General features: G+C 65.5%; 58 protein-coding genes and 1 pseudogene (3 of these 59 only partly in view). 49 read left to right on the forward strand and 10 right to left on the reverse strand.

Going from position 1 to position 55,080, the window contains the following annotated elements:
• From rpoB to QX041_RS04355, 4 genes are all read left to right on the forward strand, one after another.
• Window positions 1-550 carry the 3' portion of a DNA-directed RNA polymerase subunit beta gene (gene rpoB, locus QX041_RS04340; protein ID WP_315714569.1) on the forward strand. 3,569 nt of this gene lie to the left of the window's left edge, so 550 of the gene's 4,119 nt are visible here — the last part of the coding sequence; the start codon falls outside the window, past its left edge; it ends in the stop codon at window positions 548-550.
• A 131-nt stretch (window positions 551-681) separates the two neighbouring features.
• On the forward strand, window positions 682-4,881 hold the full coding sequence (gene rpoC / locus QX041_RS04345) for a DNA-directed RNA polymerase subunit beta' (RefSeq protein ID WP_315714568.1): 4,200 nt from the start codon (window positions 682-684) through the stop codon (window positions 4,879-4,881).
• 338 nt (window positions 4,882-5,219) lie between these two features.
• Window positions 5,220-7,283: an FAD-dependent oxidoreductase gene (locus QX041_RS04350; protein WP_315714567.1), complete on the forward strand. Its 2,064-nt coding sequence runs from the start codon at window positions 5,220-5,222 to the stop codon at window positions 7,281-7,283.
• Between the two features lie 238 nt (window positions 7,284-7,521).
• The gene (locus QX041_RS04355) at window positions 7,522-9,594 is read left to right on the forward strand and encodes an ABC transporter ATP-binding protein (protein WP_315714566.1); all 2,073 of its coding nucleotides are present in this window, start codon (window positions 7,522-7,524) and stop codon (window positions 9,592-9,594) included.
• Here QX041_RS04355 and QX041_RS04360 read toward each other — a convergent pair.
• Window positions 9,531-10,754 carry an NAD(P)/FAD-dependent oxidoreductase gene (locus tag QX041_RS04360; RefSeq protein WP_315714565.1) on the reverse strand — a complete coding sequence of 408 codons (1,224 nt, stop codon included), beginning with the start codon at window positions 10,752-10,754 and terminating at the stop codon, window positions 9,531-9,533. The genes QX041_RS04355 and QX041_RS04360 overlap by 64 nt on opposite strands.
• Window positions 10,755-11,397: 643 nt before the next feature.
• Between QX041_RS04360 and rpsL the strand changes: the two genes are divergently transcribed.
• The 34 genes from rpsL (at window position 11,398) to QX041_RS04530 (ending at window position 33,201) form a co-directional block, all read left to right on the forward strand.
• Window positions 11,398-11,769 carry a 30S ribosomal protein S12 gene (gene rpsL / locus QX041_RS04365; RefSeq protein WP_006611834.1) on the forward strand — a complete coding sequence of 124 codons (372 nt, stop codon included), beginning with the start codon at window positions 11,398-11,400 and terminating at the stop codon, window positions 11,767-11,769.
• 30 nt (window positions 11,770-11,799) lie between these two features.
• Window positions 11,800-12,270 carry a 30S ribosomal protein S7 gene (gene rpsG / locus QX041_RS04370; protein ID WP_006611835.1) on the forward strand — a complete coding sequence of 157 codons (471 nt, stop codon included), beginning with the start codon at window positions 11,800-11,802 and terminating at the stop codon, window positions 12,268-12,270.
• A gap of 33 nt (window positions 12,271-12,303) precedes the next feature.
• Window positions 12,304-14,376, forward strand: a complete 2,073-nt coding sequence (fusA, locus tag QX041_RS04375; RefSeq protein WP_315714564.1) for an elongation factor G — start codon at window positions 12,304-12,306, stop codon at window positions 14,374-14,376.
• Window positions 14,377-14,415: 39 nt separating this feature from the next.
• A complete protein-coding gene (tuf, locus tag QX041_RS04380; RefSeq protein ID WP_006611837.1) occupies window positions 14,416-15,606 on the forward strand; it encodes an elongation factor Tu in 1,191 nt (396 codons plus the stop codon).
• A gap of 91 nt (window positions 15,607-15,697) precedes the next feature.
• Entirely contained in the window at window positions 15,698-16,006 is a 309-nt protein-coding gene (rpsJ, locus tag QX041_RS04385) for a 30S ribosomal protein S10 (RefSeq protein WP_002712302.1), read from the forward strand.
• A gap of 58 nt (window positions 16,007-16,064) precedes the next feature.
• Window positions 16,065-16,784 carry a 50S ribosomal protein L3 gene (gene rplC / locus QX041_RS04390; protein WP_006611838.1) on the forward strand — a complete coding sequence of 240 codons (720 nt, stop codon included), beginning with the start codon at window positions 16,065-16,067 and terminating at the stop codon, window positions 16,782-16,784.
• A complete protein-coding gene (gene rplD / locus QX041_RS04395; protein ID WP_315714563.1) occupies window positions 16,785-17,405 on the forward strand; it encodes a 50S ribosomal protein L4 in 621 nt (206 codons plus the stop codon).
• Window positions 17,402-17,701: a 50S ribosomal protein L23 gene (locus QX041_RS04400; protein ID WP_172108066.1), complete on the forward strand. Its 300-nt coding sequence runs from the start codon at window positions 17,402-17,404 to the stop codon at window positions 17,699-17,701. The genes rplD and QX041_RS04400 overlap by 4 nt, the downstream gene beginning before the upstream one ends.
• Window positions 17,702-17,713: 12 nt before the next feature.
• Window positions 17,714-18,547, forward strand: coding sequence for a 50S ribosomal protein L2 (gene rplB, locus QX041_RS04405; protein WP_006611841.1), 834 nt, complete (start codon window positions 17,714-17,716; stop codon window positions 18,545-18,547).
• A gap of 12 nt (window positions 18,548-18,559) precedes the next feature.
• Entirely contained in the window at window positions 18,560-18,838 is a 279-nt protein-coding gene (gene rpsS, locus QX041_RS04410; protein WP_006611842.1) for a 30S ribosomal protein S19, read from the forward strand.
• A 10-nt stretch (window positions 18,839-18,848) separates the two neighbouring features.
• The gene (gene rplV / locus QX041_RS04415) at window positions 18,849-19,229 is read left to right on the forward strand and encodes a 50S ribosomal protein L22 (protein WP_315714562.1); all 381 of its coding nucleotides are present in this window, start codon (window positions 18,849-18,851) and stop codon (window positions 19,227-19,229) included.
• Window positions 19,230-19,250: 21 nt separating this feature from the next.
• On the forward strand, window positions 19,251-19,961 hold the full coding sequence (gene rpsC, locus QX041_RS04420; RefSeq protein ID WP_012045041.1) for a 30S ribosomal protein S3: 711 nt from the start codon (window positions 19,251-19,253) through the stop codon (window positions 19,959-19,961).
• A 40-nt stretch (window positions 19,962-20,001) separates the two neighbouring features.
• The gene (gene rplP / locus QX041_RS04425; protein ID WP_008963467.1) at window positions 20,002-20,415 is read left to right on the forward strand and encodes a 50S ribosomal protein L16; all 414 of its coding nucleotides are present in this window, start codon (window positions 20,002-20,004) and stop codon (window positions 20,413-20,415) included.
• 5 nt (window positions 20,416-20,420) lie between these two features.
• The gene (gene rpmC, locus QX041_RS04430; RefSeq protein ID WP_006611846.1) at window positions 20,421-20,627 is read left to right on the forward strand and encodes a 50S ribosomal protein L29; all 207 of its coding nucleotides are present in this window, start codon (window positions 20,421-20,423) and stop codon (window positions 20,625-20,627) included.
• 10 nt (window positions 20,628-20,637) lie between these two features.
• A complete protein-coding gene (gene rpsQ, locus QX041_RS04435) occupies window positions 20,638-20,886 on the forward strand; it encodes a 30S ribosomal protein S17 (RefSeq protein ID WP_212358258.1) in 249 nt (82 codons plus the stop codon).
• A gap of 101 nt (window positions 20,887-20,987) precedes the next feature.
• Window positions 20,988-21,356, forward strand: coding sequence for a 50S ribosomal protein L14 (gene rplN, locus QX041_RS04440; protein WP_006611848.1), 369 nt, complete (start codon window positions 20,988-20,990; stop codon window positions 21,354-21,356).
• A complete protein-coding gene (rplX, locus tag QX041_RS04445; RefSeq protein ID WP_315714561.1) occupies window positions 21,356-21,670 on the forward strand; it encodes a 50S ribosomal protein L24 in 315 nt (104 codons plus the stop codon). The genes rplN and rplX overlap by 1 nt, the downstream gene beginning before the upstream one ends.
• Window positions 21,663-22,220, forward strand: a complete 558-nt coding sequence (gene rplE, locus QX041_RS04450) for a 50S ribosomal protein L5 (protein ID WP_172108070.1) — start codon at window positions 21,663-21,665, stop codon at window positions 22,218-22,220. The genes rplX and rplE overlap by 8 nt, the downstream gene beginning before the upstream one ends.
• A 46-nt stretch (window positions 22,221-22,266) precedes the next feature.
• Entirely contained in the window at window positions 22,267-22,572 is a 306-nt protein-coding gene (gene rpsN / locus QX041_RS04455; protein ID WP_315714560.1) for a 30S ribosomal protein S14, read from the forward strand.
• Between the two features lie 13 nt (window positions 22,573-22,585).
• Window positions 22,586-22,984: a 30S ribosomal protein S8 gene (gene rpsH / locus QX041_RS04460; RefSeq protein ID WP_315714559.1), complete on the forward strand. Its 399-nt coding sequence runs from the start codon at window positions 22,586-22,588 to the stop codon at window positions 22,982-22,984.
• A 13-nt stretch (window positions 22,985-22,997) separates the two neighbouring features.
• Window positions 22,998-23,531, forward strand: coding sequence for a 50S ribosomal protein L6 (gene rplF, locus QX041_RS04465; protein WP_315714558.1), 534 nt, complete (start codon window positions 22,998-23,000; stop codon window positions 23,529-23,531).
• 11 nt (window positions 23,532-23,542) lie between these two features.
• The gene (rplR, locus tag QX041_RS04470; RefSeq protein WP_006611854.1) at window positions 23,543-23,905 is read left to right on the forward strand and encodes a 50S ribosomal protein L18; all 363 of its coding nucleotides are present in this window, start codon (window positions 23,543-23,545) and stop codon (window positions 23,903-23,905) included.
• A gap of 48 nt (window positions 23,906-23,953) precedes the next feature.
• Window positions 23,954-24,526, forward strand: coding sequence for a 30S ribosomal protein S5 (gene rpsE, locus QX041_RS04475; RefSeq protein WP_006611855.1), 573 nt, complete (start codon window positions 23,954-23,956; stop codon window positions 24,524-24,526).
• 60 nt (window positions 24,527-24,586) lie between these two features.
• Window positions 24,587-24,778 (forward strand): 50S ribosomal protein L30, encoded by a 192-nt coding sequence (gene rpmD / locus QX041_RS04480; RefSeq protein ID WP_006611856.1) that lies wholly within the window; start codon window positions 24,587-24,589, stop codon window positions 24,776-24,778.
• Between the two features lie 11 nt (window positions 24,779-24,789).
• Entirely contained in the window at window positions 24,790-25,275 is a 486-nt protein-coding gene (gene rplO / locus QX041_RS04485; RefSeq protein WP_009031841.1) for a 50S ribosomal protein L15, read from the forward strand.
• Window positions 25,276-25,431: 156 nt separating this feature from the next.
• Window positions 25,432-26,766 (forward strand): preprotein translocase subunit SecY, encoded by a 1,335-nt coding sequence (gene secY, locus QX041_RS04490; RefSeq protein WP_315714557.1) that lies wholly within the window; start codon window positions 25,432-25,434, stop codon window positions 26,764-26,766.
• Window positions 26,767-26,850: 84 nt separating this feature from the next.
• Window positions 26,851-27,729, forward strand: coding sequence for an adenylate kinase (locus QX041_RS04495; RefSeq protein ID WP_315714556.1), 879 nt, complete (start codon window positions 26,851-26,853; stop codon window positions 27,727-27,729).
• Between the two features lie 195 nt (window positions 27,730-27,924).
• Window positions 27,925-28,293 carry a 30S ribosomal protein S13 gene (gene rpsM, locus QX041_RS04500; protein WP_315714555.1) on the forward strand — a complete coding sequence of 123 codons (369 nt, stop codon included), beginning with the start codon at window positions 27,925-27,927 and terminating at the stop codon, window positions 28,291-28,293.
• A 129-nt stretch (window positions 28,294-28,422) separates the two neighbouring features.
• A complete protein-coding gene (gene rpsK / locus QX041_RS04505; protein ID WP_006611861.1) occupies window positions 28,423-28,812 on the forward strand; it encodes a 30S ribosomal protein S11 in 390 nt (129 codons plus the stop codon).
• Window positions 28,813-28,924: 112 nt separating this feature from the next.
• Window positions 28,925-29,956, forward strand: coding sequence for a DNA-directed RNA polymerase subunit alpha (locus QX041_RS04510; RefSeq protein ID WP_315714554.1), 1,032 nt, complete (start codon window positions 28,925-28,927; stop codon window positions 29,954-29,956).
• Window positions 29,957-30,089: 133 nt separating this feature from the next.
• Window positions 30,090-30,503: a 50S ribosomal protein L17 gene (rplQ, locus tag QX041_RS04515; RefSeq protein WP_315754213.1), complete on the forward strand. Its 414-nt coding sequence runs from the start codon at window positions 30,090-30,092 to the stop codon at window positions 30,501-30,503.
• Window positions 30,504-30,742: 239 nt separating this feature from the next.
• Entirely contained in the window at window positions 30,743-31,537 is a 795-nt protein-coding gene (locus QX041_RS04520; protein WP_315827335.1) for an SDR family oxidoreductase, read from the forward strand.
• An 8-nt stretch (window positions 31,538-31,545) separates the two neighbouring features.
• Complete coding sequence (locus tag QX041_RS04525; RefSeq protein WP_315827336.1) at window positions 31,546-31,842, forward strand: DUF1330 domain-containing protein; 297 nt, start codon at window positions 31,546-31,548, stop codon at window positions 31,840-31,842.
• Between the two features lie 21 nt (window positions 31,843-31,863).
• A complete protein-coding gene (locus QX041_RS04530) occupies window positions 31,864-33,201 on the forward strand; it encodes a chloride channel protein (protein WP_315714550.1) in 1,338 nt (445 codons plus the stop codon).
• A gap of 143 nt (window positions 33,202-33,344) precedes the next feature.
• On the opposite strand, the gene QX041_RS04535 is transcribed toward QX041_RS04530, so the two are convergent.
• Window positions 33,345-34,808 carry a hypothetical protein gene (locus tag QX041_RS04535; RefSeq protein ID WP_315714549.1) on the reverse strand — a complete coding sequence of 488 codons (1,464 nt, stop codon included), beginning with the start codon at window positions 34,806-34,808 and terminating at the stop codon, window positions 33,345-33,347.
• Between the two features lie 350 nt (window positions 34,809-35,158).
• Here QX041_RS04535 and QX041_RS04540 point away from each other — a divergent pair, with 350 nt between their 5' ends.
• A complete protein-coding gene (locus QX041_RS04540) occupies window positions 35,159-35,455 on the forward strand; it encodes a hypothetical protein (protein ID WP_315749624.1) in 297 nt (98 codons plus the stop codon).
• A gap of 78 nt (window positions 35,456-35,533) precedes the next feature.
• Here the strand turns inward: QX041_RS04540 and chrA are convergent.
• Window positions 35,534-36,762, reverse strand: a pseudogene (chrA, locus tag QX041_RS04545) (chromate efflux transporter).
• A 214-nt stretch (window positions 36,763-36,976) separates the two neighbouring features.
• On the reverse strand, window positions 36,977-37,993 hold the full coding sequence (locus QX041_RS04550; protein WP_316164568.1) for a zinc-binding alcohol dehydrogenase family protein: 1,017 nt from the start codon (window positions 37,991-37,993) through the stop codon (window positions 36,977-36,979).
• Window positions 37,994-38,110: 117 nt separating this feature from the next.
• On the opposite strand from QX041_RS04550, the gene QX041_RS04555 reads away from it, so the two are divergent.
• Genes QX041_RS04555 through QX041_RS04565 form a run of 3 tightly spaced genes read left to right on the forward strand, consistent with a single transcriptional unit; the run spans window position 38,111 to window position 41,273 of the window.
• Window positions 38,111-38,488, forward strand: coding sequence for a helix-turn-helix domain-containing protein (locus QX041_RS04555; RefSeq protein ID WP_316164569.1), 378 nt, complete (start codon window positions 38,111-38,113; stop codon window positions 38,486-38,488).
• A gap of 59 nt (window positions 38,489-38,547) precedes the next feature.
• A complete protein-coding gene (locus tag QX041_RS04560) occupies window positions 38,548-39,942 on the forward strand; it encodes a DegQ family serine endoprotease (protein ID WP_315714544.1) in 1,395 nt (464 codons plus the stop codon).
• Window positions 39,939-41,273, forward strand: coding sequence for a replication-associated recombination protein A (locus QX041_RS04565; RefSeq protein ID WP_316164570.1), 1,335 nt, complete (start codon window positions 39,939-39,941; stop codon window positions 41,271-41,273). The genes QX041_RS04560 and QX041_RS04565 overlap by 4 nt, the downstream gene beginning before the upstream one ends.
• A 109-nt stretch (window positions 41,274-41,382) precedes the next feature.
• Here QX041_RS04565 and QX041_RS04570 read toward each other — a convergent pair whose 3' ends face one another.
• Entirely contained in the window at window positions 41,383-42,330 is a 948-nt protein-coding gene (locus tag QX041_RS04570) for an alpha/beta hydrolase (protein ID WP_316164571.1), read from the reverse strand.
• A 105-nt stretch (window positions 42,331-42,435) separates the two neighbouring features.
• Here QX041_RS04570 and QX041_RS04575 point away from each other — a divergent pair, with 105 nt between their 5' ends.
• Window positions 42,436-43,818 (forward strand): RluA family pseudouridine synthase, encoded by a 1,383-nt coding sequence (locus QX041_RS04575; protein ID WP_316164572.1) that lies wholly within the window; start codon window positions 42,436-42,438, stop codon window positions 43,816-43,818.
• A 15-nt stretch (window positions 43,819-43,833) separates the two neighbouring features.
• Here QX041_RS04575 and QX041_RS04580 read toward each other — a convergent pair whose 3' ends face one another.
• Together QX041_RS04580 and QX041_RS04585 are read right to left on the reverse strand one after the other, a co-directional pair.
• Window positions 43,834-44,001, reverse strand: a complete 168-nt coding sequence (locus QX041_RS04580) for an RNA polymerase sigma factor region1.1 domain-containing protein (protein ID WP_316164573.1) — start codon at window positions 43,999-44,001, stop codon at window positions 43,834-43,836.
• A gap of 67 nt (window positions 44,002-44,068) precedes the next feature.
• Complete coding sequence (locus tag QX041_RS04585; RefSeq protein WP_315714539.1) at window positions 44,069-44,509, reverse strand: hypothetical protein; 441 nt, start codon at window positions 44,507-44,509, stop codon at window positions 44,069-44,071.
• A gap of 89 nt (window positions 44,510-44,598) precedes the next feature.
• Here QX041_RS04585 and QX041_RS04590 point away from each other — a divergent pair, with 89 nt between their 5' ends.
• The 4 genes from QX041_RS04590 to blaOXA all read left to right on the forward strand — a co-directional run bounded on the left by QX041_RS04590 (window position 44,599) and on the right by blaOXA (window position 48,274).
• Window positions 44,599-45,381 carry an ATP12 family chaperone protein gene (locus QX041_RS04590; RefSeq protein ID WP_315749639.1) on the forward strand — a complete coding sequence of 261 codons (783 nt, stop codon included), beginning with the start codon at window positions 44,599-44,601 and terminating at the stop codon, window positions 45,379-45,381.
• A 61-nt stretch (window positions 45,382-45,442) separates the two neighbouring features.
• A complete protein-coding gene (locus QX041_RS04595) occupies window positions 45,443-47,092 on the forward strand; it encodes a flagellar hook-length control protein FliK (protein WP_316164574.1) in 1,650 nt (549 codons plus the stop codon).
• Window positions 47,089-47,370: an EscU/YscU/HrcU family type III secretion system export apparatus switch protein gene (locus QX041_RS04600; protein WP_315714536.1), complete on the forward strand. Its 282-nt coding sequence runs from the start codon at window positions 47,089-47,091 to the stop codon at window positions 47,368-47,370. Before QX041_RS04595 ends, QX041_RS04600 begins: the two co-directional genes overlap by 4 nt.
• 85 nt (window positions 47,371-47,455) lie before the next feature.
• A complete protein-coding gene (blaOXA, locus tag QX041_RS04605) occupies window positions 47,456-48,274 on the forward strand; it encodes an OXA-1091 family oxacillin-hydrolyzing class D beta-lactamase (protein ID WP_315714535.1) in 819 nt (272 codons plus the stop codon).
• A 197-nt stretch (window positions 48,275-48,471) separates the two neighbouring features.
• Here the strand turns inward: blaOXA and QX041_RS04610 are convergent, their stop codons facing one another.
• Complete coding sequence (locus QX041_RS04610) at window positions 48,472-48,957, reverse strand: hypothetical protein (protein WP_316164575.1); 486 nt, start codon at window positions 48,955-48,957, stop codon at window positions 48,472-48,474.
• Between the two features lie 100 nt (window positions 48,958-49,057).
• Window positions 49,058-50,029 carry a dienelactone hydrolase family protein gene (locus QX041_RS04615; protein ID WP_315750032.1) on the reverse strand — a complete coding sequence of 324 codons (972 nt, stop codon included), beginning with the start codon at window positions 50,027-50,029 and terminating at the stop codon, window positions 49,058-49,060.
• A 738-nt stretch (window positions 50,030-50,767) separates the two neighbouring features.
• Between QX041_RS04615 and QX041_RS04625 the strand changes: the two genes are divergently transcribed.
• Together QX041_RS04625 and QX041_RS04630 are read left to right on the forward strand one after the other, a co-directional pair.
• Complete coding sequence (locus QX041_RS04625) at window positions 50,768-51,949, forward strand: efflux RND transporter periplasmic adaptor subunit (protein WP_316185893.1); 1,182 nt, start codon at window positions 50,768-50,770, stop codon at window positions 51,947-51,949.
• A gap of 24 nt (window positions 51,950-51,973) precedes the next feature.
• Window positions 51,974-55,080 carry the 5' portion of an efflux RND transporter permease subunit gene (locus QX041_RS04630; RefSeq protein WP_315827350.1) on the forward strand. The gene runs 34 nt beyond the window's last position, so the window shows 3,107 of its 3,141 coding nt (coding positions 1-3,107); the start codon lies at window positions 51,974-51,976; its stop codon lies beyond the right edge, outside the window.
• Window positions 55,053-55,080: the end of a DUF4260 domain-containing protein gene (locus QX041_RS04635; protein WP_316164576.1), read on the reverse strand. 476 nt of this gene lie beyond the right edge of the window; 28 of the gene's 504 nt are visible here — the last part of the coding sequence; its start codon lies off the right edge, out of view — the gene reads right to left on this strand; its stop codon occupies window positions 55,053-55,055. The genes QX041_RS04630 and QX041_RS04635 overlap by 62 nt on opposite strands.

Genomic DNA, 55,080 nt, shown 5'->3' on the forward strand with positions numbered 1-55,080 from the left:
TGGTCACAATCTGAGCCGCGGCGTGCCGATCGCCACGCCGGTGTTCGACGGCGCCAAGGAGGCCGACATCGAGGAGATGTTGAAGCTCGCCGGCCTCGACGCATCCGGTCAGTCGACGGTCTATGACGGCCGCACCGGCGATGCGTTCGATCGCAAGGTGACGGTCGGCTACATCTACATGCTGAAGCTGCACCATCTGGTCGACGACAAGATCCATGCGCGTTCGATCGGCCCGTACTCGCTGGTCACCCAGCAGCCGCTGGGCGGCAAGGCCCAGTTCGGCGGCCAGCGTTTCGGCGAAATGGAGGTGTGGGCGCTCGAAGCCTACGGCGCGGCCTACACGCTGCAGGAGATGCTGACGGTGAAGTCGGACGACGTCGCCGGCCGCACCAAGGTCTACGAGGCGATCGTGCGCGGCGACGACACGTTCGAGGCCGGTATTCCGGAATCGTTCAACGTGCTGGTCAAGGAAATGCGCTCGCTCGGCCTCAACGTCGACCTGCACAACTCCAAGCTCGGACCGGCGCCGACGTCGGAAGCCGCCGAGTAGTTCAAGAGGTCATGCCCGGCCGTCTCGGACGGCCGGGTGCCGGCGCCTTCCCCCGCGGGTCAGGACAAGGCGCCCGTTGAGAGATTTTCGAATTTGCGGCCGACCCCCGATCGGCCCGCGAGGAGAATACGATGAACCAAGAAATTATGAATCTCTTCAATCCGACGACGCCGGCTCAGGTCTTCGACCAGATCCGGATCTCGATTGCGTCTCCGGAGAAGATTCTGTCCTGGTCCTATGGCGAGATCAAGAAGCCGGAAACGATCAACTACCGTACCTTCAAGCCCGAGCGCGACGGCCTGTTCTGCGCCCGCATCTTCGGGCCGATCAAGGACTACGAGTGCCTGTGCGGCAAGTACAAGCGGATGAAGTACAAGGGCATCATCTGCGAGAAGTGCTCGGTGGAGGTGACCCTGTCGCGCGTCCGGCGCGAGCGCATGGGCCATATCGAGCTCGCCGCTCCCGTCGCGCACATCTGGTTCCTGAAGTCGCTGCCCTCGCGCATCGGCCTGCTGCTCGACATGACGCTGAAGGATCTCGAGCGGATCCTGTACTTCGAATATTACGTCGTTCTCGAGCCGGGTCTGACCGCGCTCAAGGACCGTCAGCTGCTGTCCGAGGACGAGTACCTCAAGGCGCAGGACGAATACGGCCAGGACAGCTTCACCGCCATGATCGGCGCCGAGGCCATCCGTGAGCTCTTGCGCGGCCTCGAGCTGGAGAAGCTCGAGCAGACGCTGCGTGCGGAGATGCAGGAGACCGACTCCGACATCAAGCACAAGAAGCTCGCGAAGCGCCTGAAGATCGTCGAGGCGTTCCGCCACTCCGGCAACAAACCGGAATGGATGATCATGACCGTGGTTCCGGTGATCCCGCCGGACCTCCGCCCGCTGGTGCCGCTCGACGGCGGCCGTTTCGCGACCTCCGACCTCAACGACCTCTATCGCCGCGTCATCAACCGCAACAACCGCCTGAAGCGGCTGATGGAGCTGCGCGCGCCCGACATCATCATCCGCAACGAGAAGCGCATGCTTCAGGAGGCGGTGGATGCGCTGTTTGACAACGGCCGCCGCGGCCGCGTCATCACCGGCGCCAACAAGCGTCCGCTGAAGTCGCTCGCCGACATGCTCAAGGGCAAGCAGGGTCGCTTCCGTCAGAACCTGCTCGGCAAGCGCGTCGACTACTCCGGCCGTTCGGTCATCGTGGTCGGTCCCGAGCTGCGCCTGCACCAGTGCGGCCTGCCGAAGAAGATGGCGCTCGAGCTGTTCAAGCCGTTCATCTATTCGCGGCTCGACGCCAAGGGCCTGTCGACGACGGTCAAGCAGGCCAAGAAGCTGGTCGAGAAGGAGCGTCCGGAGGTCTGGGACATCCTGGACGAGGTCATCCGCGAGCATCCGGTGCTCCTGAACCGCGCGCCGACGCTGCATCGCCTCGGCATCCAGGCGTTCGAGCCGGTGCTGATCGAGGGCAAGGCGATCCAGCTCCATCCGCTGGTCTGCTCGGCCTTCAACGCCGACTTCGATGGCGACCAGATGGCCGTGCACGTTCCGCTGTCGCTCGAAGCGCAGCTGGAAGCGCGCGTCCTGATGATGTCGACCAACAACATCCTGCATCCGGCCAACGGTCAGCCGATCATCGTGCCGTCGCAGGACATCGTGCTCGGCCTCTACTACGTCTCGATCATGCGCGAGGGCATGCCCGGCCAGGGCATGGCGTTCGGCAACATGGCCGAGCTCGAGCATGCGCTGCACGCCAAGGCCATCCATCTCCACAGCAAGATCAAGTATCGCTGGGAGGGCATGGACGAGACCGGCAAGATCGCCAAGCGCTGGATCGAAACCACCGCGGGCCGCGTCATGCTCGGCAATCTCCTGCCGAAGCATCCGCGCGTCACGTTCGAGGTCATCAACAAGCTGATGACCAAGCGCGAGATCTCGGGCGTGATCGATCAGGTCTATCGTCACTGCGGCCAGAAGGAGACGGTGATCTTCTGCGACCGGATCATGGCGCTCGGCTTCTACAACGCCTTCAAGGCGGGCATTTCGTTCGGCAAGGACGACATGGTCGTGCCGGCGGGCAAGTGGAAGATCGTCGACACCACCCGTACGCTGGCGAAGGATTTCGAGCAGCAATACAATGACGGTCTGATCACCCACGGCGAGAAGTACAACAAGGTCGTCGACGCCTGGTCGAAGGCCAGCGAAGAGATCGCCAAGGAGATGATGAAGGAGATCTCCGTCACCAAGAAGACGGCGACGGGGGCGGATGCCGACATCAACTCGATCTACATGATGTCGCATTCCGGTGCCCGCGGTTCGCCGGCCCAGATGCGTCAGCTCGCCGGCATGCGCGGCCTGATGGCCAAGCCGTCGGGTGAGATCATCGAGACGCCGATCATCTCGAACTTCAAGGAAGGTCTCTCGGTTCTCGAGTACTTCAACTCGACCCACGGCGCCCGCAAGGGTCTCGCGGACACCGCGTTGAAGACCGCGAACTCGGGCTACCTGACCCGTCGTCTGGTCGACGTCGCGCAGGACTGCATCATCACGCAGGACGATTGCGGCACCCATCTCGGCATCAAGATGCGCGCCATCGTCGATGCCGGCACGGTCGTGGCCTCGCTCGGCTCGCGCATCCTGGGCCGCGTGCCCTGCGACGACGTGCGCGATCCCGCGACCAACGCGGTGCTGGTCAAGGCCGGCACCTTGATGGAGGAGAGCCACATCGACGCCATCCAGCAGGCTGGCGTGCAGGAGGTGAAGATCCGCTCGGCGCTGACCTGCGAGCTGGTCAACGGCATCTGCAAGATGTGCTACGGCCGCGATCTGGCGCGCGGCACGCCGGTCAACCACGGTGAGGCCGTCGGCGTCATCGCCGCGCAGTCGATCGGTGAGCCCGGCACCCAGCTGACGATGCGCACTTTCCACATCGGTGGTGCGGCGCAGCTGAACGAGCAGTCCTTCGTGGAATCGAACTTCGAAGGCAAGGTGGTCATCAAGAACAAGGCGATCGCCCGCAACAGCGAGGGTCATCTGATCGCGATGGTCCGCAACATGGTCGTGACGATCGTCGACCCCGACGGCACCGAGCGTGCGACGCACCGCATCCAGTACGGCGCGCGCATGCATGTCGACGACGGCGACATGATCAAGCGCGGCCAGCGCATCGCCGAGTGGGACCCTTACACCCGTCCGATCCTCACGGAAGCCGAGGGTACGATCGGGTTCGAGGATCTGACCGAGGGTCTGTCGATCTCGGAAACGCTCGACGAGTCCACCGGTATCGCCAAGCGCGTGGTCATCGACTGGCGTGGAACGCGCGGTGGCGCGGATCTGCGTCCGGCCATCGTGATCAAGGGCAAGGACGGCAAGGTGCTCAAGCTCGCCCGCGGCGGCGATGCCCGCTACATGCTGTCGGTCGACGCGATTCTGTCGGTCGACGTCGGCTCGACGGTGAAGCCGGGCGACATCCTCGCGCGTATCTCGACGGAAAGCGCCAAGACGCGCGACATCACCGGCGGTCTGCCGCGGGTGGCGGAGCTGTTCGAAGCGCGTAAGCCGAAGGATGCCGCGATCATCGCCGAGATCGCCGGCACCATCCGGTTCGGTCGCGACTACAAGAACAAGCGTCGCATCTCGATCGAGCCGGTCGACAAGACCGAGGAGCCGCGCGAGTACCTGATCCCGAAGGGCAAGCACATCCATCTGCAGGATGGCGACATCGTCGAGAAGGGCGACTTCATCGTCGAAGGCAACCCGGCGCCGCACGACATCCTGGCGATCAAGGGCATCGAGGAGCTCGCGGCCTATCTGGTCAACGAGATCCAGGAGGTCTACCGGCTGCAGGGCGTGCTCATCAACGACAAGCACATCGAGGTGATTGTCCGCCAGATGCTGCAGAAGGTGGAGATCACCGACCAGGGCGATACCGACATGATCTCGGGCGAACAGGTCGACAAGATCGAGTTCGACCTGCTGAACGCGAAGGCCGTGGAGGAGGCGAAGAAGCCGGCCACAGGCACTCCGGTTCTGCTCGGCATCACCAAGGCGAGCCTGCAGACCCGGTCGTTCTTCTCGGCGGCCTCGTTCCAGGAGACCACCCGCGTCCTCACCGAGGCGGCGGTCAACGGCAAGATCGATCCACTCGAGGGTCTCAAGGAGAACGTCATCGTAGGACGCCTGATCCCGGCCGGCACCGGCGCCTCGATGGCCCGCATCCGCGAAGTCGCTTTGAAGCGCGACAAGCTGATTCTCGACGAGCGCGAGAAGCAGGCGGCGATCGTGCCGGCGCAGCCCGAGCCTCAGCCGCTCGCGCTGCCGCCGGCGGAGTAAACGGACGGTTGCGGCATGACCCCGACGGTGTCGGGGTCTGCCGTGCGTTCATCGCGCGTAGAAAAGGCCGGCGTTTGCCGGCCTTTTTTTGACATTTTCTTCTCCTGTTGCCGCGCTGCTGCCCCGTTGTTCATCTTCCCTTCAGGGACAGAGGCGCTTTTGGAAGCATCAGATCCGCTGAGCTGATTTCCGTCGATTCCCGTGGCGATGCGCCGATTTGCTCCGGCGCAAATCTTTTGCGGGCCGGTTACGCTATGGCCGATCGAGCCCCGAGGGTGGCAGGACCCCTGTATGGACGACCGGCAACGTCGCTGACAGCCGGAGATGGCGGAACTTCGATGCTTGACCTTGCGATTGTTGGTGGCGGTCCGGGTGGCCTGATGAGCGCCTGGTATCTGAGGCGCAAACTCGGCGATCTCTGCAAGGTGACGATCTACGAGGCATCCGACCGGCTCGGCGGCAAGATCGTGACGCGCAAGTTCGATACCGCACCGGCGATGTATGAGGCTGGTGTCGCAGAAATCTACGACTACTCGATGACCGGCCCTGATCCGCTGCGCGAGCTGATCCAGCATTTCGGGCTGCAGACGATTCCGATGGATGCGCTGCAGGTGCAACTCGACGGCGAGCTGCTCGACGACGTGCCGGGGCTGCGCCGCAAATACGGCCCGAAGACGGCCGCTGCGGTCGAGGCGTTCCGCAAGCGTTGTACCGACGTGATGTCGCCGGTCGAATATTACGAGGGCGTCGGCGCCCACGATAACGAGCACCCCTGGGCCTACAAGACCTGCGAAGAGCTGCTCGACGAGGAGGTCGAGGATCCCACGGCCAAGCGCTTCTTCAAGGTGATGTCGCGCTCCGACCTCGCGACCGAGGCCCACAACACCAACGGCCTCAATGCGCTCAAGAACTTCGTCATGGATATCGACGACTATATCGGCCTGTACTCGATTCAGAACGGCAACGAGCAACTGATCGAGTGCCTGCGCTCCGAGGTCGATGCCGACATCCAGCTCAATCATCGCGTGCTCCGCATCGGCAAGACCGAGGCGGGTCGCTACCGGCTCAACATGATGAACGGCAAGGGGCCGGAGACGCGCGAGTTCGATCTCGTCCTGGTGTGCCTGCCGCATTCCTGGCTGTCGACGGTCGGCTGGGAGGGCGAGAAGCTGCGCCAGTCCATGGTCAAGCACATCGCCTATTTCGATCGTCCCGCGCATTATCTGCGCGTCTCGATCCTGTTCGACGAGCCGTTCTGGGGCGAGAAGATTCCGGGCTCCTGGTTCATGTCGGAGGCGTTCGGCGGCTGCTGCATCTACAACGAGGGCTCGCGCCACGATGTCGGCAAGCACGGCGTGCTCAACTGGCTGATCGCGGGCTCGGATGCGCTCGCCTTCGCCAACCTCTCGGACCAGGAGCTGATCGATGCCGCGCTGAAGTCGCTCCCTGCGGCGCTCGGCGACGCGCGCGCACACTTCATGGAAGGCAAGATCCACCGCTGGCTGTCGTCCGTCAACGCGCTGCCCGGCGGTCTGCCGGTACGCGACGTCATGACCAATCACCGGCCTGAGCCGAAGGAGCACCCCGGCATCGTCGTGGTCGGGGACTACCTGTTCGACTCGACCCTGAACGGGCTGCTCGATTCGTCGGACGCCGCCACCGACATCATCCTGACCGAAATGATGCGGCTGCGCCGCGCCCGCTCGCAGGCCGAAACGCCGCTGTCCGACAAGATCGACCGTGACTATTTCGACAATTATCGCGGGCAGGGGCCGTACAGCGAAGCGTGGTCGCAGTTCACCGATCCGGACTATCTGACCAGCCTGATCAAGATCGTTTGGAACCGGGCCGGCAAGGGCAAAGGCTACAAGCTCCTGGTCGCCGGCTCCGCGAGCGGTGAACTGGTGGGAGCGCTCCGCGAGCGCGGCATCGATGCCTGGGGCATCGAGAACAACCGCTACATCCATGGCAAGACGCCGAAGGCGCTGAGGAAATACAACAAGCTCGGCTCGATCACCGATATGCCATTCAAGACCGGTGAGTTCGATTTCGTGTTCGAGACCAGCCTCTGCCATCTCGGTGACAAGCAGGTTGCGCGCGCGATCCGCGAGCTCAACCGCGTCGTCAAGACCGGCCTCGTGTTCGGCTCGATCACCTCGGACATGGCTCCGGCGCTGGTCGACCGCTACGACCTGCTGCGCGGGGTCAAGAAGCTCGGCACCTGGTGGGAGTGGTCGGAGCTGTTCTTCGGCAACGGGTTCGATCTGGCCATGCACCGCCGCGATTGCACCGACGAGGTGTGGGCAGCGACGCTCGCGGCCAACAAGGGGCCCGGCCAGTGGTACGCCGACGCCGACAGCCTGCGCTATTCGTTCTTCGACAAGGTCGAGGACGAAGACTAGGCTCGCGGCACAGCCGCCGGCACTTCGAGGCAGGGCCGCGGGCGTTGACCGGCATCTCGATGCTGTCTTGCGTCCGCGGCGCTTGTGACCGTGCTGGTTGCGTGACAGGGCCGCGTCTTGGTCGCGGCGGGTGCGGCACCGTATGGCGAGAATGCTGGCGGCAGGCGGACACAGGTGGTAAAGCCGAGCCGCTTTAATCCGTTACGGTCATACTGGCCGTGCAGGATCGGTTCGTTGAATGGCGCCCAAATCTTCACCGCCGCGAAATCAGACGTCCGCAACGGCAGCTGATCCTGCCGATGATTTGGACAAGCGGGGGCCGGCGGCGGCCGTGCCTGCCGTTCCAAAACCCGGAACAGCGAAGACGTCGGCGACAGAGACGGCTGACGTCGTCGGCGACGATGAGGACGATGACGAGGAGGACGGTGAAGAGGCCGGCCTCGACCTCGACGATGATGACGACGACGAGGATCTCGTCGTCTACACGGCCCGCGAGGCCGCAGGTGCGCTTGCAACCATCTACGGCTTCGTCTCGCCGCTGCTCGCCAGATACAAGAAGATGCTGGCTTTCGTGTCGATCGGCGTCCTGATCGAGACGCTGTTCAACGTCATCATGCCGCTCAGCCTCAAGTTCCTGATCGACGATGCGCTCGGCGAAGAGGATTTCGAGGCGCTCTATCGCATCCTCGGCGTGCTCGCCGCTGCGGGCATCTTCACCTCGATCATTGCCGTGCTCTACGAGCGCTGGGATGCGCGGCTCGCGGCCTGCGTCATCTCGGACGTTCGCACCCGTCTGTTCGATCACGTGCAGAACCTGCCGGCCGCCTATTTCCAGCGTACCAAGCGCGGCGAGATCCTGTCGCGCTTCTCGGTCGACATGTCGGCGTTCGAGAACGTCGTGAAGAGTTTCGCCAACAGCGCTGTGCTGCCGTTCCTCGAGCTGATTGCGGGCATCATTCTGATGCTGTTCCTGAACTGGCAGCTCGCTGCGATCGCGCTGCTGGTGTTTCCGATCACCCTGATCGGCCCGCGTATCCTGACGCCGAAGGCGGTTCAGGCCAATTACGAGCAGAAACTGAACGAAGCGTCGCTGCTCGGCGTGATCCAGGAGAACATCGCGGCGCAAGCCGTCATCAAGGCCTTCAGCCTCCACCGCAAGGTATTCGGCTGGTTCAGCTTCCGCAACGACGCGGCGCGGCGCAAGATGGCCGATGCGATGTTCCTGTCGACCATGGTCGAGCGCACCGTCACGATCTCCGTGCTGCTGCTGCATCTCGTCGTGCTCGCTCTCGGCGCCTATCTCGCCACCAAGGGCCAGATCACGATCGGCACCTTCGTCACCTTCGAGAGCGCATTCTGGGAGGTGTCCTACAACATCGCCCATGTCATGCATTTCGTGCCGGTGTCGATCTCCTCGGCGGCCGCGATCCGGCACATGCAGGAGCTGTTGGACGAGCCGACCCGCGGCGCCGACCGGCCGGGCGCGCCGGATCTGCCCCGCATCAGCCACGACATCACCTTCGAGCGCGTGACCTTCCAGTACGAGGGCAGCGAGACGCCGGTGCTCGACAATCTGAGCCTCAAGCTCGACGTCGGCAAGCGGATCGCGATCGTCGGTCCGTCGGGCTCGGGCAAGAGCACGCTGCTCAACCTGATCCTGCGGCTCTACGTACCCGATGAAGGCCGCGTCACCATCGACGGCGTCGACATCCGCAAGGTGACGCGCGATTCGCTGCGCGGCAGCATGGCCGTGGTGTTCCAGGACAACATGCTGTTCAACATGTCGCTGCGGGAGAACATCCGGCTCGGCAAGGAGGGCGCCACCGACGCGGAGGTGGAGGAGGCGGCCAAGAAGGCCGAGATCCACCGCTACATCATGAGCCTGCCGCAGAAATACGATACCATCGTCGGCGAGCGCGGCGACACGCTGTCCGGTGGACAGCGCCAGCGCATCGCGATCGCCCGCGCCATCATCCGCAACCCGTCCGTGCTGCTGCTCGACGAGGCCACTTCGGCGCTGGACCAGACCACGGAAGCCGCGATCAACCGCACCCTGCTCAAGGTCGCCAAGGGCCGCACCATGATCTGGTCGACCCACCGCCTGACCTCGGTGGTCGAGATGGACGAGATCATCGTCATCTCCGGCGGCCGGGCGATCGAGCGCGGCAGCCACGCGGAGCTCTTGGCGAAGAATGGGACCTATCGCAAGCTCTGGGATGACCAGGGCCATCAGCCGAGCCGGCAGGATCAGGCCGACGACGACAGCGATGACGAGGAGGACGACGACGAGGAGGATGATGACGAGGAATAGACGTTGAGCGGCGCATTGGTCTTCGTCAGCCGCTGCCGAACCCCGCGGCCGAGCGAGACGGCAAAGCGCGCCCAGCGTTGCGCCTGCCAATAGGGGCTGGCCCCGATCGAGACCGATCGGAAATTCCATGCCTTCTCGAGCGACCACGCATCGCAGGCCGTCTTGACCGGGTCCGCATAGAAGGCCGCGATCTTGGCCTCGCCCATGCCGTCAGTCGCCAGCCAGCGCGGAATGTGGACGTTGCAGAGGCGCTCGACATCGGTGAACACCTTGTCGGAACCGGTGCCGGTGACGGGGCAGGTGGTGCAGAAGGCGTCGCCGACGAGCACGACACCCGGCATGCGGTACCCGCTGTTGATGGTGAGATCGGCGGGCCGGACCCGCACCTCGCCGCTCACGGCGTACTCGCCCGTGATCCGCCGCAGGCCGGGCAGGGCGGCGGCCAGCGTTTCGACCGGGTTGCGGCGGATCGCCCGAAGCCAGGGATCATCGACCTCGCGGTAGGCGAACAGGTTCGCCCGCATGCGCTCGCCGATCGGGAACAGGGTGATGTAGGGCACCCGCGCCTTGGCTCGTTCCTGGAAATAGGTCATGGCCGGGAATGGGAAGGCGGAACGGCCGACCGGCGTCAGGTCGAACCCGATCGAGATCGAATGGGCGGGGCTGGTGATCGTGCGGGTGATTCCCAGCATGTGCCGCAGCCCGACGTTCAGCCCGTTGGCGAGCACGACGAGGCGGGCGGAGATCGTCTGCCCGTTGGACAGCACGACCGACTGGCGATCCTCGGTTGGCGTGATCGCTACGGCCTTGGCGACGATTCGCGTCACAGCGCCTGGGATCTGGTCGCGCACCGCCGTCACGAGCGCATCATACGGAATGCCGTATTGCTGGACCTGAGCCCGTTCGAGCACGTAGCCGAATCGGGCGATCCAGTTCTCCGGGGCCAGGGTGGCTTGGGTCAACGCCTTGTCGGCGATCCCGGTGCGACGGAATCGGCCGATCTGCTCGGCACCGGAGATCTTCTCGATTCGAAAGTCGGGCGGGGATACCGCGTGGGGATCGACGAGAATCGCGGGGATGCCGGCCATTCCGAGCATGGCGGCCGTGATCGAGCCGCTCAGGCCGCCGCCAATGATCGCAATGTCGGTATATTCTGTCACCAGGCGCCTCGTCGCGGCGCCATCCTTGTCGGCCAAAGCCGAAAAAAGCCTTATCTTCGATGTTTCTGGACATGTCCCGGGCTGGAGAGGCGCCTGCACTCGCAGGGCTGTGCGGTCTGCAGATACCTCGGACGGCGGGGGCCCTGTCGGGACCGGAAACCGCAGCGGCCAGAAGCGCTTCTTTGCGCGTCCTGCGGCGTCGTTTTGCTTGACTTGGATATTTACCGCTTATAAAAGGCCGGCACTCAACGACAGGCGGTGAGCTTCGCCAGCGTCGGTACGGATCACCCAGACCACCCGAAACAGGGCGGGACGGGCACCACCCTCGACGAATGCCGCTCAAACGCTGTCGATCATAGCTAGGCAATGCCAAAACGATATTAGATCTCTCGAGCTCGTTCTCCTGAGACCAATTTCGGATGCATGACCTCGGTAGGCCGCCCGCCAGCGCAAGCTGACTGGTGGTGATCGCGGTCCTCTGTGGCGTCAAGCGCTTTCCGTTCAGCGATGGACGGTTGGCGCGATTTCGTTTTGCGTGGGTTTTAATCGCGCGAAACGGCCCGGTGAGGCGGGGAACCTCGAACAGAATTTGCGGAAGCCGGTCGCGGTCTCCGTGCGAACGTTGAGAAGGGTGAAGGCCAAGATGCCGACGATCAACCAGCTGATCGCAAATCCGCGCGAAGTGCAGAAGTCGCGCAAGAAGGTGCCGGCGCTGCAGCAGTCGCCGCAGAAGCGTGGCGTTTGCACGCGCGTCTACACCACGACCCCGAAGAAGCCGAACTCGGCGCTTCGTAAGGTCGCCAAGGTGCGCCTGACCAACGGCTTCGAGGTGATCGGCTACATTCCGGGTGAAGGCCATAACCTGCAGGAGCACTCGGTGGTCATGATCCGCGGCGGCCGCGTCAAGGACTTGCCGGGCGTGCGCTATCACATCCTCCGCGGCGTGCTGGATACCCAGGGCGTCAAGAACCGTAAGCAGCGCCGTTCGAAGTATGGCGCGAAGCGTCCGAAGTAAGACGTTCGAGAGAAGCGGGAACAAGATCACATGTCGCGTCGCCATTCAGCCGAAAAGCGTGAAGTGCTTCCGGATCCGAAGTTCGGGAACATCATTGTCACCAAGTTCATGAACTCGGTGATGTACGCCGGCAAGAAGTCGGTCGCCGAAGGTATCGTCTACGGCGCGTTCGGCATCATCGAGGCCAAGACCAAGCAGAGCCCGCTGACGGTGTTCGAGCAGGCCCTCGAAAACGTCATGCCGACCATCGAGGTTCGCTCCCGCCGCGTCGGTGGTGCGACCTATCAGGTGCCGGTCGAAGTTCGTTCGACCCGCCGGCAGGCGCTGGGCATCCGCTGGCTGATCTCGGCCGCGCGCGACCGCAACGAGAAGACGATGACCGAGCGGCTTTCGGCGGAGCTGCTCGACGCCTCGAACAATCGGGGTAACGCCGTGAAGAAGCGTGAAGACGTGCACCGGATGGCGGAAGCCAACCGCGCCTTCTCGCACTATCGCTGGTAACGGCGACCCGAACGGAAATCAGGGAACACACCCATGCCCCGCCAACACGCCATCGAAGACTATCGCAACTTCGGCATCATGGCGCATATCGACGCCGGCAAGACCACGACGACCGAGCGCATCCTCTATTATACCGGCAAGAGCCACAAGATCGGCGAAGTGCACGAAGGTGCCGCGACGATGGACTGGATGGAGCAGGAGCAGGAGCGTGGCATCACGATCACCTCGGCTGCGACCACCGCGTTTTGGAACGGCAAGCGCCTGAACATCATCGACACCCCCGGCCACGTCGACTTCACCATTGAGGTCGAGCGCAGCTTGCGCGTGCTCGACGGCGCCGTGTGCGTGCTCGACTCCAACCAGGGCGTCGAGCCGCAGACCGAGACCGTCTGGCGCCAGGGCGACAAGTACAAGGTTCCGCGCATCGTCTTCGCCAACAAGATGGACAAGACCGGTGCCGACTTCTTCAAGTGCCTGGCCGACATCGTCGATCGCCTGGGTGCGAAGCCTGTTGCGATCCAGCTGCCGATCGGCGCCGAGAACAATTTCAAGGGCTGCATCGATCTCGTGACGATGAAGGCGATCGTCTGGAACGACGAGGCGCTCGGCGCGAAGTTCGACTACGTCGAGATCCCGGCTGATCTCGCCGACCAGGCCAAGGAATATCGCGAGAAGCTGGTGGAGGCCGCCGTCGAGCTCGACGACGACGCGCTCACCGCGTTCCTGGACGGCAAGGAGCCGGACGAGGCGACTCTGAAGCGCCTGATCCGCAAGGCCGTGCTGACCGGCGCGTTCTATCCGGTGCTGTGCGGCTCGGCCTTCAAGAACAAGGGCGTGCAGCCGTTGCTCGACGCCGTCGTCGACTATCTGCCGTCGCCGCTCGATGTGCCTGCGATCAAGGGCACCGACGACAAGGGCAACGAGGTCGTGCGCAAGGCGGACGACAAGGAGCCGCTGGCGCTGCTCGCGTTCAAGATCATGGACGACCCCTTCGTCGGCACGATCACGTTCTGCCGCATCTATTCGGGCATCCTGACCTCGGGCACCGGCGTCGTGAACTCGACCCGCGAGAAGAAGGAGCGCATCGGCCGCATGCTGCTGATGCATGCGAACAACCGCGAGGACATCAAGGAAGCCTATGCCGGCGACATCGTCGCCCTCGCAGGCCTCAAGGAAGCCCGCACCGGTGACACGCTGTGCGATCCGTCCAACCAGGTGATCCTGGAAAAGATGGAATTCCCGGAGCCGGTCATCGAGATTGCGATCGAGCCGAAGTCGAAGGCCGACCAGGAGAAGCTCGGCGTCGCGCTGGCGAAGCTGGCCGCGGAGGATCCGTCCTTCCGCGTGTCGACCGATCACGAGTCGGGCCAGACCATCCTCAAGGGGATGGGCGAGCTCCATCTCGACATCAAGGTCGACATCCTCAAGCGCACCTACAAGGTCGATGCGAACATCGGCGCGCCGCAGGTGGCGTTCCGTGAGCGTATCACCAAGCCGGCCAACGTGGACTACACCCACAAGAAGCAGACCGGTGGTACCGGCCAGTTCGCGGCCGTGAGCCTCGTGGTCGAGCCGAATGAGCCCGGTGGCGGCTACGTGTTCGAGTCCAAGATCGTCGGCGGTGCGGTTCCGAAGGAATACATCCCGGGCGTCGAGAAGGGCATCGAGAGCGTGCTCGGCGCGGGCGTCGTCGCCGGCTTCCCGGTGGTCGACGTCAAGGTGGCGCTGGTCGACGGCAAGTACCACGATGTCGACTCGTCGGCGCTGGCCTTCGAAATCGCCTCTCGTGCGGCTTTCCGCGAGGCGCTGCAGAAGGGTAAGTCGGTTCTGCTCGAGCCGATCATGAAGGTCGAGGTGGTGACCCCGGAAGACTACACCGGCTCGGTCATCGGCGACCTGAACTCGCGTCGTGGCCAGATCCAGGGCCAGGACATGCGCGGCAATGCCAACGTCATCAACGCGATGGTGCCGCTCATGAACATGTTCGGTTACGTGAACAACCTGCGCTCCATGAGCCAGGGGCGCGCGACCTTCACGATGCAGTTCTCGCACTACGCTGAAGCGCCGGCCAACGTGTCGGCCGAAGTCCAGAAGAAGTTTGCCTGATTGTCGTTAGCTCAAGTTAGCGACTGAACGGAGAGTCAAATGGCCAAAGCTAAGTTTGAACGTAACAAGCCCCACTGCAACATCGGCACCATCGGTCACGTCGACCACGGCAAGACCTCGCTGACGGCTGCAATCACCAAGATCCTGGCCGAGACGGGCGGTGCGACGTTCACTGCCTACGACCAGATCGACAAGGCCCCGGAAGAGAAGGCGCGCGGCATCACCATCTCGACCGCGCACGTCGAGTACGAGACCAAGAACCGCCACTACGCGCACGTCGATTGCCCCGGCCACGCCGACTACGTGAAGAACATGATCACCGGCGCTGCCCAGATGGACGGCGCGATCCTGGTCGTGTCGGCCGCTGACGGCCCGATGCCGCAGACCCGTGAGCACATCCTGCTCGCCCGCCAGGTCGGCGTGCCGGCGCTGGTCGTGTTCCTCAACAAGTGCGACATGGTCGACGATCCGGAGTTGCTGGAGCTCGTCGAGCTCGAGGTCCGCGAGCTGCTCTCGAAGTACGAATTCCCGGGCGACAAGATCCCGATCATCAAGGGCTCGGCGCTCGCCGCTCTGGAAGATTCGGACAAGAAGCTCGGCCACGACGCCATCCTCGAGCTGATGCGCAATGTCGACGAGTACATTCCGCAGCCGGAGCGTCCGATCGACCAGCCCTTCCTGATGCCGGTCGAAGACGTGTTCTCGATCTCGGGCCGCGGCACCGTGGTGACCGGCCGTGTCGAGCGCGGCATCATCAAGGTCGGTGAGGAAATCGAGATCGTCGGCATCCGTCCGACCCAGAAGACCACCGTCACTGGCGTTGAAATGTTCCGCAAGCTGCTCGATCAGGGCCAGGCCGGTGACAACATCGGCGCGCTGCTCCGCGGCACCAAGCGCGAGGACGTCGAGCGCGGCCAGGTTCTGTGCAAGCCGGGTTCGGTCAAGCCGCACACCAAGTTCAAGGCTGAGGCCTACATCCTCACCAAGGAAGAGGGTGGCCGTCACACGCCGTTCTTCACCAACTATCGTCCGCAGTTCTACTTCCGCACGACCGACGTGACCGGCGTCGTTCACCTGCCGGAAGGCACCGAGATGGTGATGCCGGGCGACAACATTGCGATGGAAGTGCACCTGATCGTGCCGATCGCGATGGAGGAGAAGCTGCGCTTCGCCATCCGCGAGGGCGGCCGCACCGTCGGCGCCGGCGTCGTCGCCTCGATCATCGAGTAACAACAGCGAATAGGGAATGGCGGGTGGCGAATGGAGATTATCCATTCGCCGTTCGCTACTCGCCACTCACTACTCACAGAAAGATACGGCAATGAACGGCCAAAATATCCGCATCCGTCTCAAGGCGTTTGACCATCGTATCCTCGATACGTCGACGCGCGAGATCGTCAACACGGCGAAACGGACCGGCGCGCAGGTTCGCGGACCCATTCCGCTGCCGACCCGCATCGAGAAGTTCACCGTGAACCGTTCGCCGCACGTCGACAAGAAGAGCCGCGAGCAGTTCGAGATGCGCACTCACAAGCGCCTGCTCGACATCGTCGATCCGACCCCGCAGACCGTCGATGCTCTCATGAAGCTCGATCTGGCCGCCGGCGTCGACGTCGAGATCAAGCTCTAAGTTTTTGGATTCACGTTCGCACCTCACGCGGACATAGAGAAGAACAGGAAGCACGCCGATGCGCTCCGGAGTGATCGCACAAAAGGTCGGGATGACGCGGGTCTTCACGGAGACCGGCGAACATATCCCCGTGACCGTGCTGAAGCTCGGCAATTGCCAGGTGGTCGGTCACCGCACCACCGAGAAGAACGGCTACGTCGCGCTGCAGCTCGGCAGTGGCAGCCGCAAGACGGTCTACATGCCGAAGGCGGAGCGCGGCCAGTTCGCGGTCGCCAAGGTCGAGCCGAAGCGCAAGCTCGCCGAATTCCGTGTCAGCGAGGATTCGCTGATCCCGGTCGGCGCCGAGATCCAGGCCGACCATTTCGTCGTCGGCCAGTTCGTCGACGTCACCGGCACCTCGGTCGGTAAGGGCTTCGCCGGCGGCATGAAGCGCTGGAACTTCGGCGGTCTGCGCGCCACGCACGGTGTGTCGATCTCGCATCGTTCGATCGGTTCGACCGGTGGCCGTCAGGACCCCGGCAAGACCTGGAAGAACAAGAAGATGCCCGGTCACATGGGCGTCGATCGCATCACCACGCTGAACCTGCGTGTGGTGCAGACGGACGTCGAGCGCGGCCTGATCCTGGTGGAAGGCGCGGTGCCCGGCTCCAAGGGGGGCTGGATCTCGGTGCGCGACGCCGTCAAGAAGCCGCTGCCGAAGGAAGCGCCGAAGCCCGGCAAGTTCAAGGTCGCGGGTGAGCAGGCTGCCGAAGCGCCGGCCGTGCAGGAGGGCGCATAAATGGAACTGAAAGTCACCACCCTCGAGGGCAAGGAAGCCGGCTCCGTCCAGCTGTCCGACGCCATCTTCGGTCTGGAGCCGCGTGCCGACATCATCGCGCGCTGCGTCCAGTGGCAGCTCAACAAGCGTCAGGCCGGCACCCACAAGGCCAAGGGCCGCGCCGAGATCTGGCGCACCGGCAAGAAGATGTACAAGCAGAAGGGCACCGGCGGTGCTCGTCATGGCTCGGCTCGTGTGCCGCAGTTCCGTGGCGGCGGCCGCGCCTTCGGTCCGGTCGTGCGCTCGCATGCGACCGACCTGCCGAAGAAGGTCCGTGCGCTGGCGCTGAAGCATGCGCTGTCGGCCAAGGCCAAGGACGGTGATCTGGTCGTGCTGGAGAACGCCACCCTGGAGGCGGCGAAGACCAAGGCGCTGATCGGTCACTTCTCGGGTCTCGGCCTGACCAACGCCCTGATCATCGACGGCGCCGAGCTGCATACCGGCTTCACCAATGCCGCCCGCAACATTCCGAACATGGACGTGCTGCCGATCCAGGGCATCAACGTCTACGACATCCTGCGCCGTCAGAAGCTCGTGCTGACCAAGGCGGCGATCGATGCGCTGGAGGCGCGCTTCAAATGAAGACCATCGATCCGCGCCACTACGACATCATCATCGCGCCGGTCGTGACCGAGAAGGCGACCTTCGCCTCGGAGCACAACAAGGTTCTGTTCAAGGTGGCCGCCAAGGCGACCAAGCCGCAGATCAAGGAAGCGATCGAGAAGCTGTTCGACGTCAAGGTCAAGAGCGTCAACACGCTCGTCCGCAAGGGCAAGACCAAGGTGTTCCGCGGCAATTTCGGTTCGCAATCGGACAGCAAGCGCGCGATCGTGACCCTCGAAGAGGGCCACCGTATCGACGTGACCACCGGACTGTAAGGCTGAGCTGCCATGGCACTGAAGACATTCAATCCCACGACGCCCGGCCAGCGCCAGCTGGTGATGGTCGATCGTTCGGCCCTCTACAAGGGCAAGCCGGTCAAGGCGCTGACCGAAGGCAAGCAGTCGAGCGGCGGTCGCAACAACACCGGCCGCATCACCGTTCGCTTCCTCGGCGGCGGTCACAAGCAGTCGTACCGCACGGTCGACTTCAAGCGCGACAAGGTCGACGTTCCCGCGACCGTCGAGCGCCTGGAGTATGATCCGAACCGGACCGCCTTCATCGCGCTCGTCAAGTATCAGGACGGCGAGCTCGCCTACATCCTGGCGCCGCAGCGCCTGGCGGTCGGCGACACCATCGTCGCCGGCAACTATGTCGACGTGAAGCCGGGCAACGTCATGCCGCTGGGCAACATGCCGGTCGGCACGATCGTGCACAACATCGAGGTCAAGATCGGGAAGGGCGGCCAGCTCGCGCGTTCGGCAGGCACCTACGCCCAGATCGTCGGCCGCGACCAGGACTACGTGATCGTCCGCCTGAACTCGGGCGAGCAGCGCCTGGTGCACGGCCGCTGCCGCGGCACCATCGGTGCGGTGTCGAACCCGGACCACATGAACACCTCGATCGGCAAGGCCGGCCGCAAGCGTTGGATGGGCCGCAGGCCTCACAACCGCGGTGTCGCGATGAACCCGATCGACCATCCGCACGGCGGCGGCGAAGGCCGTACCTCGGGCGGTCGTCACCCGGTCACTCCGTGGGGCAAGCCTACCAAGGGCAAGAAGACCCGCACCAACAAGTCGACCGATAAATTCATTCTCTTGAGCCGCCACAAGCGGAAGAAGTAAGGAACGACGGACATGGTTCGTTCAGTCTGGAAAGGCCCGTTCGTCGAGGCGTCGCTGCTCAAGAAGGCAGATGCGGCGCGCGCGTCCGGCCGTCACGACGTCATCAAGATCTGGAGCCGCCGCTCGACCATCCTGCCGCAGTTCGTCGGCCTGACGTTCGGCGTCTACAACGGCCAGAAGCACGTGCCGGTGGCGATCAACGAAGAGATGGTCGGCCACAAGTTCGGCGAGTTCTCGCCGACCCGCACCTTCCACGGCCATTCGGGCGATAAGAAAGCCAAGAAGGCTTGAGGATTAAGCGATGAGCAAACCAAAGCGCGAACGGAGCCTCCCCGAAAACGAGGCCAAGGCTGTGGCCCGGATGCTTCGGGTGAGCCCGCAGAAGCTGAACCTGGTGGCGCAGATGATCCGCGGCCGCAAGGCGTCGGCCGCCCTCGCCGACCTGCAGTTCTCGCGCAAGCGGATTGCGGTCGACGTCAAGAAGTGCCTGGAATCGGCGATCGCCAATGCCGAGAACAATCACGAGCTCGAGGTCGACGATCTCGTCGTCTCGCAGGCTTTCGTCGGCAAGGGAATCGTGATGAAGCGTTTCTCGCCGCGCGGCCGTGGCCGTTCGGGCCGAGTTTTCAAACCGTTTTCGCAGCTGACGATCATTGTGCGTCAGGTCGAGGCGAGCGCTTAAAGCAGGCGCTGGGAGAATACGATGGGTCAAAAGATCAATCCGATCGGTCTGCGTCTCGGCATCAACCGGACCTGGGATTCGCGCTGGTTCGCTGGCAAGGCCGAGTACGGCAAGCTGCTGCATGAAGACGTCAAGATCCGCGAGATCCTGCACAAGGAGCTCAAGCAGGCGGCCGTCGCCCGCATCGTGATCGAGCGTCCGCACAAGAAGTGCCGCGTCACGATCCACTCGGCGCGTCCGGGCGTCGTGATCGGCAAGAAGGGCGCGGACATCGACAAGCTGCGCAAGCGCGTCGCCGACATCACCTCGTCGGACGTCGTCATCAACATCGTCGAGATCCGCAAGCCGGAGCTCGATGCGACCCTGGTCGCCGAGTCGATCGCCCAGCAGCTCGAGCGCCGCGTCGCGTTCCGCCGCGCCATGAAGCGCGCCGTGCAGTCGGCGATGCGTCTCGGTGCCGAGGGCATCCGCATCAACTGCTCGGGTCGTCTGGGCGGCGCGGAAATCGCCCGCATGGAGTGGTATCGCGAGGGCCGGGTGCCGCTGCACACGCTGCGCGCCGACATCGACTACGGTGTGGCCACCGCGTTCACCACCTTCGGCACTTGCGGCGTGAAGGTCTGGATCTTCAAGGGCGAGATCCTCGAGCACGATCCTATGGCACAGGACAAGCGGATGAACGAAGGCGGCGGCGAGAGCTCGCAGCCCCGGTCGCGCCGCGACGCGGCCTGATCGATCAGCCGCGACAAGACAGGTTTGAGGGCTCAAAGCCATGATGCAACCAAAGAAGACCAAGTTCCGAAAGGCGCATAAGGGCCGTATTCACGGCGTTGCGTCCTCGGGCGCGACGCTGGCCTTCGGCCAGTTCGGGCTGAAGGCGATGGAGCCGGATCGCGTCACCGCGCGCCAGATCGAGGCCGCCCGTCGTGCCTTGACCCGTCACATGAAGCGCGCCGGCCGCGTCTGGATCCGCGTGTTCCCGGATCTCCCGGTGTCGAAGAAGCCGGCTGAAGTCCGCATGGGCTCCGGCAAGGGCTCGCCTGAATTGTGGGTGGCCCGCGTCAAGCCGGGTCGTGTGATGTTCGAGATCGACGGCGTGAGCAACCAGATCGCGCGCGAGGCGCTGCTGCTGGCGGCCGCCAAGCTGCCGATCAAGACGCGCTTCGTCGAGCGCATTGCGGAGTAATGGTCATGGCCGAGATGAAGATTGCCGACATTCGCGCGATGAGCCCCGATCAGATGGACGATGCGATCGTCAACCTGAAGAAGGAGCGCTTCAACCTGCGCTTCCAGCGTGCCACCGGGCAGCTGGAGAACACCGCGCGGCTGCGTGAGGCGCGCCGCGACATCGCCCGTATCAAGACCATCGCCGCGCAGCAGCGCGCCAAGACGAAGTAAGAGGCTCGACATGCCGAAACGGACCCTTCAGGGCGTCGTCGTCAGCGACAAGCAGGCCAAGACGATCGTTGTGCGCGTCGACCGGCGCTTCACCCACCCGATCTACAAGAAGACCATCCGCCGCTCGAAGAACTACCACGCCCACGACGAGAACAACGAGTTCAAGCCGGGCGACATGGTGTGGATCGAGGAGAGCAAGCCGATCTCGAAGCTCAAGCGCTGGACCGTGGTCCGGGGCGAGCACAAGAAAACCGCCTGAGGCGCGGACCGCGGCCCTCGTCGAAGAGGGCCCGTTTCGCTTTCGGGATCAAACAAGGCGCAGCTTTCCTGCGCAGCAGATGAAGAGGACGAGGTGCATCAATGATTCAGATGCAGACCAACCTCGACGTGGCCGATAATTCCGGCGCACGCCGTGTCATGTGTATCAAGGTGCTGGGCGGCTCGAAGCGCCGCTATGCCACCGTCGGCGACATCATCGTGGTGTCGATCAAGGAAGCCATTCCGCGTGGCAAGGTGAAGAAGGGCGACGTCATGAAAGCCGTCGTGGTGCGCGTCCGCAAGGACATCCGCCGCGCCGACGGCTCGGTGATCCGCTTCGACCGCAATGCGGCCGTCCTGATCAACAACCAGTCGGAGCCGGTCGGCACCCGTATCTTCGGGCCGGTGCCGCGCGAGCTGCGCGCCAAGAACCACATGAAGATCATTTCGCTTGCGCCGGAGGTGCTGTGATGGCTGCCAAGATCCGCAAGGGCGACAAGGTGATCGTCCTGACCGGTCGCGACAAGGGTCGCACCGGCGAGGTGTTCGAGGTGCGTCCCGACGAGGGGACGGCGCTGGTGCGGGGCATCAACCTGGTGAAGCGTCACCAGAAGCAGACCCAGAACCAGGAGGGCGGCATCATCAGCAAGGAGTCGCCGATCCAGCTGTCGAACGTCGCTTATGTCGGCAAGGACGGCAAGCCGACGCGCATCGGATTCAAGATTCAGGCGGACGGCAAGAAGGTCCGCGTTGCCAAGAGCTCGGGAGTTGAGATCGATGGCTGAGACTGCTTACACCCCGCGCCTCCGCACGGAATACGACCGCACGATCAAGAGCCAGCTGACCGAGAAGTTCGGCTACGCCAACGTCATGCAGGTGCCGCGGCTCGACAAGGTCGTGCTCAACATGGGCATCGGCGAGGCCGTGAACGACCGTAAGAAGGCGGAAACCGCCGCGGCCGACCTGTCGCTGATCGCCGGCCAGAAGGCGGTCGTGACCTACTCGCGCGTCGCCATCGCGACCTTCAAGCTGCGCGAGAACCAGCCGATCGGCTGCAAGGTCACCTTGCGCAAGACGAAGATGTACGAGTTCATCGACCGCCTGATCAACGTCGCGCTGCCGCGCGTCCGCGACTTCCGCGGCCTGAACCCGAAGAGCTTCGACGGCCGCGGCAACTATTCGCTCGGCATCAAGGAGCACATCATTTTCCCCGAGATCGACTTCGACAAGGCCGGGGAGAGCTGGGGCATGGACATCACGGTGTGCACCACCGCGACGACCGACGACGAGGCCCGTGCCCTTCTGACCGCATTCAATTTCCCGTTCCGGCAGTGAGCAGCTGACTTCAAGCTTCTCAAACGCGGATACCCAGGAGCCAAGCATGGCAAAGAAGAGTTCAATCGAGAAGAACAACCGGCGCAAGCGGATGGCGAAGAACGCCGCCCCGAAGCGCGCCCGGTTGAAGGCGATCATCGCCGACAAGTCCAAGCCGATGGAGGAGCGCTTTGCCGCGACCCTGAAGCTGGCCGAGATGCCGCGCAATTCGTCGGCGACTCGCATCCGCAACCGGTGCGAGCTGACGGGCCGGCCGCGGTCGAACTACCGCAAGAACAAGCTGAGCCGCATCGCGCTGCGCGAGCTCGGGTCCAAGGGCCTGGTTCCGGGCCTCGTGAAGTCGAGCTGGTAAGGAGGGTCGCACCATGTCAACGCACGATCCCATCAGCGATCTGATCACCCGCATCCGCAACGCGCAGATGCGCTCGAAGTCGAAGGTCTCGACGCCTGGCTCGAAGATGCGCGCCAGCGTGCTCGAGGTGCTGAAGTCCGAAGGCTACATCCGTGGCTATGCCACGCTGGAGCATCCGTCGGGCCGGAGCGAGATCGAGATCGAGCTGAAATATTTTGACGGCGAGCCCGTGATCCGCGAGATCGAGCGCGTCTCCAAGCCCGGCCGCCGCGTCTACACCTCGGTGAAGAATCTGCCGCGTGTGAACAACGGGCTCGGAATTTCTGTTTTGTCGACGCCGAAGGGAATCATGGCCGACCACAGCGCGCGTGACGCGAATGTCGGCGGTGAAGTTCTCTTCACGGTGTTCTGAGAAGGATTGAGCCATGTCACGTATTGGCAAGAAGCCTGTGGCGGTGCCGTCCGGAGTGACGGCCTCCGTCGACGGACAGACCGTCAAGATGAAGGGGCCGAAGGGCCAGCTTCAGTTCATCGTTCATGACGACGTGGACGTGAAGTTCGAGAACGGCCAGGTCAAGGTTGCCCCGCGTTCCGAGACCAAGCGCGCCCGGTCGCTGTACGGCACCGCGCGCGCTCAGATCGCCAACCTGGTCGAAGGCGTGACCAAGGGCTTCGAGAAGAAGCTCGAGATCACCGGCGTCGGCTACCGCGCCGCGATGCAGGGCAAGAACCTGCAGCTAGCGCTCGGCTACAGCCACGATGTCGTCTACCAGATCCCGGAGGGCATCACCATCGCGGTGCCGAAGCCGACCGAGATCACGGTCACGGGCATCGACCCGCAGCGCGTCGGCCAGGTGGCCGCTGAAATCCGCGCCTACCGGCCGCCGGAGCCCTATAAGGGCAAGGGCGTGAAGTACGCGGGTGAATTCATCTTCCGCAAGGAAGGCAAGAAGAAGTAACGGAGCCGGACATGTCGAGAGCCAAGGTTACGAATGCCCGGCGCAAGCAGCGCGTGAGGCTGTCGCTGCGCCGCTCCGCCGGCGGCCGTCCGCGTCTGTCGGTGTTCCGCTCGTCGAAGCACATCTACGCTCAGGTCATCGACGATCAGAAGGGCGAGACGCTCGCCTCCGCGTCGTCGATGGAGAAGGAGATGCGCTCGGCCGGCAACACCGGTGCCGACATCGACGCGGCGAAGGCGGTGGGCAAGCTGCTCGCCGAGCGCGCGGTGAAGGCGGGGATCAAGGAAGTCGTGTTCGATCGCGGCGGTTATCTCTATCACGGGCGCGTCAAGGCGCTGGCCGACGCGGCGCGCGAGAGCGGGCTGAGCTTCTAACATCAATGGATATGGGCGTCAGAGCCCCTCAGAAGATTGGATAGCACCATGGCAGGTGAACGGGAACGAGGCGGTCGCGATCGCAAGGAGCGCGAGGAGCGCGACAGCGAGTTCGTCGACAAGCTCGTCCACATCAACCGAGTCGCGAAGGTCGTGAAGGGCGGTAAGCGCTTTGGCTTTGCGGCGCTCGTCGTGATCGGCGATCAGAAGGGCCGGGTCGGGTTCGGCCACGGCAAGGCACGTGAGGTTCCGGAGGCGATCCGCAAGGCGACCGACTCCGCCAAGCGCAACCTGACCCGGGTCGCGCTGCGCGAGGGCCGCACCCTGCACCACGACATCTTCGGTCGTCACGGTGCAGGTCGCGTCTATCTGCGTGCGGCTCCGGCCGGTACCGGCATCATCGCCGGCGGCCCGATGCGCGCCGTGTTCGAGACGCTGGGCATCCAGGACGTGGTGGCGAAGTCGATCGGCTCGTCCAACCCGTACAACATGGTGCGCGCGACCTTCAACGCGCTGAAGCACCAGGATAGCCCGCGCTCGGTCGCCGCGCGCCGCAACATCAAGGTGTCGACCCTGCAGGCCCGCCGCGTCGGTGGCGATGCCGAAGCCGCCGCCGACTAAGGTTGGGCCGACTAACGAACGCGCGCCGTCCGCTGGATGGCGCAACTCGGAGTGAACACGATGGCTAGCGCCAAGACGATCAAGATCGAGCAGATCGGCAGCCCGATCCGCCGGCATCACTCGCAGCGCGAGACGCTGATCGGGTTGAAGCTCAACAAGATCGGCCGCGTGACCGAGCTGCCGGATACGCCGGCGGTCCGCGGCATGATCACCAAGGTTCATCATCTCGTCCGCATCGTCGACGAGAAGTAAGGAGAAGGGCGATGAAGCTCAGCGATATCGCCGACAACGCCGGCGCGCGCAAGAAGCGCATGCGCGTCGGCCGCGGCATCGGCTCCGGCAAGGGCAAGACCTCGGGCCGTGGCGGCAAGGGCCAGACCGCGCGCTCCGGCGTGCGCATCAAGGGCTTCGAGGGCGGTCAGATGCCGATGCATCGCCGTCTGCCGAAGCGCGGCTTCAACAACATCTTCGCGCTCGATTTCGTCGAGATCAATCTCGACCGGATCCAGCAGGCGATCGATGCCAAGAAGCTGGACGCCGGCAGCGTGATCAACGCCGAGTCCCTCGTGAAGTCCGGTGCGCTGCGCCGCGCCAAGGACGGCGTGCGCCTGCTCGGCCGCGGCGAGCTCAAGGCCAAGATCAACATCGAGGTGCATGGCGCCTCGAAGTCGGCGATTGCGGCGGTCGAGAAGGCCGGCGGCACCGTCAAGCTCCTGGCGCCAGCCAAGGACGAAGGCGAGGCGGCGTAACATCTGCGTCATTGCCCTGCCGCCGGCGCATGCCGGAGAGGGCAGGGCAATGGACAGAACGCGCCCGCGCACCAGATAATATCCGGCGTCTGCCCAGCCCTGCGAGCCCTCGCGGGGCCCAGTGCGGTGAAGAAGGGCGGCGGGAGAAAGCTAGATATGGCCTCAGCAGCGGAACAACTGGCGGCAAACCTCAATTTCGGCGCGCTTGCGAAGGCCGATGAGCTGAAGAAGCGCATCTGGTTCACCCTCGGCGCGCTGCTGGTCTACCGCCTCGGCACCTACATTCCGCTGCCGGGCATCGACCCGAACATCTGGGACTCGGTGTTCCGCACGCAGGCCGGCGGCATTCTCGGCATGTTCAACATGTTCGCCGGCGGCGGCATCCACCGCATGGCGATCTTCGCGCTGAACATCATGCCGTACATCTCGGCATCGATCATCATTCAGCTGCTCACCACCGTCTCGCCCCAGCTCGAAGCCCTCAAGAAAGAGGGTGAGGCTGGCCGCAAGATGTTGAATCAATACACCCGCTATCTGACGGTGATTCTTGCTGCCGTGCAGTCCTACGGCATCGCCGTCGGCCTCGAAGGCGCGGGCAACGTCGTCGCCGATCCCGGCCTGTTCTTCCGCCTCTCCACCGCGATCACGCTGACCGGCGGCACCATGTTCCTGATGTGGCTCGGTGAGCAGATCACCTCGCGCGGCATCGGCAACGGCATCTCGCTGATCATCCTGTCCGGCATCGTGGCCGAGCTGCCCTCGGCGCTTGCCAACATGCTCGAGCTCGGCCGTCAGGGCGCGCTGTCGACCGGCCTGATCCTGATCGTCATCGTGATGGCCGTCGCCGTGATCGCCTTCATCGTGTTCGTGGAGCGCGCCCAGCGCCGGCTCCTGATCCAGTATCCGAAGCGCCAGGTCGGCAACAAGATGTTCGAGGGCCAGTCCTCGCATCTGCCGCTGAAGCTGAACACCTCGGGCGTGATCCCGCCGATCTTTGCCTCGTCGCTGCTGCTGCTGCCGACCACGGTCGCCAATTTCAACGCCGGCAAGGGACCCGAGTGGTTCCAGTGGATCACGACGCAGCTCGGTCATGGCCGGCCGCTGTTCCTGGTGCTGTATCTGGCGCTGATTCTGTTCTTTGCCTTCTTCTACACCGCGATCGTGTTCAACCCGACCGAGACCGCCGACAACCTGAAGAAGCATGGCGGATTCATCCCCGGCATCAGGCCGGGCGAGCGCACCGCGGAATATATCGATTACGTGCTGTCGCGGATCACCGTGCTCGGCGCCATCTATCTGGCGATCGTGTGTCTGATCCCGGAAATTCTGATTTCCTACGCTTCCGTCCCGTTCTACTTTGGTGGCACTTCGCTTCTGATCGTGGTCAGCGTTACGATGGATACCGTGGCGCAGGTTCAGGGTTATCTGCTCGCCCATCAGTATGAGGGGCTGATCAGGAAGTCGAAGCTGCGGGGGCGCCGCCGCGGATAGCGGCGGATCGCGGCCCGGGAACCACCAAGCCAAGAACAAGGTGTGCGGGAGGGTCGCTCACCGTGTGCCGGGGGGCGAAATTCGATGAGACTCATTCTTCTGGGGCCGCCCGGTTCGGGCAAGGGAACGCAGGCGCAGCGCCTGGTGCAGCAATATGGCATCGTTCAGCTGTCGACCGGCGACATGCTGCGTGCCGCGGTGGCGGCGCAGACGCCGATCGGGCTGAAGGCCAAGGACATCATGGCGGCGGGTGGCCTTGTCCCGGACGAGGTCGTGGTCGGCATCATTGCCGACCGGATCGAGCAGCCGGACGCCGCCAATGGTTTCATCCTCGATGGCTTCCCGCGCACGGTGCCGCAGGCGGAGGCGCTGGATGCGCTGCTGAAGCAGAAGCAGATGAAGCTCGACGCGGTGATCGAACTCCGGGTCAATGAAGGCGTGCTGCTTGAGCGCGTCGAGCGCCGGGCCGCCGAGACCCGCGCGCGCGGCGAGGCTGTGCGGGCCGATGATACGCCGGAGGTCCTGACCAAGCGCCTAGCCAGCTACCGCGACCAGACCGAGCCCCTGATCCACTATTATTCGGACCATCGGATGCTGGCGACCGTCGACGGCATGATGCCGATCGAGCAGGTCACCGAGGAGATCGGACGGATCCTGGCCGCCGTTGGCAAGTCCAGCGGGAGCCGGGCGGCCAAAAAGGCGAACCCGGCCAAGCGCAGTGCCAAGGCTCGGGGCAAGACCGCGCCGGCAAAATCGGCCAAAAAGGCTCCGAGGGCGCCTGCACCGGCGAAAAAGGCCGCAAAGACAGCAAAAAAGGCCGCAAAGACTGCGAAAAAGGGAGCAAAAGCGGCCCCCAAGAAAGCCTCCAAGGCTGCGAAGAAGGCCCCCAAGCCCGCTGCCAAGGCGACCCGGGGAACCCGGAAAACCTCTGCAAAGGCTGCAAAAAAGCGCGCCAAGAGGTGACCGAATCTTGTAGGGGCGGTTGACGACCGCCGTGTGAATCCATTAATAAGCCCGCATCCAAGTCGGATGGTTTTCCAAAGATGCCGGGCCCCACGAATCGAGGGGTGGGCGTCTTGTTCGCGTTTGCGGACACCTGCCCGAGATAGCGAGAACGAAGGCCGGTCCATCCTGGGATCGGTGACAGGAGAGAAGTCCGTGGCCCGTATTGCCGGTGTCAACATCCCGACCAACAAGCGCGTCCTGATCGCGCTCCAGTATATCCATGGCATCGGCCCGAAGATCGCGGGCGAGATCATTGACAAGGTCAAGATTGCCGAGGATCGCCGCGTCAACCAGCTGAGCGACCAGGAAGTCCTGCAGATCCGCGAAATCATCGACCGCGACTATGTTGTCGAGGGCGACCTGCGGCGCGAGACCGGCATCAACATCAAGCGTCTGATGGACCTCGGCTGCTATCGCGGCCTGCGCCATCGTCGTGGCCTGCCGGTGCGCGGCCAGCGCACCCACACCAATGCGCGCACGCGCAAGGGGCCGGCCAAGGCGATCGCCGGCAAGAAGAAGTAATTTGGCGAATTGCTGATAGCGGGTGGCGGGTAGGGGCAATCCCTATTCGCTACTCGCTATTCACCATTCGCCTTTCTGGTGTAGCCGCTGGCACTACGGCGGCGTTGAGATCTCGAGAAAGGTACTTATATGGCCAAGGAAGCCGCACGTGTCCGCCGTCGTGAGCGCAAGAACATCGCCTCCGGCGTCGCCCACGTGAATTCGTCGTTCAACAACACCACCATCACCATCACCGACGCGCAGGGCAACACCATTGCCTGGTCGTCGGCCGGCACGATGGGGTTCAAGGGATCGCGCAAGTCGACCCCGTATGCCGCGCAGGTCGCGGCGGAGGACGTGTCCAAGAAGGCTCAGGAACACGGCATGCGCACCCTCGAGGTCGAGGTTGCCGGCCCGGGTTCCGGCCGTGAATCGGCGCTCCGTGCGCTGCAGGCTGCGGGTTTCACCGTCACCTCGATCCGCGACGTGACGACGATCCCGCACAATGGTTGCCGCCCACGCAAGCGTCGGCGCGTCTAATCTGAAAGAGGCGGACAGCATGTCCGCCTCGTCGTGCTTTTGAGACATTTCGACTGCCGCGATCTGAAGCGCGGTTCTCCAACGCCAGTCAGTCAGATCCCATGACTGGCCCATGGGTGAAACAGTGACGATCCAGAAGAATTGGCAAGAATTGATTCGGCCGAACAAGCTCCAGGTCACGCCGGGCTCCGACGCGACCCGTTTCGCCACCGTGGTTGCCGAGCCGCTGGAGCGCGGTTTCGGGCAGACGCTCGGCAATGCGCTGCGCCGCATCCTGCTGTCGTCGCTGCAGGGCGCCGCCGTGCAGTCGGTGCATATCGACGGCGTGCTGCACGAGTTCTCCTCGATCGCTGGTGTCCGCGAGGACGTCACCGACATCGTGCTGAACATCAAGGACATCGCGATCAAGATGCAGGGCGAAGGCCCGAAGCGGATGGTCGTGAAGAAGCAGGGCCCGGGCGCCGTCACCGCCGGCGATATCCAGACCGTCGGCGACATCGTGGTGCTCAACCCTGACCTGCAGCTCTGCACGCTGGACGAGGGCGCAGAGATCCGCATGGAGTTCACGGTCGCCACCGGCAAGGGCTACGTCGCCGCCGATCGCAACCGCCCCGAGGACGCCCCGATCGGCCTGATCCCGGTCGACAGCCTGTTCTCTCCGGTCCGCAAGGTCTCCTACAAGGTCGAGAACACCCGCGAGGGCCAGATCCTCGACTACGACAAGCTGACCATGACGATCGAGACCAACGGCGCGATCACGCCGGAGGACGCGGTGGCCTATGCCGCCCGCATCCTGCAGGACCAGCTCAACGTCTTCGTCAACTTCGAAGAGCCGCGCAAGGAAGTCGCCCAGGAGATCATCCCGGACCTCGCCTTCAACCCAGCCTTCCTCAAGAAGGTGGACGAGCTCGAGCTGTCGGTACGTTCGGCGAACTGCCTGAAGAACGACAACATCGTCTACATCGGCGACCTCGTGCAGAAGTCGGAAGCGGAAATGCTGCGCACCCCGAACTTCGGCCGCAAGTCGCTGAACGAGATCAAGGAAGTGCTGGCCCAGATGGGTCTGCATCTCGGCATGGAAGTGCCGGGCTGGCCGCCGGAGAACATCGACGAGCTGGCCAAGCGCTTCGAGGATCATTACTGAGCATTCGTCATTCCGGGTTCGATGCTGCGCATCGCCCCGGAATGACGTCCACCACTCGGGCGAACGCAGGCAGCCCACCTGAGCAACATGTCCGACGAACCGTCGCGGCAGATAGAAATGAAGGACTAAGACAATGCGTCACGGCAAGGTTCATCGGAAGCTCAACCGCACCGCCGAGCATCGCAAGGCGATGTTCGCCAACATGTGCGCCGCGCTGATCAAGCACGAGCAGATCGTCACCACGCTGCCGAAGGCCAAGGAGCTGCGGCCGATCGTCGAGAAGCTCGTCACCCTCGGCAAGAAGGGCGGTCTCGCTTTGCGTCGGCAGGCGATCGCCGAGATGCGCGATGTCGACCAGGTCAAGAAGCTGTTCGACGTCCTGGCACCCCGCTACAAGGACCGCAACGGCGGCTACACCCGCATCATCAAGGCCGGCTTCCGCTACGGCGACAACGCCGCGATGGCCGTGATCGAGTTCGTCGATCGCGACGTCGATGCCAAGGGCCTGGACTCGGGTCCGGTCCAGGAGACCTCGGAAGCCGCGTAAGCGCAGCTCCGACCCGACGTTCAAAACGGCGCCTTCGGGCGCCGTTTTCATTTTGAGGTTCTGCAACCCGGATGACCGAAGCGACATCCGGGTTCGCCTTGCACAGCCGGTGTGGCACCGGATATCGCTTCGCTCATCCGGGCTACGATTGATCATAAGGGATCAGCGCTGCATGCCGCGCGTTGCGTTGGCGCGATGACGCCCCACATCCTTTCCTCCAGCACAACGGAGAGCTGCTCATGCACATCGACCTCTCGGGAAAGACCGCGCTCGTCACCGGTTCGACCGCCGGCATCGGTTTTGCCATCGCCAAGGGGCTTGCTGCGTCCGGCGCGGAGGTCGTCGTCAATGGTCGCAGCCAAGCCCGTGTCGATGCGGCCGTCGCGAAGCTGAAGCAGGCGGTTCCGGCGGCGAAGCTGCGCGGCGTCGCCGGCGATGTCGCTCAGATCGGCGGCTGCAACGCCATCGTCACCGCGCTGCCCGAGGTCGACATCCTCGTCAACAATGCCGGCATCTTCGAGCCGAAGGAGTTCTTCGACATTCCCGACGAGGACTGGAGCCGCTTCTTCGAGATCAACGTCATGTCCGGCGTGCGCATGGCGCGCGCCTACATGCAGGGCATGCTGAAGCGCAACTGGGGGCGCATCATCTTCATCTCCTCGGAGTCGGCGGTGAACATCCCGACCGAGATGATCCATTACGGCATGACCAAGACCGCGCAGCTCGCGGTCTCCCGCGGCCTCGCCAAACTGACCCGCGGCACCGGCGTGACCGTCAATGCAGTGCTGCCGGGACCGACGATGTCGGAAGGCGTCGAGACCTTCGTCAAGGATCTCGCCCGTCAGAACGGCCAGTCGGAGGAGGAGGCGGCCTCGTCTTTCGTCAAGCAGCACCGGCCGGCCTCGCTGCTGCAGCGCTTCGCCGGCGTTGACGAGATCGCCAACATGGTCGTCTACGCCGCCTCCAAGCAGGCCTCCGCCACGAACGGCGCCGCGCTGCGCGCCGAGGGCGGCATCCTCGACACTATCGCCTGAGGCCGGCCATGGCGGCTTACGTCATCTCCGAGGTCGAGGTGCGCGACATCGAGGCGATGGAACGCTATCGCACCCGCGCGGCGCACTCGATCGCGCAATATGGCGGGCGCTATCTGGTCCGCGGCGGGACCTCCGAGACGGTCGAAGGCGGCCCGCCGGCCAAGACCCTCATTATCGTCGAGTTCCCGTCGATGGCCCGGCTGCGAGAATGGTATGCGTCGGCCGAATACGCCGACGCCCTGGGCGAGCGCTGGAAGGTGCTGGACCGCCGGCTGATTTTCGTCGAGGGTGCTGCACCTGCGTAGAGAACGGACTCTGTTGCGCCCATGCTGACCATCACCCCCCGCCGCAGGCGTTGGCTCAAGCTGACCTCGGCGCGGTGGCAGCGGCGGGTGCTGTTCGTGGCCGGCGGCCTGGTGGTGGGCGCGGCGGCGGTGGCGCTGGCGGAGCTCGCCGACCTGGCCCAGCTCGCCTTCAACTGGCTGTTGTCGAAATCACGCTACGCCTCACTGATCGTGACGCCCGCCGGCTTCGCGCTGTCGGTCTATCTGACCCAGCGCTTCTTCCCGAACGCGCAAGGCAGCGGCATCCCGCAGGCCATCGCCGCGCGCCACCTGACGGACACGAGCGCGCGCAGCCCGCTGGTGTCGATCCGCATCGCCATCGGCAAGGTGCTGCTGACCCTGCTCGGGCTGCTGTGCGGCGGCTCGGTCGGCCGCGAGGGGCCGACCGTGCAGGTCGGCGCCTCCATCATGTTCGCGCTCGGCCGGCTGTCGCCGCGGCGGCAGCCGGGCTTGATCCTGGCCGGCGCCGCCGCCGGGGTCGCGGCCGCCTTCAACACGCCGCTGGCCGGCATCGTGTTCGGCATCGAGGAGATGAGCCGTGCCTTCGAGACGCGGACCTCGAGCCTCGTCATCGCCACCGTGATCGCCGCTGGCCTGACCTCGCTAGCCCTGATGGGCAATTACGCCTATTTCGGCACGACGCCGATCGCGCTCGGCAAGGGCATCGACTGGCTGGCGGTGCCCGTCTGCGGGGTCTTGGGCGGCGCCGCCGGCGGCCTGTTCAGCCGCATCCTGATCACGATGGCGCGCGGGCTGCCCGGGGCATCCGGCCGGCTCATCAAGCGCCACCCGCTGCCGTTCGCGCTCGCCTGCGGCTTTGCCGTCGCGCTGTGCGGGCTGGCGTCAGGCGATACCATCTACGGCACCGGGTATGCCCAGGTGAAAGGGGCGCTGGAGACCGGCACGCCGCTGCCGGGCGATTTCGGCGTGCTGAAATTCCTCGCCACCACCTTTGCCGCGATCAGCGGCATTCCTGGCGGCATCTTCGCGCCGTCGCTCGCAGTCGGGGCGGGTATCGGCGCCAACGTCGCCAGCCTGTTCCAGCAGTCGCTACTGGCGCCGATCATGCTGCTCGGCATGGTCGCCTATTTCGCCGGCGTGGTGCAGGCACCGATCACCGCCTTCGTCATCGTCACCGAGATGACCGACAACCACGCCATGGTGGTGCCGCTGATGATGGCCTCGCTGATCGCCTACGGCACCTCGCGTCTGATCTGCGAGGAGGGGCTCTATCACGCGCTGGCCAAGGGCTTCGTCGCCAGAGCTGAGACCAAGGCTGAGGCCGCGCAGGAGTCGAAGCAGGCCACGGCGCCGTCCTGACCCAGCGCTCATCCACCATGTTCGGAGCGCGCCGATAACCGCTGTCGGTTCAATCGCTTGATGGCAGATCCTGAGATCTGCCATCGGCTCGAAAGGGCTGTCGGCGGCCCCGCTGCCGGCGCCGCCGCGCAAGGTTCGTCGGCCTACTTCCTGAACGGATCCGGCCGCATCAGGAGCCGGCCGGAGATCGAGTTCGGCACCTCGTAGGGGGAGCCGATCGACAGCACGTGGCTCAGCGCGATCAGCCGGTTCGGCAGCTTGGCCGGCGGCGGCGTCTGGAACGAATAGGACGTCGGGTTGTGGCACAGGAAGCAGTTCAGCACGTTCTTGATCGGCGTGTTGTCGGCGTTCTGCACGAAGGTCTCGGCGGTGGCGTTGGCGAGATTGACCGATCCGACTGCGCTGGTCTGGTTGCTGTTCAGATTGTACGAGTTGGGGAGCATCCAGACGGTGCCGTCGAGGCTGTAGCTCGCGAAGGTCGATTGCGGGCCCTTCAGGCCGGAGAGAAAGCCCTGGGCTTGCGCCGTGATCGCGAAGATGTTGCCGACGCCGTTGGGCTGGTTCTCGCCGCCGGTCTGGTTCTCGAGCACGACGTTGGTCACCGGCGTCAGCTTCTGGGTCGCCGGATCGAGCCGCAACTGCGGCCGGTTGGCGCCGGGCAGCGCCGCGATGTTGACCTGCGAGAACGGTGTACGGCCCTTGTAGAGCGTGTAGCTCTTCGGATCCGAGCGGCTCGCCGATGGCGCAAAGGTGTTGTCCGGCGTCTGCGGCGAGTTGTTCTTCAGCTCGAACGTGCCCCACAGGAATTCGGGGTGGTTCTCGGTGTAGCCGACCACGTGCAAGCCGATCAGGGCCACGGTCACCGTGACGAACTTGCCGGGCGTCGGGCGGATCGTGATCAGGCCGGGGGTGACGTTGTTCTCCAGCACCGGCACCTGTGCCTGGGTCGTATAGGCGCCCGCAGGCGGTGCCTGCCCGGGGTCGAGCCGCAGCCACGTCGCCTTGAACACCGCATCGCCCACGGCGAAGGATGAATCCGCCGGCTGGCTCTGGTAGCCGCCGGTCGCGATCAGGTTCTTGCGCGCCGTGTTGAAATAGCCCTGGTTCATGTGGACCGAGGCGTAGACGGGATAGCCGTTCTGCGCGACCAGCATGTTGCCGTCGGCTTCGACGATGGCGCCGGCGCCTTCGGTGAAGCCGGCCGTGCCGTGGAAGACCTGGGCACGGGCCGCCAGCGTCAGCGGGCGCGGCCGTGGTGCGCCGGCATTCTCGGCGTTGCCGAGCAGCTCGTCGGGCGTCGCCAAGGTCATGAACCGCGGCACGGCGGCGCCGGAGCCCGAGTCCTTCACCAGCGCTGTCGCCCAGACGAACGCCTCCCACGACCATTGATGGAAATTGCAGTCCGGCGTCGGGATGGTCTTGGTGTCGGAGGTGGGGAAGGCGGCGTCCGGCTTGAGATAATTGCCCAGTCCCTCCGACCAGCCGAAGGCCGGGCAGTTCTTCGCCGGCGGCGGCGGAGCAGCGCTGGCGGGGTTGAGAGCGCCGGCAAGGCCGCTCGCGGTGACGGTCGTCGCGAAAGTGAGCATGAGCCACTGAATCGTCTTCATGGCCGGTCTCCATTGATGTGCGCGCTGGGATGGGCCGATGAATCTCGCCGCCATGCGTCGCAAATGATTGTTAAAAATGATTCATTCAAAAGTAGTGCGCGGCGAACATGCACCCAAAGGTGAGATTTGCAAGACCGGGAGCTCACGCAGTCCGCAATTTTTTTCGGACGCCCCTCGCGGCAGTGGAATGCGGCTCGCGGCAGCATTCGTCTTCACCAGCCGACACGGGCTGCAGTGTGAGCGCAGGCACGGTTGACACCACGGATCGCGTGCATCCTGGCGGCCGTTCGCTGGAGAAGTGCGGACAATGAGGTCTTCACGCCAGTGGACAGCAACCACAGGAGAGTGAAATGAAGTCCATCATGGCCGCTGCGTTGCTGCTCGCGTTGACGTCGGGCGCAAGCCTTGCGGGTACGCCGCTGATCGATGCACGGCAGCACAACCAGTCACATCGCATCTACAACGGCATCGCGAGCGGACGGCTGACCTATCCGGAGGCGCAGCAACTCGTCCGCGGTCAGATCCACGTCCAGAAGCTGGAAAACAAGGCCAAGGCGGACGGCGTGGTGACGCCGTTCGAGCGTGCCCGCATCAACGTCGCGCAATCCGTGCAGGGCGCGCGCATCTTCTGGAAGAAGCACAATTAGCCGCGCACGGCAGCTCGCTGGTGGCAAAGCGCCGCTTCGGCGGCGCTTTGCCACCACGTGATGCGGCGGCGCCGCCGCTCACACCAGCGCGGCTGCGACGCCGGCTAGGGCGCTGAACGTGACCACGACGAGCGGCGGCGCGCGCCAGGCGACCAAGAGGACAAAACCGACCAGCGCGATGCCAAAATCCGCGGCATTGTGGACGGTGGTCGTCCAGACCGGGTCGTACAGGGCCGCTCCCAGCACACCGACGACCGCAGCGTTACACCCCGCATCATCGCCTGGGCGCCGGCGCGTTTGCGGAACGAGTCCCAGAACGGCAGCGCGGCGAGCAGGACCAGCATGCCCGGCAGGAAGATGCCCAGGAGACCGAGCGCGGCCCCGACGATCCCATGCGGCTCCGGAGCGACGACGGCGCCGAGATAGGCGGCGAAGGTGAAGAGCGGGCCCGGGACGGCCTGCGCCGCACCGTAGCCGGCGAGAAAGGCGTCGTCGCTCAGCCAGCCAGGTCCGACGAAGGCCTCGCGCAGCAGCGGCAGCACGACATGTCCACCGCCGAACACCAGCGCGCCGGAGCGATAGAAGGCATCGAACAAGGCGACGCCGGTCGATCCCGTGACGCCGCGCAGCAGCGGAAGTCCCGCCAACAGGATGACGAACAGCGCGAGCGCGATCAGCCCCACGCTTCGCGAGACGGGGATCGCGACGTGTCCCGACGGCGCCGCCTCGCCGCGGCAGAGCCAGAGGCCGGCGAGCCCGCCGAGGACGATCGCTCCGATCTGCACGACCGAGGCCGTACTCGACAGGATGATGAGCGTTGCGGCGACCGCGATCGAGGCGCGCGCACGATCCGGACACAGCGAGCGCGCCATGCCCCAGACCGCCTGCGCGACGATGGCGACCGCGGTCAGCTTCAGCCCGTGCAGCAGGCCGCTGCCGATCGGTCCGCTCAATCGGCCCGCACCATAGGCGAACAGGACGAGCGCGGCGGCCGACGGCAGGGTGAAGCCGGTCCAGGCGGCGAGCGCGCCGAGATAGCCGGCCCGCATCAGCCCGATGGAGAAGCCGACCTGGCTGCTGGCGGGGCCGGGCAGGAACTGGCACAGCCCGACCAGATCGGCATAGGCATGCTCGTCGATCCATTTCCGTCTGACGACGAACTCGTCGCGGAAGTAGCCGATATGGGCGATCGGACCGCCGAAGCAGGTCAGGCCGAGCGTGAGGAAGATCCGCAGAACCTCGAGCGGTGATCCGGAGCGCCGGCCGTGATCGGCGGGCGGGTTGGTCGCGGACTTCAGGCTGCTCACGGACGTTCGTTCCAGTCGCGAGGAGGTTCTTATCGGCTTTCGTTAAGGGGAAACGGGACCGTCGGCCAGTCTCGATCGCTCATGGCCGCTGATCGGACCGCGCGTCGGCTGCTGGCCATCTCATGCTTTCGATCGGTGGAATGGTGGGCACGGCGCCACCGCGATCTCGCGCGGGGAGACCGCGTGTGCGCCTTTGCCCATTGTTGCCTGCTAGTTAGCTCCATCCCTCCAGCACGATCTTGCCGCGGGAGGTGTTGCTCTCGATCAACGCGTGCGCGCGCTTGAGGTTGGCCGCGTTGATGGTGCCGTAATTGTCGCCGAGGGTGGTGCGGATCACGCCCTTGTCGATCAGGTCGGACACGTCGTTGAGCAGATGGTGCTGCGCGATCATGTCGGGTGTCGTGAAAGATGAGCGCGTGAACATCGACTCCCAGTGGATCGAGATCGCCTTGCCCTTGAAGGCGGCGAGCGAGAACTCGGCGGGATCGTCGATCAGGCCGAACTTGCCCTGCGGCGTCATGAAGTCGGCGATCGCCTTGTAGTGCTGCTCGCTGTGGGTGAGGCTCGCGATGAGCGCGACCGGCGGCAGCTTCAGCGCGTCGATCTGCTCCTTCATCGGCTTGCCGTGGTCGATGACGGCATGGGCGCCGAGCGACAGGCACCAGTCGCGGGATTCCGGGCGGTTCGCGGTGGCGAGCACCGTCAGGCCGGTGAGGCGGCGCGCAAGCTGGATCAGGATCGAGCCGACGCCACCGGCCGCACCCGTGATCAGCAAGGTGCGGTCATCGAGGCTCTTGCCGGGGACGGCGCCGAGCCGGTCGAACAGCAGCTCCCATGCGGTGATCGAGGTGAGGGGCAGGGCGGCGGCTTCGGCGAACGACAGGCTCTTCGGCTTGCGGCCGACGATGCGCTCGTCGACCAGATGGAATTCGGCATTGGTGCCCTGGCGCAGGATCGAGCCGGCGTAGAACACCTCGTCACCGGGCTTGAACAGGCTCACGTCCGGGCCGATAGCCTCGACCACGCCAGCGGCGTCATAGCCCAGGATCTTGGTTTCGCCGGCGGGCGGTGCGGCGCGCTTGCGCACCTTGGTGTCGACCGGATTGACCGACACCGCTTTCACGGCGACGCGGATGTCGCGTCCCTTCGGCTCGGGTTTGGCGGTCTCGAGATCGAACAGCGCGCGGTCCTCGGTGATGGGCAGCGACTGCTGGTATCCGACGGCCTTCATGAACAGCCTCCTGGTTGGCTTGGCGATAGGATCTGTTTGTCCTGCTGGCGCCAGTTCAGCAAGTACTGTAAAAATGGGGAACTAGTCCCCGTTTGGATACTATTGGGCCAACACGCGATGAAACGGAAGAATTTCACCCGCCGTCCCGGCTGCGCGGTCGAAGCCACGCTCGATCTAATCGACGGCAAGTGGAAGGGCGTGATCCTCTACCACCTGCAGGGTGGCAGCCAGCGCTTCGGCGAGCTGCGCCGGCTGATGCCCGGCATCACCCAGCGCATGTTGACCAAGCAGCTGCGTGCGCTGGAGGAGGACGGGCTGGTCGTCCGGAAGGTCTATGCCGAGGTGCCGCCGCGCGTCGAATACAGCCTGTCCGAGGTCGGCGAGAGCCTGCGGCCGGTGATCGAGGTTCTCAGAAGCTGGGGCGAGCGGCACCAGGAACGGCTGTCCTGCGCGCCCGTTGCAGAGACCATCAAAACGCCGCATCAGACCGCCTGAGCTTGGCCGCACCGGCCGTTCCGCCTATATCGAAACCGTCATTTTCCAGGATTGTTCGCATGTCGTTGATTCGCTCCACACTGGTCCTGCTGCTGTCCCTGCTGGCCGCGTCTCCGCTCGCGGCGCAGGACCGGCGCGTGCCGCAGTCCCAGGCCGAGCTGCGGCTGTCGTATGCGCCGATCGTGCAGCGCGTGCAGCCGGCGGTCGTCAACGTCTACGCCGCCAAGGTGGTGCAGAACCGCAATCCCTTTCTCGACGATCCGATCTTCCGCCGCTTCTTCGGTCTGCAGGGCGGCCCGCAGGAGCAGATGCAGCGCTCGCTCGGCTCGGGCGTGATGATCGATGCGTCCGGTCTCGTCGTCACCAACGTGCATGTGATCGAGGGCGCCGACGAGGTGAAGGTGTCGCTCGCCGACAAGCGCGAGTTCGAGGCCGAGATCGTGCTGAAGGACAGCCGTACCGATCTCGCCGTGCTCAAACTGAAGGGCACCAAGGAGCAGTTTCCGACGCTCGACCTCGCCAATTCCGACGATCTGCTGGTCGGCGACATCGTGCTGGCGATCGGCAATCCGTTCGGCGTCGGCCAGACCGTGACCCACGGCATCGTCTCGGCACTGGCGCGCACGCAGGTCGGCATCACCGACTATCAGTTCTTCATCCAGACCGATGCCGCGATCAATCCCGGTAATTCGGGCGGTGCGTTGGTCGATATCAACGGCCGTCTGGTCGGCATCAACACCGCGATCTATTCCAAGTCCGGCGGCTCGCAGGGCATCGGCTTTGCCATTCCTGCGAACATGGTGCGCGTCGTCGTGGCCTCGGCCAAGAGCGGCGGCAAGGCGGTCAAGCGCCCCTGGCTCGGCGCGCGGCTGCAGGCGGTGACGCCCGAGATCGCCGAGAGCCTCGGCCTGCGCTCGCCGACCGGCGCGCTGGTCGCCTCGGTGGTCGCGAACAGCCCGGCGGCGAAGGCGGGCATCAAGTCGTCGGACCTGATCGTGTCGATCGACGGCCAGACCGTCGATGATCCCAACGCGTTCGACTACCGTTTTGCGACCCGTCCGCTCGGCGGCACTGCGCAGATCGAGGTGCAACGCGGCGGCAAGCCGGTGAAGGTCGCGGTCGCGCTGGAGACCGCGCCGGACACCGGGCGCAACGAGATGGTCATCAACGGCCGCTCGCCATTCCAGGGCGCGAAGGTCGCCAACATCTCGCCGGCGGTCGCCGACGAGCTGCACCTCGATGCCGACACCGAGGGCGTGGTGGTGCTCGAGCCGGGCGACGGCACCACCGCCGCCAATGTCGGCTTCCAGAAGGGCGACGTCATCATGGCCGTGAACAACCAGAAGATCGCCAAGACCGCCGATCTCGACAAGGCCTCGCGCGAGGCCGCCCGCATCTGGCGCATCACCGTGCTGCGCGGCGGCCAGCAGATCAACGTCACGCTCGGCGGATGAGCCCGAAGCGTCCCCAGCAGGGAGGCCCGAGCCTCTTCGCTGCGGCGGGGATGGAGCACGATGCGCCACGGCCGCTGCCGGAGCGGCTGCGCCCGCACAAGCTGTCCGACGTCGTCGGGCAGGATCATATCCTCGGGCCGGACGGCGCGCTGACGCGCATGCTGGAGACGCGCACGCTAGGCTCGCTGATCTTCTGGGGCCCGCCCGGCACCGGCAAGACCACCGTGGCGCGGCTGTTGGCCGACGCCACGGAGTTGCATTTCGAGCAGATCTCGGCGGTGTTCTCCGGCGTCGCCGATTTGAAGAAGGTGTTCGACGCGGCGCGCGCGCGGCGCGAGACCGGGCAGGGCACGCTGCTGTTCGTCGACGAGGTGCATCGCTTCAACCGCGCTCAGCAGGATTCCTTCCTGCCGGTGATGGAGGATGGCACCGTCGTGCTGGTCGGCGCGACCACGGAGAACCCGTCCTTCGAGCTCAACGCCGCTCTGCTGTCGCGTTCGCGCGTGCTGGTGTTCCACTCGCTCGATGCCGCCGCGATCGAGAAGCTCTACAGCAACGCAGAGGCGGTCGAGGGCCGCAAGCTGCCGCTCGATGACGAGGCGCGCGCCGTGCTGATCCGCATGGCCGACGGCGACGGCCGCGCCGCGCTGACGCTCGCCGAGGAGGTCTGGCGCTCGGCGCGCAAGGACGAGATCTTCAACGCGGTGCAGCTGCAGGACATCCTGCAGCGCCGCGCGCCGATCTACGACAAGTCCGCCGACGGCCACTACAACCTGATCTCGGCCATGCACAAATCGGTGCGCGGCTCGGATCCCGATGCCGCGCTGTACTACTTCGCCCGCATGCTCGACGCCGGCGAGGACCCGCTGTTCCTCGCCCGCCGCATCGTGCGCATGGCCGTGGAGGACATCGGCCTCGCCGATCCCCAGGCGCTGGTCATCGCCAACGCCGCCAAGGACGCCTATGATTTCCTGGGCTCGCCCGAAGGCGAGCTCGCGATCGCGCAGGCCGTGATCTATGTGGCGACCGCGCCGAAATCCAACGCCGCCTACAAGGCGTTCGGCGCCGCCAAGCGCGTGGCGAAGGAGGGCGGCTCGCTGCTGCCGCCCAAGCACATCTTGAATGCCCCGACCAAGCTGATGCAGAGCGAAGGCTACGGCACCGGCTATCAGTACGACCACGACGCGCCCGACGCGTTTTCGGGGCAGGACTACTTCCCCGACGCCCTCGGCCGCCAGCAGTTCTACGATCCCCCCGAGCGCGGCTTCGAGCGCGAGATCAGGAAACGGCTGGATTATTGGGCGAAGCTGAGGAAGGAGCGGGGCGGGTAGCATCGCTGACCTTGCGGCTTGCTCGGTTCACCTCGGCCCGCTTGCCGGGAAACACCGAGCTCTCCTGCGGACGCCTGACTCGGAGACCGCTATGCCAAGTGACCATCAACTACTTGCCCGTCTGTACGAACTCCGCGATCTCCCGCGTCAGTCGGTCGTCCTCGGTATTGATCGCATACACCTCGGACATGTGGCTGTGCTGCGGCAGCATCACCGCGCGGGCGCAGCCGGATGGCCGTTTGCAGGCGGCCTGCTTCAACAGGTCGAACTGCTCGACGAAGCGCGGCGGGTCGAGCTCGGCGGAGACGATCATCAGCGGCAGACTCGAGGCTTGCAGGCCTGATAGCGACGAGCGCTCCTTGAAGCGCGAGGGATCGGTGCCGAAATAGGCCATCTCCTGGTCGCCGAGCGGCGTCGCGGTGAGGTCGTAGACGCCCGAGGCCATGATCGCGCCCGCAAGGCCGCCGCCGGCGACCTTGTGGAATTCGGGATGCGCCACATAGGTCGCGACGTGCACCGCGCCGGCCGAATGGCCCATCAGATAGATGCGCGCGGGATCGCCGCCGTTCTCGGCGGCGTGGGCGACCACCCATTGCACCGCGCTGGCGACGTCCTCGACGCCGGCAGGCCAGGGGAATTTCGGCGCGAGGCGGTAGGTGATGTCGACGCCGACGAAGCCGCTCTTCACCGCCCATAGCATGATGTTGTCGTAGAACGGGCCGTCCGGCGTGGTGCGCTTGTTGCCACCGATGAAGGCGCCGCCATGCACGAAGATCAGCATGGGCCGGGGCGGGGCCGCGGCATCCGGTGTGAAGACGTCGAGCAGATTGCGTTCGGCCGTGCCGTACCTCACATCGCGCTGCACCTTGACGCCGGTGTAGGGTTCCTTGGCCTGCAGCGGTGCGTAGATCGCGGCGGTCTTCGGCGGGGCGATGACCCGGCCGATCTCGATCAGCTTCCAGGCGATGTCGTCGGGCATCGGGCTCTGCTGCGCCTGCGTGGCGGTCGTCGCCAGCGTGGCTGCCAGGATCGCCAGGCCCAGTCGCGTGAGCGTCATTCGATTCGCTCCGATCAGTATCGATGGCCCAAGGGGCCGACTCACAAGCGGATTTATCGCGATTTCGCCGTGACTGGCAGTGGCTTTTGAGATACGCAACCTGCCATGAGCCGCCGTATCAAGCGAACCCAGACCCGATCCGATCGCCCGACCGATCGCCGCAACGAGCGGCCGAAGGCCGAGGCGGCCCGCAGCCAAGGCGCCGCGGCCAAGCGTGAGTCTGCGAAGCGTCCCGATGCCGAGCGGCCGCGGCGCGACCGTTTTGCCGGTGACCGCGAGGCGGCACCGCGCGGCGATTTCGGGCGCGGTAAAGCCGAGCGCAGCCGTGCGCCGCGCGCCGAGGGAGAGGATCGCCGCGACAGCTTCGCGCCGCGCAAACAGCCGCCGGCCAAGCGCGCCGGCGCCGGCAAGCCGGCGCGGTTCAGCTCGGAGCATGCCGAGCGCAGGCCTGCGGCGCCGCCGCCGAAGAAGGTCGAGCCGGAGACGCCGCTGCTGCCGACGAAGGTGCAGACCGTCGTCGTCACCGCCGACGAGAACAACATGCGCGTCGACCGCTTCCTCGAGGCGCGCTTCCCCGGTCTGTCGTTCTCCCACATCCAGCGCATCGTCCGCAAAGGCGAGCTACGCGTCGATGGCAAGCGCGCCGACTCCAAGGACCGCCTGAAGGAAGGCCAGAGCGTCCGCATTCCGCCGCTCAAGCTCGATGCGCCGAAGGAGCGCGCCGGCCTCTCCGAGGGCGAGCGAAAGACGCTGGAGAGCCTCAAGGCGATGACGCTGTATGAGGATGACGACGTGCTCGTCCTCAACAAGCCCGCGGGACTCGCGGTGCAGGGCGGCTCCGGCATGACCCGCCACATCGACCAGATGCTGGAGGTGATGCGCGACGCCAAGGGCCAGAAGCCGCGGCTCGTGCACCGCATCGACCGCGAGACCTCCGGCTGCCTCCTGATCGCCAAGACCCGCTTCGCCGCCACGCATCTGACCGGCGCCTTTCGCAGCCGTTCCGCGCGCAAGATCTACTGGGCGCTGGTGGCGGGCGTGCCCAAGCCCAAGCAGGGCCGCATCTCCACGTATCTTGCCAAGGAGGAGAGCGAGGACGACACCATCATGCGCGTCGCCGCGCATGGCGACGAGGGCGCCAGCCACGCCGTGACCTACTACGCCGTGGTCGAGGCCTCGGCCAACAAGCTCGCCTGGGTTTCCTTGAAGCCGGTGACGGGGCGCACCCATCAGTTGCGCGCGCACATGGCCCATATCGGCCACCCCATCGTCGGCGATCCCAAATATTTCAACATCGAGAACTGGGCGCTGCCCGGCGGCCTGCAGAACCGGCTGCATCTCTTGGCGCGCCGCATCGTCATCCCGCATCCGCGCGGCGGGTTCATCGACGCCACCGCGCCGCTGCCGCCGCACATGCTGCAGTCGTGGAACCTGCTCGGCCTCGAGCATGACCGCTTCGACCCGATCGAGAACGCGCCGGAGGAGTGAGCGGCTCCGGAGCGCTCAGCCTCTCTGTTCGACGAGTTGAATGCCCGCGTCCCGCAGCGCGCAGAAGATGTTTTCGATATCCTCGGGCGGCATGTCCCATCCGCACAGCGCGTTCAACTCGTCGAAGGTGATCTTGCCATCCTGCTCGCTCATCGCGATCAGCCGGCGAACGATCTCCGGCATGTTCATGGTCGTCCTCCTCTTTGCAGCCTCTGCTTAAGGGGAGGAGAATCGGTTTCCGCTGCGGCCTTCAGTTCCGGAACTGCTCCAGGAACAGTGTGAGCGAATCGTGCGGGGTTTCGACATCGAGGATGACCCAGCCGTCCGGCCCCTTGACCACGATGAAGTTCATCGTCACGCGGTGGCCCTGGTTGTCGAAGCTGGCGGCGACATAGGTCTTGTCGAACTGCCTGCGCACAATCGAGATCGCGACCGGGCCGAGCTTCCAGCGCGGGCTCTGCACCAGGAAATCGTAGGGCTCACGCCGCGGCGCCGTCCAGGCCCTGGCGAGGCTCGGATCGAAGAACTGCCGTGCGACCTCGGCCGTCCGCGGCAGCCCGGCGGAGAGCTCCGGCGCGCCCCGGCCGTAATGCGCATAGACGTTGCGCACCAGCGATTCCGGCGTGCGGAAGCCGGCCGCGGCTGGGACGGTGCTGCCGAGCAGGACGAGAGCGGAGAGCAGGGGACGCATCGGCAGCTCGCATTTCGGGCGGACAGGGCTTATCTACCGCGAAAACAACGGATCCCGTGTGATCATCCCGCGAGAGGGCTGGAATTCTGATGCGTGAACTGTTTGACGACGTCGTCGGCCGGTCGCCGCTCGATCCGCAGGAATCGGCGCGCCAGGCGATGCGGACGCCGCTGCGCAAGCGCTTCTACAAGGAGGCCGGGACCGCCGCCGCCGAGGGCGGCTTCAACGTGACCCTCGACGGCCGGCCGATCCGCACGCCGTCGGGGCGCGTCGTCATCGTTCCCGCCGGGGAGCTGGCGGCGGCCGTGGCCGCCGAGTGGCAGGCCCAGGGTGAGAACATCGATCCCGCCACGATGCCGCTGACGCGGTTCGCCAACAGCGTCGTGCAGTCGGTGGTCGACCGCACCGATGACGTGCGCGAGGACATTGCCAAATATCTCCAATCCGACCTGTTGTTCTACCGGGCCGGTCATCCTGAGGGGCTGGTCGCGCGCGAGGCCGAGCATTGGGACCCGGTGCTGGACTGGGCCCGCGATAGTCTCGGCGCGCATTTCATCCTGTCCGAAGGCATCATGCATGTGACCCAACCGGAGGCTGCGGTGCAGGCGGCGCGCGGTGCGCTGCCGACCGGCCCGTGGACGGTGGCGGCGGCGCATGTCGTCACCACACTGACCGGCTCGGCGCTGCTGGCGCTGGCGCTGGTTCATGGGGTGCGCGACCCTGGCCAGATCTGGGCGGCAGCCCATGTCGACGAGGACTGGAACGTCGCGCAATGGGGGGCCGACGAGGAGGCGATGAGCCGCCGCGCCGCCAAGCAGATCGACTACGAGGCCGCCGTCCGCATCCTCCAGGCGGTCGACGCCGCGCTCTGAGGCCGGTTAACGCCGGGTTTAGGGGCAACCGCTAGGCTGTGCGCGTAACCCGAGTACGCGCATGGTCCAGAGTGTCACCCCGCCGCCTTCCGTGAGCGCCGTCCGCGGCGTCGGCAGCTCGCCGGCCGGATCCACGGTGGCGGCAGCAACCACGCTGCAGGCCGGCGCACTGGTCAGCGCCAGGGTGCAGCAGGTGCTCGCCGAGAATCTGGTCCAAGTCGCGATCGGAAACCTGTCGATGGAGCTCGCGAGCGAGCTGCCGCTGCAGGCCGGCCAGACGGTGCAGGTCGCCGTGTCGCAGACCGCGCAAGGGCTGCAGCTCGCCATCGTCGGGCAAGGCGGCAGCGCTGCCGCTGGCACCACCGGCACCCCGACGCCGGCCGCCACCGTCGTCGACGTCACCGGCCGGCTGGCGCCGGCGTTGCCTCCGCCGCCGGATCCGCTGACCGGGCTGGAGCGGCTCGCATTGTCGATTGCCAGCGAGGAGGCGGCGACCCGTCAGGGCAGCCAGGGCCAATTGTTCGCCGATCTCCAGGCCGTCGCCGACTCGCCGAACCTTCCACCGGCCTTGCGCGCCGCCGTGGCCCAGGTGCTGGCACAGCAGACCCAGCTATCGCCGGCGCTGACCGCGGAGGATGTGCAGAGCGCCGTGCAGCATTCCGGCCTGTTCCTGGAATCCTCGCTCGCCAATGGCGCCGCCGGTGCCGGCACGCCCGACCTGAAGGCGGCGCTGATCGTGCTGCGCCAGACGCTGGCGACGGTGCTGCAGACCGCCGAGCCCGGCATGGCGGCGTCCACGCAGCCGTCGCCCGGTGGCTCCTACGCCTCGGTGCTGTCCGAGGCCGGCCGCGCCGCCGCCGCGCAGCAACAGAGCGGCGCACCCCCGCTGGTGCCCGACATCGAGATCGAGCTGCCGCCCCAGCCCTGGGCCACGGGAATGGGGCGGCCCGACGCCGCGTCTGCCGGCTTCACCGGCTCGGCGCTGATCGAGGCCCTGACGGGCGCCAAGGCGCAGTCGCTCACGCCCGGCACGGTGCTGGCCGTGCTGCAGGAAGCGCAGCAGCAGATTCCGCGCGCCGCCGGCCTCGTTCCCGGACGCAACGCCAATGGTCGCGCCGATATGGTCGTGCGCACCAACACGCCGCCGCCGCCGTTCCGCGGGGCTGCACCGATGCCGCAGGCCGTGGCGGCGCCGACGCTCGGCCCGGACACGCCGCTGCCGGCGATCGCGCACCGCCTGCTCGACGAGACCGACCAGGCGCTGTCGCGCCAGACCCTGCTGCAGGTCGCCTCGCTGCCGGATCGTCCGGACGCCTCGACCGCGCGCACCGATCCCGCGCCGCCGCGCTGGAACTTCGAGATTCCCTTCGCTACCCCGCAGGGCACGGCCATGGCGCAGTTCGAGATCTCGCGCGACGGCGGCACGCAATCGCCGGACGCCGCCAAGCGCGTCTGGCGGGCGCGCTTCTCGCTCGACGTCGAGCCGGCCGGCCCGGTGCATGCGATGATCAGCTTCAGCGCCGAGCGCACCTCCGTGCGGATGTGGGCCGAGCGTCCGGTCACCGCCGCGCGCTTGCGCGCCGGTCTCTCCGAACTGAGCCAGGCCCTCAGCCGTGCCGAGCTCTCGCCGGGCGATCTCGTGGTGCAGGACGGCGCGCCGCCGGCGGCGATGCCGCCCAGGGCCGGCCATTTCCTGGATCGCGCGCTATGAGCATCGAGGTGAAGGCCGCCAACAAGACCCAGCTCGCCGTCGCCTTGCACTATGACAAGGGCCAGGGCGCGCCGCGCGTCGTCGCCAAGGGCAAGGGCACGATCGGCGCCAAGATCATCGAGGTCGCGAAGGCGCACGACATCCCGATCGAGGAGAACGAGGTGCTGGCCGGCGCGCTCTCCAACGTCGAACTCGGCGACGAGATCCCGGAGGAGCTCTACAAGGCCGTCGCCGAGGTGCTGGTGTTCGTGCTCAACCTGTCGCGGCCGATGCGCTGAGCGCGTCGCATTTGTGATCTCCGTCATGCGTCGGTCGTCACCGCCCTGTGATAGGGAGGAGCCGACGACGACGGAGAAATTCGCGATGCCCATGATGAGTCGCCGCCACGTGCTCGCCCTGATGACCGGCGCCAGCCTGCTGCCCACACGTTCATTCGCGCATGTCGCGCCGCCGCGCAACGAGATCCGCGGCGATCTCGCCAAGCGCTTCACCGACGAAGGCACCAAGGGGACTTTCCTGGCCTACAAGGTCGAGGAATATCTCGTCATCGCCAGCGACACCGATCGCTCCGGCGAGGCAAGGCTGCCGGCCTCGACCTTCAAGATCGCGAACTCGCTGATCGCGCTGGAGACGGGCGTTGTCGAGGATCCCGACAAGGATGTGTTCAAATGGGATGGCGTCACGAGATCGATCGAGGCCTGGAACAAGGATCACACCTTGCGCAGCGCGATCGCGGTCTCCGCCGTGCCGGTCTATCAGGAGATCGCGCGCCGCATCGGCGCTGAGCGGATGCAGAAATATCTCGAGGAGCTCGACTACGGCAATCACGACATCGGCGGCGGCATCGACCAGTTCTGGCTGACAGGCGCGCTTCGCATCGATCCCGTCGAGCAGGTCGATTTCATCGATCGCCTCAGGCGTGGCGCGCTTCAGGTCTCCAAGCGCAGCCAGGATCTGACCCGCGACATCATCCCCGTGACCAAGGTCGGCGATGCCGTCATTCACTTCAAGTCCGGACTGCTCGGCAAGGAGCAGGGGGCGCTTGGCTGGATGGTCGGCTGGGTCGACAAGGGCGATCAGCCGACCGTGTTCGCGCTCAACATGGACTGCCCTGAGCCGCGCCACGTCGAGGCTCGGATGACGCTGACGCAGGCTTGCCTGAAAGACATCGGCGCGGTGTGAATCGAACTGCCGTGATGTCGTGGCGTAGCCCGGATGAGCGCAGCGATATCCGGGATCAGCGAACGTGAGTTCCTCGAAGACCAGGACACTGTCGTCATTGCGAGGAGCGAAGCGACGAAGCAATCCAGAGTCATCGAGGGATTCTGGATCGCTTTGCTTCGCCGCTTCGCGCGCAATGACGCGGAGTTGTTGGTGGCCTATCTCCGCGCCAGCTCCAGGTCGACGCCCCTGATCTCCGTGCCTGCCGGGCGGATCGACACGGTCTGTCGGCGTCCCTGCGTCGTCAGCGACAGCCCGGCGGAAAACGTCTGCCCACGCGCCTGGGCTTCGATGCGGTTGCCGACCGCGCGGCCCTCGATCGTGCCGGATGCGTTGTGGCTCGATTCGCTCCATTGCCCCGAGATCTCGCCGCCGCGATAGGCGACGTCGCTGGAGAGGTCGATGTTGTAGCTGTCGCTCGCGCAGCGGATGTTGAGCCGGAGCTGCTCGCCGGCGCCGCCGACGTCATAGGCCGCGCGGCAGCGCAGCCGCTCCTGGTTGCCGTCGGACATGCTGATCACGCCGCCGCCGGTCCAGGAGCCCTCCAGCCCCCGGAACGGCGCGGCAGGCGCCGCATGGGCCGCGCCGCCCAAGGCGAGGGCGGTCAGCAAAGTTAGGATCGCAAGGCGAGAGGCGCGCATCATCGGGCTCCGTTTCATCGTCGAAAAGTGAGCGACAACGCAGCAAGACCCGATGCGTTCGACCTGTCACCTCAAGAATTGATCCAAATCGTTCTATTTTTGCTCACGACAGTTTGAACAGTGCGCGCAGGAAATCCGTCACCGCCTGGCGGGCCGCCTCGGCCGTGGCCGGATTGCCGCCGACATGCGGATCGAACTCGACGCAGGCGTCCTGATAGGTGAAGGGCTGCTGCGTGTCGGCATTGATCAGCATCCCGCCGTCGCTCTCCTTGATGCGGCAGTTGCGCACGGTCTGCGCCTTCGGCGCGACGGCGAGCATGTTGGCGCCGAGCAGGCCGAGATCGAAGCCGTGCGGCGAGTCCGGATATTCGGTCAGCGCGACGTCGCGGCCCGCTGCCTTCAGCCGCTCGACATAGGCCTTGCAGGTCCGCACCGGATTGTAGTCGTCCGGTCCGCCGTGAAAGATCCGGATCGGCCGCGCCACGACGTCGGTCTCACCGAGATAGGTCGTCGAGCAGTCCGGATAGAACGGGATGTAGGCGGCAAATTGCAGCCCGGAATTGTTCCAGCGCTTGTGGAAGCGCTGGAGGCTCGCATACAGCGCCGCCTGTCCGCCGCGTGAAAAGCCCATCAGCACGATGCGCTCGGGATCGACGCGCGGATGCTTCGCCAGCACGTCCAGCGCACGATAGATGTCCATGATCAGGTTCAGCCGGCCGAGCTGGGCCTGGTTGGTGCTGGTCGCGGTGATGCCGCGCCCGGTGAAGCCGTCGATCGCGAAGGTCGAGATCCCCATTGCATTGAAGGTGCGGCTCCAGGCTGCGATGTTGGCGCCGACGCCGCCCGAGCCGTGCATCAGCACCACCACCGGCAGCCTGCCGCTGCCCTGCGCCACGCGCATTTCGCCGACGACGGTGACCGGCTTGCCGCCGTCGTCGCCGGAGAGGAACTGCCGGTCGGACAGGGTCAGCGAGGGGATCGGGTACATCTCGACCCGGGCGGGCACGTCCTTGGTGATGCCCTGCGCGCTCGCGCTGCCGCAGAGCCCGGGACCGAGTGCAGCGAGCAGCATCATGACCACCGCCGTTGCTGCCGAACGCCGCGCTGGTCCAGCGGTGGTGCGCGATACGCGTCTGAGACCGAAACAGGCGCGCGCGGCAAGCGCCAACGGCGCGCTACCATGGTGTCGCTCCATGACCGTCCTCCTGGCTCGCCGCTTGTGGCGCGGCTTTGCAACCAAGTAGAACGAGCGATCATGGCGCTGTCAAACCATCCCGTGAGATGCATGGTGGACAACGGATCGAGGGGGCATGTGCGTTGCTCGGGCGGGCAGCCCGGCGGAGAGCGGTATGCTGATCACGCGGCGCTCGTGCGACCGTTTGGCGATCGCGGCCTCTGCGCCCGGTAACGTGATCAGGACGAGGCGATCATCGACCGTCAGCGTCGCGTGATCCGACTTGTGGGTGATCCATTATCCTTTCGGTGTCGTTGCGGATTCTTCGTGCCTTTCGGACTCCGCATCAACGCCCGGGAAGCAAAGCGCGACATATCGCCCAGCATCCTTGCAGACTTCTGCGATGATACATGGTGCGCAGTTGTCGCAGTCGCCGCATGTTGCGGAAAAATTCTGGATTGCAGCTATCAGTTCGCCTATGAGGAGCGCACGAACGTTCGCCGGCTCGCGACGGTGGCATACGACGCGTCGAGTTGGTGAGCGACGATCTGGAAGACGGGCGGCGGATCCTCGGCGATCCGATGTCCTCGATAATCGTCCAGCATCCATGCGCGCCGGCGACGTAACAAGATGGACTTCATGCTGAGAGAGCAATTGATCCGTTCGGCCGGCGCGACGATCTGTGCGGTCTCGTTTCTCACGCTTGCAGCGTGCAGCGACCGTGACGGCTCCGGTGCCTCCCAAGCTTCGAGCCCGCCCGAGGTCGGCGTGATCACGGTCGAAGCGGCGCCGGTGACGTTGACCAAGAACCTGCCGGGGCGGATCACGTCGATGCGGATCGCCGAGGTGCGGCCGCGCGTCAGCGGCATCGTGGTCGAGCGCAGCTTCCAGCAGGGCGCGCTCGTCGAGGCAGGCGCCGTGCTGTACCGGATCGATCCGGCGCCGTTCCAAGTCGAGCTCGACAAGGCTCGCGCTGCGCTCGCCAAGGCGGAGGCCGTGCTCTATCAGGCCGATCGCCAGGAAGACCGCCTCAAGACCTTGTTGACCGGCCAGGCCACGTCCCAGGCGCAGTACGAGCTCGCGGTTGCCTCCGAGCGCCAGGCCGAGGCCGACGTTGCGGCCCAGAAGGCTGCGGTCGCGCAGGCGCAGCTCAATCTTGATTGGGCGACGGTGCGCGCGCCGATCAGCGGCCGCATCGGCCGTGCGCTGGTCACCGAAGGCGCGCTGGTCAATCCCAACGAGACGACTCATCTCGCCACCATCCAGCAGCTCGATCCGGTCTATGCCGACTTCACCCAGTCGGTTGCCGAGCTGAACGAACTGCGGCGCGATCTCGCGGAAGGGCGGCTGAAGAGCGTTGCGCCCGACGCGGCGCGCGTCCGCCTCGTGTTGGACGACGGCTCAATCTACAAGCATGCAGGGCGCCTGCTGTTCTCCGACGTCAGCGTCGATCCGGGCACCGCCAAGGTGACGTTGCGCGGCGAGTTTCCGAATCCCGAAGGCGAGCTGCTGCCCGGTATGTATGTCCGGGTGCAGATCGAGGAGGCGATCGATACCAACGGCATCGTGGTCCCGGCGCAGGCTGTGCAGCGCACGACGTCGGGCAGCAGCGCCGTCTATGTCGTCAATGACGAAGGCCGCGCCACCCTTCAGCCGGTACGTTCCGGGCGCACGCTCGCCTCCGGCGTCCTGATCGAGGATGGCCTCAAGCCCGGCTGGCGCGTCGTCGTCGACGGCGTCCAGAAGGTGGCGCCCGGCAGTGCCGTCACAGCCGTGCCCTGGAAGGTTTCCGGCTCCGACAAGCCGTCCGCCTCGAACTGACGCAGTCACGGCCCGGAGGTTGTCATGTCGCGCTTCTTCATCGCACGTCCGATCTTTGCTTGGGTCGTGGCGATCTTCATCTGCCTGGCCGGCGTGCTGTCGATTCCGTTCCTGCCCGTCGCGCAGTATCCGATCATCGCGCCGCCCTCGATCTCGATCTCGACCGCCTATCCCGGCGCGTCGACCGAGAACCTGTATTACAGCGTCACGCGCCTGATCGAGGAGGAGCTGAACGGCGCCGCCGGCATCCTGAACTACGAATCGACCAGCGACACCACCGGCGAGGTCGAGATCCTCGCTTCGTTCAAGCCGGGCACCGACATCGACCTCGCCTCCGTCGACGTCCAGAACCGCATCAAGCGCATCGAGCCGCGCCTGCCCGAGGCGGTGCGGCAGCAGGGCATCGTCATTCTCGAGGCGAGCAGCGCCATCCTGCAATTCGTCACCTTGACCTCGACCGACGGCAGTCTCGACGAGATCGGGCTCGGCGACGTCGCGACGCGCTACGTGCTGCCCGAGCTGCGCCGGCTGCCCGGCGTCGGCCGTGCGCGGCTGTTCGCCACCGAGCGCGCGATGCGCATCTGGCTCGATCCCGACAAGCTGCTCGGCCTCGGCCTCACGCCGCAGGACGTCGATCAGGCGATCGCGGCGCAGAACGCGCAGGTCGCCTCCGGCCAGCTCGGCGTGCAGCCGTCGCCGACCCGCCAGCGGGTGCAGAACACCGTGCTGGTGAAGGGCCAGCTCGAGTCGCCGGAGGAGTTCGGCAACATTGTGCTGCGCGCCAACCTGAATGGCTCGGCCGTGCGGCTTGCGGACGTCGCGCGCATCGAGGTCGGCGGTCTCTCTTATGCGTTCTCGTCCTGGCTCAACGGGAAGCCCGCCGCCTCGGTCGCGGTGCAACTGGCGCCGGCCGGCAATGCGCTCGCCACCTCCAAGGCAGTCAAGGCGCGGATGGAGGAGCTTGCCGCGTTCTTTCCCCCGGGCGTGAAGTACGAAGTCTCCTACGACGTGACCCCGGTGATCGCGGCCTCCGTCAAGAAGGTGCTGATGACGCTGGGCGAGGCCGTCGTGCTGGTGTTCCTGGTGATGTTCCTGTTCCTGCAGAACATCCGCTACACGTTGATCCCGACCATCGTGGTGCCGATCGCGCTGCTCGGAACCTGCGGCGTGCTGCTCGCGCTCGGGTTCTCCATCAACGTGCTGACGATGTTCGGCATGGTGCTCGCGATCGGCATCCTCGTGGACGACGCCATCGTCGTGGTCGAGAACGTCGAACGCATCATGGCGGAAGAGGGGCTGCCGCCGCGCGAGGCGACCGACAAGGCGATGGATCAGATCACCGGCGCGGTGATCGGCATCACGCTGGTGCTGATGGCCGTGTTCGTGCCGATGGCCTTCTTCCCGGGCTCGGTCGGCATCATGTATCAGCAGTTCTCCGCCGCCATGGTGGTGTCAATCGGCTTTTCGGCGTTCCTCGCGCTGTCGCTGACGCCCGCGCTGTGCGCGACCCTGCTGAAGCCGATCGAGAAGGGGCACGGCCACGCCGCACGCGGCTTCTTCGGCTGGTTCAACCGCCGCTTTGCCGCGGCGACCAACCGCTACAGCCAGGCGACGCGCTGGATCGTGGCGCGCGCCGGACGCTTCATGATCGTTTATGCACTGATCCTGGCGGGGCTCGGCTATTCGTTCTGGCGCATGCCCGGCGGCTTCCTGCCGGTGGACGACCAGGGCTTCGTCATGGTCGACGTGCTGGCGCCCGCCGATGCCAGCGCCAACCGGACCCTCGACATCTTGCAGGAGGTCAACGAGAAGCTGGTCGCGACGCCCGGCATCGACACGGTGTCGTTCGTCGCCGGCTTCAGCTTCTACGGCCAGGGCGCCAACACCGCGCAGGCCTTCGTGACGTTGAAGGACTGGTCGGAGCGCAACAAGGCCCAGAGCGCGGACGCCCTGATCGCCAAGCTCAATCCGGAGTTCGCGAAAATCCGTGATGCCGAGGTGTCGGTGCTGGCGCCGCCGCCGATCGACAATCTCGGCAACACCTCCGGCTTCAGTTTCCGCCTGCAGGATCGCTCGCAGCGCGGCTATGATGCGCTGATGGCGGCCAAGGATACGCTGTTTGCGGCCGCGGCGAACTCGCCCGTGCTCGGCAAGCTGAGCGTCGAGGGGCTGCCGCCGGCGCCCTCGGTCCGTCTCGAGATCGACCGTGCCAAGGCGGCCGCGCTCGGCGTCACCTTCGCGGCCATCAACGGCGCGCTGTCGACGAGCCTCGGCTCGAGCTACATCAACGACTTCCTCAATCTCGGCCGCATGCAGCGCGTGATCGTGCAAGCCAATGAGGACAAGCGCCTCAAGCCGGAGGACCTGCTGACCTACAGCGTGCGCAACACGGCCGGCGAGATGGTGCCGTTCTCCTCCTTCGCCCGCCTGTCATGGGTGGTCGGGCCGACCCAGGTCGTCGGCTTCGACGGCTACCCGTCGGTCCGCATCACCGGCAATCCCAAGCCGGGCTACACCTCCGGCGACGCGATCGCCGAGATGGAGCGGCTGATGGGCACCTTGCCGAAGGGCTTCGGCTACGCCTGGACCGGCCAGTCGCTGCAGGAGAAGCTTGCGGGATCGCAGGCCGCGTTCCTGCTCGGGCTGTCGATCCTGTTCGTCTTCCTCTGCCTCGCCGCGCTGTACGAGAGCTGGGCGATCCCGTTCGCGGTCATGCTCGCCGTGCCGCTCGGCCTGATCGGCTCGGTCGCCGCGGCTTGGCTGCGCGGCCTGCCAAACGACGTCTATTTCACCGTCGGCGTCATCACCATCATCGGCCTGTCGGCGAAGAACGCGATCCTGATCATCGAGTTCGCCAAGGACCTGCGGGCGCGCGGGATGCCGCTGATCGAGGCCACCGTCACCGCCTGCGAGCTGCGTTTCCGGCCGATCATCATGACGTCGCTGGCCTTCATCCTCGGTGTCGTGCCGCTGGTGATCGCCACGGGGGCGAGTGGCGCGAGCCAGCAGGCGCTGGGCACGGGCGTGCTCGGCGGCATGATCACGGCGACCTTCCTCGCGGTGCTCTGGGTACCGGTGTTCTTCGTCGTGGTGATCCGGTTCTTCACCCGCGACAAGCCGGCCGCGGCGAC

The organism is Bradyrhizobium sp. SZCCHNRI2009 (genome assembly GCF_032485115.1).
Lineage (GTDB): Bacteria > Pseudomonadota > Alphaproteobacteria > Rhizobiales > Xanthobacteraceae > Bradyrhizobium.

What these genes read in the sequence shown, in the direction of transcription:
- QX041_RS04530 (WP_315714550.1), top strand. Translation starts at nt 31,864, where the DNA reads ATGCTGACCATCACCCCCCGCCGCAGGCGTTGGCTCAAGCTGACCTCG.
- QX041_RS04600 (WP_315714536.1), top strand. Translation starts at nt 47,089, where the DNA reads ATGAGCATCGAGGTGAAGGCCGCCAACAAGACCCAGCTCGCCGTCGCC.
- rplV (WP_315714562.1), top strand. Translation starts at nt 18,849, where the DNA reads ATGAGCAAACCAAAGCGCGAACGGAGCCTCCCCGAAAACGAGGCCAAG.
- rpsG (WP_006611835.1), top strand. Translation starts at nt 11,800, where the DNA reads ATGTCGCGTCGCCATTCAGCCGAAAAGCGTGAAGTGCTTCCGGATCCG.
- rpsC (WP_012045041.1), top strand. Translation starts at nt 19,251, where the DNA reads ATGGGTCAAAAGATCAATCCGATCGGTCTGCGTCTCGGCATCAACCGG.
- QX041_RS04510 (WP_315714554.1), top strand. Translation starts at nt 28,925, where the DNA reads ATGGGTGAAACAGTGACGATCCAGAAGAATTGGCAAGAATTGATTCGG.
- rplR (WP_006611854.1), top strand. Translation starts at nt 23,543, where the DNA reads ATGTCGAGAGCCAAGGTTACGAATGCCCGGCGCAAGCAGCGCGTGAGG.
- secY (WP_315714557.1), top strand. Translation starts at nt 25,432, where the DNA reads ATGGCCTCAGCAGCGGAACAACTGGCGGCAAACCTCAATTTCGGCGCG.
- QX041_RS04550 (WP_316164568.1), bottom strand. Translation starts at nt 37,993, where the DNA reads ATGAAGGCCGTCGGATACCAGCAGTCGCTGCCCATCACCGAGGACCGC.
- rplQ (WP_315754213.1), top strand. Translation starts at nt 30,090, where the DNA reads ATGCGTCACGGCAAGGTTCATCGGAAGCTCAACCGCACCGCCGAGCAT.
- QX041_RS04355 (WP_315714566.1), top strand. Translation starts at nt 7,522, where the DNA reads ATGGCGCCCAAATCTTCACCGCCGCGAAATCAGACGTCCGCAACGGCA.
- rplD (WP_315714563.1), top strand. Translation starts at nt 16,785, where the DNA reads ATGGAACTGAAAGTCACCACCCTCGAGGGCAAGGAAGCCGGCTCCGTC.
- rpsE (WP_006611855.1), top strand. Translation starts at nt 23,954, where the DNA reads ATGGCAGGTGAACGGGAACGAGGCGGTCGCGATCGCAAGGAGCGCGAG.
- rpsJ (WP_002712302.1), top strand. Translation starts at nt 15,698, where the DNA reads ATGAACGGCCAAAATATCCGCATCCGTCTCAAGGCGTTTGACCATCGT.
- fusA (WP_315714564.1), top strand. Translation starts at nt 12,304, where the DNA reads ATGCCCCGCCAACACGCCATCGAAGACTATCGCAACTTCGGCATCATG.
- rpmC (WP_006611846.1), top strand. Translation starts at nt 20,421, where the DNA reads ATGGCCGAGATGAAGATTGCCGACATTCGCGCGATGAGCCCCGATCAG.
- QX041_RS04525 (WP_315827336.1), top strand. Translation starts at nt 31,546, where the DNA reads ATGGCGGCTTACGTCATCTCCGAGGTCGAGGTGCGCGACATCGAGGCG.
- QX041_RS04560 (WP_315714544.1), top strand. Translation starts at nt 38,548, where the DNA reads ATGTCGTTGATTCGCTCCACACTGGTCCTGCTGCTGTCCCTGCTGGCC.
- rplX (WP_315714561.1), top strand. Translation starts at nt 21,356, where the DNA reads ATGGCTGCCAAGATCCGCAAGGGCGACAAGGTGATCGTCCTGACCGGT.
- rpsL (WP_006611834.1), top strand. Translation starts at nt 11,398, where the DNA reads ATGCCGACGATCAACCAGCTGATCGCAAATCCGCGCGAAGTGCAGAAG.
- QX041_RS04570 (WP_316164571.1), bottom strand. Translation starts at nt 42,330, where the DNA reads ATGACGCTCACGCGACTGGGCCTGGCGATCCTGGCAGCCACGCTGGCG.
- QX041_RS04400 (WP_172108066.1), top strand. Translation starts at nt 17,402, where the DNA reads ATGAAGACCATCGATCCGCGCCACTACGACATCATCATCGCGCCGGTC.
- QX041_RS04535 (WP_315714549.1), bottom strand. Translation starts at nt 34,808, where the DNA reads ATGAAGACGATTCAGTGGCTCATGCTCACTTTCGCGACGACCGTCACC.
- QX041_RS04495 (WP_315714556.1), top strand. Translation starts at nt 26,851, where the DNA reads ATGAGACTCATTCTTCTGGGGCCGCCCGGTTCGGGCAAGGGAACGCAG.
- QX041_RS04590 (WP_315749639.1), top strand. Translation starts at nt 44,599, where the DNA reads ATGCGTGAACTGTTTGACGACGTCGTCGGCCGGTCGCCGCTCGATCCG.
- rpsK (WP_006611861.1), top strand. Translation starts at nt 28,423, where the DNA reads ATGGCCAAGGAAGCCGCACGTGTCCGCCGTCGTGAGCGCAAGAACATC.
- QX041_RS04580 (WP_316164573.1), bottom strand. Translation starts at nt 44,001, where the DNA reads ATGCCGGAGATCGTTCGCCGGCTGATCGCGATGAGCGAGCAGGATGGC.
- rplN (WP_006611848.1), top strand. Translation starts at nt 20,988, where the DNA reads ATGATTCAGATGCAGACCAACCTCGACGTGGCCGATAATTCCGGCGCA.
- QX041_RS04540 (WP_315749624.1), top strand. Translation starts at nt 35,159, where the DNA reads ATGAAGTCCATCATGGCCGCTGCGTTGCTGCTCGCGTTGACGTCGGGC.
- rpsQ (WP_212358258.1), top strand. Translation starts at nt 20,638, where the DNA reads ATGCCGAAACGGACCCTTCAGGGCGTCGTCGTCAGCGACAAGCAGGCC.
- QX041_RS04350 (WP_315714567.1), top strand. Translation starts at nt 5,220, where the DNA reads ATGCTTGACCTTGCGATTGTTGGTGGCGGTCCGGGTGGCCTGATGAGC.
- rpoC (WP_315714568.1), top strand. Translation starts at nt 682, where the DNA reads ATGAACCAAGAAATTATGAATCTCTTCAATCCGACGACGCCGGCTCAG.
- QX041_RS04615 (WP_315750032.1), bottom strand. Translation starts at nt 50,029, where the DNA reads ATGATGCTGCTCGCTGCACTCGGTCCCGGGCTCTGCGGCAGCGCGAGC.
- QX041_RS04625 (WP_316185893.1), top strand. Translation starts at nt 50,768, where the DNA reads ATGCTGAGAGAGCAATTGATCCGTTCGGCCGGCGCGACGATCTGTGCG.
- rplO (WP_009031841.1), top strand. Translation starts at nt 24,790, where the DNA reads ATGAAGCTCAGCGATATCGCCGACAACGCCGGCGCGCGCAAGAAGCGC.
- rpsH (WP_315714559.1), top strand. Translation starts at nt 22,586, where the DNA reads ATGTCAACGCACGATCCCATCAGCGATCTGATCACCCGCATCCGCAAC.
- QX041_RS04565 (WP_316164570.1), top strand. Translation starts at nt 39,939, where the DNA reads ATGAGCCCGAAGCGTCCCCAGCAGGGAGGCCCGAGCCTCTTCGCTGCG.
- rplB (WP_006611841.1), top strand. Translation starts at nt 17,714, where the DNA reads ATGGCACTGAAGACATTCAATCCCACGACGCCCGGCCAGCGCCAGCTG.
- rpmD (WP_006611856.1), top strand. Translation starts at nt 24,587, where the DNA reads ATGGCTAGCGCCAAGACGATCAAGATCGAGCAGATCGGCAGCCCGATC.
- rplC (WP_006611838.1), top strand. Translation starts at nt 16,065, where the DNA reads ATGCGCTCCGGAGTGATCGCACAAAAGGTCGGGATGACGCGGGTCTTC.
- rpsN (WP_315714560.1), top strand. Translation starts at nt 22,267, where the DNA reads ATGGCAAAGAAGAGTTCAATCGAGAAGAACAACCGGCGCAAGCGGATG.
- QX041_RS04585 (WP_315714539.1), bottom strand. Translation starts at nt 44,509, where the DNA reads ATGCGTCCCCTGCTCTCCGCTCTCGTCCTGCTCGGCAGCACCGTCCCA.
- QX041_RS04610 (WP_316164575.1), bottom strand. Translation starts at nt 48,957, where the DNA reads ATGATGCGCGCCTCTCGCCTTGCGATCCTAACTTTGCTGACCGCCCTC.
- QX041_RS04555 (WP_316164569.1), top strand. Translation starts at nt 38,111, where the DNA reads ATGAAACGGAAGAATTTCACCCGCCGTCCCGGCTGCGCGGTCGAAGCC.
- rplE (WP_172108070.1), top strand. Translation starts at nt 21,663, where the DNA reads ATGGCTGAGACTGCTTACACCCCGCGCCTCCGCACGGAATACGACCGC.
- blaOXA (WP_315714535.1), top strand. Translation starts at nt 47,456, where the DNA reads ATGCCCATGATGAGTCGCCGCCACGTGCTCGCCCTGATGACCGGCGCC.
- tuf (WP_006611837.1), top strand. Translation starts at nt 14,416, where the DNA reads ATGGCCAAAGCTAAGTTTGAACGTAACAAGCCCCACTGCAACATCGGC.
- QX041_RS04520 (WP_315827335.1), top strand. Translation starts at nt 30,743, where the DNA reads ATGCACATCGACCTCTCGGGAAAGACCGCGCTCGTCACCGGTTCGACC.
- QX041_RS04575 (WP_316164572.1), top strand. Translation starts at nt 42,436, where the DNA reads ATGAGCCGCCGTATCAAGCGAACCCAGACCCGATCCGATCGCCCGACC.
- rplF (WP_315714558.1), top strand. Translation starts at nt 22,998, where the DNA reads ATGTCACGTATTGGCAAGAAGCCTGTGGCGGTGCCGTCCGGAGTGACG.
- rpsS (WP_006611842.1), top strand. Translation starts at nt 18,560, where the DNA reads ATGGTTCGTTCAGTCTGGAAAGGCCCGTTCGTCGAGGCGTCGCTGCTC.
- rplP (WP_008963467.1), top strand. Translation starts at nt 20,002, where the DNA reads ATGATGCAACCAAAGAAGACCAAGTTCCGAAAGGCGCATAAGGGCCGT.
- QX041_RS04595 (WP_316164574.1), top strand. Translation starts at nt 45,443, where the DNA reads ATGGTCCAGAGTGTCACCCCGCCGCCTTCCGTGAGCGCCGTCCGCGGC.